The sequence below is a fragment of the Actinoallomurus liliacearum genome (assembly GCF_039542035.1).
Taxonomy (GTDB): domain Bacteria; phylum Actinomycetota; class Actinomycetes; order Streptosporangiales; family Streptosporangiaceae; genus Actinoallomurus; species Actinoallomurus liliacearum.
In genome coordinates this window covers 1-41553 of record NZ_BAABHJ010000037.1, presented here as the reverse complement: position 1 = coordinate 41553, position 41553 = coordinate 1, and the positions used below count along the sequence as shown (strand labels likewise).

The following is a 41553-nucleotide window of genomic DNA, read 5'->3' as shown; positions in this document are numbered from 1 at the left end:
GGAGTCGCTCGCCCCAAGCGAGGATCAACCAACACGGCCAAAACGACCAACGTTGGTTGACGCGGCACTAGATCCTTCCCGCGTGGGAGGTCAGGCGCCGTCGCCGGGCGTGTCGTACGGCGGACGGCAGCGGATCGCCCGCAGGTCGCCCCGGAGGGCGCAGTGCCCGGCGGCGTACGGGACGAGAAGCGTCTGGCCGGAGCGGACCGCGAGCCGGTCGCCGTGTTCGGGGTCCAGCTCGCCGGCCCCTTCCGTGATGACGACCACCGAGAAGGCCGGGTCGAGCACGCCGACCGGGTCCGGCCGGACGCGCTCGGCGGCGAAGAAGGGGTCGGCCGCCCCCGGGAAGAGCCGGTCGACCCCGGGCCGGATGCCGCGGCCGGCGCGGTCCGCGCCGCGCACCGCGTCGATCCGGCGGTCGTCCCACGCGGAACGGTCCACGCAGCCGAGCGCGGCGTCGTAGCCGAGCCCCAGGTGACCGGCCTCGGCGTCGACGTCGTAGCCCTCCCACTCCAGCAGCACCGAGAAGTCGGTCGGCTCCTGGACCTCCACCAGCAGGATGTCCGCGCCGATGGCGTGCGGAACGCCGGCCGGGCAGACGATCGCGTCGCCGGGACGGACGGGAATCCGGTTGGTGGCGGCCAGCATCTCCCCGGTCCGCTGCTCGGCCGCCCACCGGCGCAGTTCGCCGGCGGCGACGTCCCGCCGGAACCCCAGGTGCACGGCCGCCTCCGGAGCCGCGTCGACGATCACCCACGCCTCGGTCTTGCCGTACGGCGAGGCCAGGTGGGCGGTGGCGAACGCGCGGTCCGGGTGCACGTGGACCGGGAGGCGCTCCCCGGCGTCGAGGAGCTTGACCAGGATGGCCGGGTCGGCGCCGTGCCGGGCGAGGTGCGCGGGGCCGAGCCACGCCTCCGGGTCCTCGGCGACGGCGGTGGCCAGCGGTCGTCCGTCGGGCAGCGTCGTGAGCCCGGCGGGCGCCGCCCCGTGCCGCGCGGTGACCGAACCCACCCAGTCCTCGGGGAAGTACGGATCCGCGTCGGCGGGCGTCGGCGTGTCGCGGAACCGGCCGATACGCCCGGCGCCCCGGTAGAACGAACGCGGCATGTTCGGCGGGAGCACGACGGGTCGCACGGGTCTCTCCTACGGTCGGGCCGCGGCGTCCGGGGTCGGCCCGCGGCCGGTGAAAGCGCTCACTCGTCAGCCTGCCACGTGCGCGATCGGCGGCGCCCGGCGGCCCGGTCAGCGGCCGGCGCGGAAGTGGTCGACTCCGGTGACCGGGCCGATGGCGCGTTCCGGGATCGGGCAGGCCGAGCGTGCGGCGGCACGGGCGGGCGCCCTCATCGCGCGGTGACCTCGAACGAGCCGTGCAGGCCGCCGGTGGAGCTCGTTCCCGCGTACACGTCGATGGTGCCGGGCTCGACGACGAACCGGCCGCCGTTGTCGTAGTAGCCGACGTCGTTCCGGCGGAGGGTGAACGTCACGGTCCTGCTCTCGCCGGGCCGGAGCGTGACGCGCTCGAACCCGCGCAGCCGGCGGACGGGCTGTTCGACGCTCGCGACCGGGTCGTGGAGGTAGAGCTGCACGACCTCGTCACCGGTGCGGCCTCCGGTGTTCCGCACCCGGACCGAGGCGGTGACGGTGCCGTTCGGCGCCATCGTCGCCGAGCTCAGCCTGAGGCCGGAGAGCGCGAACGTCGTGTAGCTGAGGCCGTACCCGAACGGGTAAAGCGGGTCGCAGCTCGGCAGGTCGCGGTACCGCGAGCCGTACTTGGTGTTCGGGTCGCAGGGGCGGCCGGTCGGGTCGTGGTCGTAGTAGATCGGCACCTGCCCGATCACGCGGGGGAAGGTGACCGGCAGCTTGCCTCCGGGGTTCACCTTGCCGAACAGCACGTCGGCGACCGCGTTGCCGGCCTGGACGCCGGGGAACCACGCCTCCAGGATCGCCGGGGCGCTCGCGGCGACCTTCGACAGCGTCAGCGGCCGGCCGTTGAACAGGACGACGACGAACGGCTTGCCGGTCGCCTTGATCCGATCGATCAGCTCCTGCTGCCTGCCGGGCAGGTCGAGGTCGCTGCGGGATGCCGCCTCGCCGCTCTGCCCCCGTGTCTCGCCGAGGGCGAGTACGACCTGGTCGGCGGCCTCGGCCGCCGCGACCGCCTTCGGGAAGTCCGCGTCGGACCCGCACTCGTCGGCGGGCGTGACGTCCGGCGGATCCTTGTCGATCATCTGGCAGGCCTGGGTGAAGGTGGTCTTCGGGTGCTGCGCCTTGATGCCCTCGTAGACCGAGACGGCGTCCTGGTCGCGGCCCTGCCCCCACCATGGGCCGAGCATGTCGTGCCGGTCGTCGCCGAGCGGGCCGATCACGGCCGTCGACTTCGACGGGTCGAGCGGCAGTGTGCCGCCGTCGTTCTTCAGCAGCACCATCGACCGCCCGGCCGCCTGGCGCGCGGCGGCGACGGCGTCGGGCCGGAGCTGCGCCGCCTCGGCCTTGCCCGGGTCGACGTACGGGTGGTCGAACAGGCCCGCACGGAACTTCACGCGCAGGATCCGCCGTACGGCGTCGTCGACGCGGGCCGTCGAGATCCGGTGCTGGGCGAGCAGCTCCTTGCCGTAGTCGCGGATGTTGGTGCTGACCATCTCCGAGTCGGTGCCGGAGTTGAGCGCGAGGGCGGCGGCGCCGGGACCGTCGGCGGCGACGCCGTGGCCGCACGGTCCGCTGTCCGGCGTCTTGGGCGGGCAGGCGCGCATCTCCGCGACCGCGGTGTAGTCGCTCTCGATGAAGCCGTCGAAGCCCCACTCGCGTTTGAGGATGTCGGTCTCGGTGTGGCCGTCGCCGCAGCCCGGTGAGCCGTTGATGTCGTTGAACGAGCACATCACCGTGTCCGCGCCGGCGTCGATCGCCGCCTTGAACGGCGGCAGGTACATGTTGCGCAGCCGCTGCTCGGACAGGTCGGTCGTGTTGTAGTCACGGCCGCCCTCCGGCTGGCCGTACGCCGCGAAGTGCTTGGGACTCGTGACGACCTTGTCGGGGGCGCTGTAGTCGCCGCCCTGCGCGGCCTTGACGCGGGCCGCCGCGAACACCGAGCCGAGGTACGGGTCCTCCCCCGCGCCTTCGGCGATACGTCCCCAGCGCGGCTCGTGGGAGACGTCGACCATCGGGCCGTAGATCTGCTTGATCCCCACCGCGGCGGTCTCGCGCGCGGCGTACGTGTCGTCGGCGGTGACGACGCCCGGGTCGAAGCTGCTCGCCGCGCCGAGCGGGGCCGGGAAGATGGTGCGGTACCCGTGAATCGTGTCGTAGGCGAACAGGATCGGGATGTGCAGCCGCGACTGCTCGACGGCGACGTGCTGCAGGTGGTCGATCTTCTGCGGGTCGGTGAGGCTGAACACTCCGCCGACGCCCTTCTTGGCGTCCTCGTCGGTCACCTGGCCGTCGGAGAGCAGCTGGAGCTGCTGCAGCTTCTCGTCGAGCGTCATCCGCGCCAGCAGGGCGTTCACCCGGGCCTCGACGGTCGCGTTCGGGGCGGTGCGCGTCGGCCGCATCGCGGCCTCGTCGCTGGACTGCGGGGTGGCGGACACCGCGCCTCCGGCGAGCGGGGTCAGCATCGCCAGCGCCGCGATCAGCGCCGTCGTCCTTCGTCGCATTCGTATCTCCCGGCGATCGCCGGTATCAAATCCCCACGATATGCCGCAGTCAAGGATCGGTTAAGGACCGCCCGTAACAACGCCATGTCAAGGCGTGCTCGCGTGGCCACAGGTGGCCGCGCGAGCACCGCCTTCAGCGAACCGGAGCCCGGCCGCGCCAGGAATCCGGCACGTCCCGAGCCCGGCCACGGCAGGAGCCCGGCACCTCAGAAGCCCGGCACCTCAGAAGCCCGGCACGTCAGGAGCCGGCCGCGGCGGAGCCCGGCCGTGTCAGGTGCCGATGGCGCGGGCGACAAACTCGCGCTGGCGGGCCAATTCTCGCTCGGCGACCGTCAGCGGGAAGCCGACGAAACCGTGCGGCGCCTCCGCGACGACCTCGAGTTCCGTCTCGTTGCCGGCGGCCCGCCAGCGCGCCTCCATGAACAGAGTGTCGTCCAGCAGCGGATCCTGGGTTCCGACGACGAATCGGGCCGGCGGCAGCCCGGAAAGGCCGGCGTACAGCGGGGAGACGTCCGGGGAGCGGCGCTCTTCGAGACTCATCCCGGGCAGGAACTTGCCGGTGAACCACTGGAGGACGGGCGTCGACAGGGCCAGGTTCCGCTCGCCCCAACTGCGCTGGCTCGGCGTCATCGACAGGTCGTAGGCGCCGAAGGTCAGCTGGGCCGCGCGGAAGGCGCTCGCCGCGTCGCCCAGCCGCAGCAGCGTGACGGCGGCGAGATGCGCGCCGGCCGACTCGCCGCCGATGACCAGCCGCTCGGCGCCGAACTCCCGGCCGGCGGCGGCGATGAGCCAGCGCGCGGCGTCCTCGCAGTCGTCCGGGCCGCTCGGATAGGGGTGCTCGGGAGCGAGCCGGTAGTCGACGCTGACCACCGCGACGCCGGCCTCGGTGGCGAGCCGCCAGAGCGTGGGATCCTGGGAGTCGGCCGTGCCGAGGGTCCAGCCGCCGCCGTGGAAGTGCAGGTAGACGCCCCGCACCTCGGTAGGAGTGAACACCCGCACCGGGATCTCACCGGCGCGCCCGGGGATCGTGCGGGCGCTGCCCTCGGCGAGCCGCTCGGGCGCGGCGAACGGTCCTTCTCCGCGAGCGCGGGCCGCCCGGGTCGCCGGCGGATCGTCGACCTCGTGCAGTTGCGGACCGGCGGCGTACAAGGCGGCGAGCCTGTCGTTGAACGCGCGGGTCTCCGCCGCGACGTCCGTTCCTGTGGTGACCAGCATGCGGCCATCGTCCCGTAACGGACCGGCGGACGGACCTCCGGCCCGGTGCGATCACTCCGCCGCCCGGCGGATCCGCCGTCTGCCGTTTCTCCCCCCGGGCCGGCCGCCGGGCGTGACGGCCGGGCGGCCCAGGGCTCCTGTCGCGCGGCCCGCCGGAGGCCGGGTCACCCGGCCGCGGGCAGGTCCGCGCCGCCGTCGGCGAGCGAGGTGAGCACGGCGGCCGCCAGGGCGGAGCGCTCGATCATGCCGGGCACGGTGGCGTGCTCGTGCCGGGCGTGGGCGCCCCCGCCGACGGCGCCGAACCCGTCGAGCACCGGGACGCCGAGCGCGGCCGCGAAGTTGCCGTCGCTGGCACCGCCGACCGCGGTCTCCCGCAGGTCCAACCCGAGCGTCGCGGCCAGTGCCCGGGCCCGCTCGTACAGGCCGGCCACGGCGGGCGTCCGGGTCATGACCGGGCGGTTCCAGCCCCCGTCCAGCCGTACCGTCACCCGCGGGTCGGCCGGCCGCCACGCGGTCAGCGCCCGCTCGACCCGCGCGGCCTCGGCCTCGTCGGCGACGCGCACGTCGAGGTGGGCGCGGGCCGACCCCGCCGTCACGTTGGGGCGGGTACCGCCGGCGATCACGCCGACGTTCACGGTCGTGCCCGCCGCGACGTCCGTCAGCGCGGTCGCCGCGGTGACGAACTCCGCGAGCGCCGTCACCGCGCTGGCACCGGCCGTGGGATCCAGGCCCGCGTGCGCCTCGATCCCGGTCAGCGTCACGTCGAACAGGCCCACGCCCTTCCGCGCGGTCTTGACGGCGCCGTCGGCGCTCGCCTCGAACACGAGCACGGCGGCGGCGTCGCGGCAGCACTCCTCGATCACCGGGCGGGACGCCGGGCTGCCGATCTCCTCGTCGCCGTTCAGGACGAACCGCACGGGCGGGCAGGCCAGCCCGCCCGTGCGGATCGCGCGCAGCGCCCAGACCGCCTGGACGAGGCCGGCCTTCATGTCGAACACGCCCGGACCGCGGATCACCTCACCGTCCACGCCGAACGGCAGTTCGGCGAGAGTGCCGACCGGCCACACCGTGTCGTAGTGCGCGAGGATCAGCACCGTCCCCGCACCGGCCCCGGCGCCGGTTCCCGGGTAGTCCAGGACGACCGTGTCACCGTGGGGAGCACCGGGCTCGGTGCGCGCGGACGCCGGCGCGCCCAGGCGACGCTCGATCCAGGAGACCACCCAGTCCCGGCCGGCCGCGAGGGCGACGGGGTCGTCGCTGGGGGTCTCCAGCCGGACGTACTCCTCCAGGTCCCGGAGCATGTCGCCGACGCCGTCGCGGACCCACTCCACCAGCGCCGTCGAGGTCGTCGGAGCGCTCATCGGACCTCCCGCTCGGCGACGGCGTCGAGCAGTTCGACGCGCTTCTCGGACATGGTGGCGACGTCGGCCTCGACCTCGGCGAGCTGGCTGAGCAGGACCCGCAGGACGGGCACGTCGATCCGGTGCCGGTCGGCGGCGGCGAGCACGGGCGCGTACTGGGTCGGGATCTCGGTCGCGCGGCGACGCACCACGATGTCGCGCCAGATACCGCTCCTGGTCTTGGTCTGCGTGCGCAGCCACGCCACCAGGCGGTCGGTCGCGGCGGCGGCCTTCTCCGGGTCCGCGCCGTCGGTGTACGCCGAGGGCTCGAACGCGTCGAACGGCTCCAGGGTGATCCCCTCGGCGGCCGCGACGGCGAGGACCTCACGGGCCAGTTCGTGCGCGGCCGGCCGGTGCCGGTCCAGCAGGTCGCCCATCGTGTCGTCGGCCAGCGCGGTCGCGGTCAGCATGGCGCCGAAGCCCAGCTTGGCCCAGAGATACCCGGCGACGTTGCCGGTGACCGTGACCGGCCCCCACGCGCCCAGGTCGGCCGCCAGGTCGCGCACCCGCGCGGAGGGAGCGCCGTCCATCTCCCCGATCGCGATGGCGCCCGCGCCGCCGTCGTTGATCACGCCCGGGGCGACCACGTCGGCGAACAGGTCGACGAAGGCGCCGACCGTGCGTTCGGCGCCGACGTACTCCGCGATCAGCTCCTCGTTCAGGCCGTTCTGCAGGCTGGCGACGTAGCCGTCCGCGGCGAGCCTGCCGGCGAGCCACTCGGCGGCGGTCCGGGTGGCCTGGGCCTTGACCGCTAGCAGCACCCGGCCGAGCGGCGCGCTCACCTGCTCGAGGGTGTACGCCGCGGCGACCGGCTGCGGGGTCCGCACGCCGTCGCGTTCGAGGATGATCCCGTTTCGGGCGATCGCCGCCACGTGATCCGGGTCGGCGTCCACGACGGTCACCGGATGTCCCGCCCCGGCCAGGTGCCAGGCGAGGGTGCCGCCGATCGCGCCCGCGCCCACGACGGTGTACTCCCGAGAACTCACGCTTTCGCTCCTTCGTTGTCGTCGATTCCGGTCCCCGGCGCCTGGACGTCGGTGAGCCCGGGCCAGTGCGCGGGCAGCGTGGTCGTTCCCGCGGACGCGCCGCCGTCGACCCGCAGGATCGAGCCGGTGACCCATTCGGCGGCCGGCGAGACGAGCCAGCGGACCGCCGCGGCGATGTCGTCCGGCCGCCCGCGCCGACCGAGCGGGTTGACCGAGACGGCGGCGGCGTACTCCTCGGTCACCGGGTTGGCCGCGCTGTCGACTGTGACGAACCCTGGGCTGACCGCGTTCACCCTGATGCCGGCGCCGCCGAGCTCGACGGCCGCGGCCTTCGTCAGCATCTCCAGCGCCGCCTTCGACGTGCTGTAGTGGGCCGCGCCGGGCCGGGCGCGCAGGGCCGCCCCGGAGCTGATGTTGACGACGCTGCCGGGCCGGCCCGCCGCGACGGCCAGTTCGGCGTACGCGCGGGTGGCCAGCATGGGCGCCCGCACGTTCACCGCCTGGACGCGGTCCCACAGCTCCGCGTCCAGGTCGAGGAAGGGACGGGCCGGGTAGATGCCGGCGGCGTTGACGAGCGCGTCCAGGGGCCCGCCGGACTCCCATGCCCGCCGTACGACGTCCTCCGGCGCCTCCGGATCGGCCAGGTCCGCGACGATGGGCGTCGCGGCGAGGCCCGACAGGGACGCGCGGAGCGGAGCCTCCCGCAGGTCCACCCCGGTGACCGTCCAGCCGTCCGCCGCGAACGAGGCCGCGACGGCGGCGCCGATGCCACTCGCCGCGCCGGTTACGAGGACGTGCGGGCTCATTCGAGCTCCTTTCCCTTGGTCTCGGGCATCGTGGCGTAGACGACGACGCCGATGGCCGCCGCGATCGCGGTGTAGATCCAGACCCGGTCGCGGTGCCCGTGCGTGGCCAGCCACGTCGTGACGTAGGGCGCCGTGCCGCCGAAGAGGGCGACGGCCAGGGCGTAGGGCAGGCCGATCCCGGTGGTGCGCACCTCGGCCGGGAACTGCTCGGCCATGACGACCGCGCAGTTGGCCGAGTACCCGACCAGGAAGAACATCCCGGCCAGCTCGACGACCAGCAGCGACCAGAAGCCGCCCCCGACGAGCTGGAACGACGGCCACGACAGCAGCAGGAAGCCGGCGGCGAAGACGGTCATCGTCGGCTTGCGGCCGAACCGGTCCGACAGCATCCCGCCGAACGGCAGCATCACGAGGAAGACGATGATCGCCAGCGTGTTGGCCAGGAAGGCGCGACTGAGCGGCACGTCCTCGGCGGCGTGCGCGTAGCCGGGCATGTAGCTGACCCAGATGTAGTAGAGCAGCGTGCCCGCGATGGTGATGGCCACGACGCGCCACGCGGCTCGCGGATGCTTCTTCACCATGTCCCGGAGCGGCCTCGGCCGGGCGTCGCCTTCACGGCTCCGGGCGACCTCGACGAACGCGTCGGTCTCCTCGACGGCGGTCCGCAGCCACAGGCCGACGAGCCCGAGCAGCCCGCCGACGGCGAACGCGGCGCGCCAGCCCCACGTCGTCAACGCCCCGTCGCTCAGTGTGCTGGTGAGGAGGGTGCCGAGCAGGGAGGCGATCAGCGTGCCGGCGCCGACGGACACCTGCTGCCACGATCCGACGAATGCCCGCCGGCCCGGCGCCGCCGACTCGATGAGGAAGGCGGAGGAGGTGCCGAACTCGCCGCCGGCCGAGAAGCCCTGCACCAGGCGGGCGATGACGAGCACCGCCGGGGCGGCGATGCCGATGGCGCTGTACGGCGGGCAGACCGCGACCACGAGGGCCGCGACCGCCATCATCGAGATCGTCAGTGTCATACCCGCCTTGCGGCCCCGCCGGTCGGCGAAACCCCCAAGCACCGCCGCGCCGATCGGCCGCATCCCGAATCCGACGGCGAAGACCGCCAGGGTCGCCAGCAGGTCCGCCGTCTTGTCGCCCTTGGGGAAGAACTGCGTCGCGAAGATCGGCGCGAACGCCGAGTAGACCGCCCAGTCGACCCACTCGACGGTGTTGCCGACGGCCCCGGCGACGACCGCCCGGCGCTGCTTGGCGGTCATCCGCACCGTCCGCCCGCCCGCCGCGGCGGCGGTCGTCCCTTCGCGGGAATGCGTGAGACGGGCGCCCTCCTTCGTCGGAGGAGTGACCAGAGGCGCTGCGTTACCGATTCGCTCGCTTCGCTCGCTCATGCGCCCGGCTCCTGCCGCTCGGTGTCCGGCTGAGCCGTGAGTGCGGTGCGGACGTGTTCGACGATCTGGGCGTGGGTGGCGAACCAGACGTCGCCGAAGCCGCCGATGTAGGACAGCAGCTCGGTGAGCACCACCATCCGCGAGCGGTGCCCGATGATGTGCGGGTGCATCGTGAGCTGGAACAGGCCGCCCTCGACACGGGCGGCGTCGAACTCGTCGCACCACAGCCGCAGCACCTCGCGTGGCGGCGTGTACGGGCGCAGTGAGCCGTACCGCTCCATCATGAAGTACGGGGCGTCGTCGCGGATCCACTCGACCGGGAGCTCGACGATTCCGGTCGGCTCGCCGTCCGCGAGGAGCTCGTAGCACTCGTCGTCGGCCATCAGGGACGAGTCGTAGACGAGCCCGGTCTCACGGATGATCGCCAGGGTGCTGTCGGAGAAGTCCCACGAGGGGGTGCGCACCCCGACCGGGCGTACGCCGGTGACCTCCTCGAGGGTGTCCAGGGCGCGGACGGCGAGGGTGCGCTCGTCCTCCGGCGACAGCAGCATGTTCCGCTCATGGATCCAGCCGTGCGCGGCGATCTCATGGCCGGCCGCGACGTAGTCGCGGGCCTCCTCCGGATGCAGCAGCGCGGACACCGCCGGCATGAAGAAGGTGGCCGGCACCCCGTGCTTCTCGAGGGCGGCCAGGATCCGCGGCGCGGCGACCCGTGAGCCGTACTCGCCCTGGGAGAGCTTGCCGGGCCGGGTCTCTTTCTCCCGCAGGGGGATGGTCTCGTGGTCGGAGTCGAACGACAGCGCCACCGCGACCGTCGCCCCGCCGGGCCACGGCGGTGCGAGCCGGCGGCCGGCCCGCACCCGGTTCACATGGCCGCGCCAGGTCGCCTCATCCCACTGCCAGGGTTCGATCGTTGCGTTCAACGGCCACTCCTTTCTTTCCGGGGCTCGGCCGGCCGCTCGGGCGCGGTCGGCACCCAGGCGCGCTTCAGCGTTTCGAGCTGCAGGGTCGTGTCGGCGCGCCGCACACCCGGCAGGGCGCCGACGACGTCGGTCATGAAGCCGTAGAGGTCGGCGAAGTGCCGGAGGGACACCTGCCCGCAGAGGTTGAACCGGCCGGCGGTCGCCGACAGGTACTTGACGCCGGGCCGGGAGGCCAGCTCACGCCCGGCGGCCGCGAGGAAGGCCGGCTCGACGTCGAGCCAGAGCATGAACTCGACGGCGAAGCCGAGGAGCACCGGCTCGACCAACGTGCGGAATCGCAGGCAGCCGCGCTCGACCATCGAGTCGATGCGGCGCGCCACGGTCGACTCGCTGACGCCGACCCGGCCGGCCAGCTCCTTGACGGGCAGCCGGCCGTCCTCTCCGAGCTCGGCCGCGATGGCCAGCTCCAGATCGTCGAGCCGGTCCGGCGGCCGCTCCCACACCTGGTCCTCGAAGGGACGCACCGGCTCGGGGCGGAGCATCGCGGCGGCGTCCGGGTCGAGCAGGCCCGGATCCCAGTCGTGCGCGGCGGTGAACGTCCGCATCACGGTGAACGTCTCGCTCTCGGTGAGCTGATCCTGTGCCGGCATGTCCCGCGCCAGCAGCTGGGTCAGGTGACGGTGGGTCGGCACCACGAACTCGGCGACCGCGTCGGCGGCGCCGGTCACGACCGCCACGAAACGCGCCTCCGGCCGTGCCGCCAGGCAGGCGGCGACGCTCTCGGCGGTCCCCGGCCGGCACGACACCCGGGTCAGGACCGGAACCCCGAGCCCGCAGCGGAGCACGTCGACCACGCCGATGACGCGGGCCGCACCGCGCTCTCGCAGCGCGGCGAAGCGCCGCTGCGCCGTCGACTCGCTCACGCCGGCGGCGCGCGCCACGACGTGCCAGGGGGCGCGGCCGTCCAGTTGCAACGCCGCCATCAGGAGGCGGTCCACCTCGCCGAGCGGCTCTTCATCGACCATCGCCCCATCGTGGCCGACGGATTCCAGCAGCGCAAGCCCCAGCTTGGGGGAATCCAGCAATCATGCATGATCTCTGCGGTTTTCCATCACACCCCCTCGCGCGCGGCAGCACGCGGCTCCGCCTGCCGCAGGTTCGGCCGGTGGCGCCACGGTCACCGGCGCCGTCGCGTTCCCGGCCGGGCCGTTCTCGCCCTGCGCGGGGACACGCCGGGAGCATCCCCAAGCCCCGGCAAACGGGATCAATGGGGACACCCACGCACAAGGCATGGCGGCGGAGAGCGTCCGCACGAACGGCAAAGCATGCCGCAGGCCAGGTGACCGTTTTCGGATAGATGTCCGGCATGGAGCGCCTCGCTGGGTAGCCACTTCTTCAAGGCCGCTGAACGTCTTCCGTCCGGCGAGGAGGTCCTTCCATGAACCCTTTTCGACGCGTGCGCTGTTCGTCGGCGCGTTCGTGATCACACTGGGAGCCCCGGCGAGCGGCGCCTTCGCCGCCTCGGCCGTCTCCTCCGCACCGTCGGCCCGCGCGGCGGTCGACCCGCCGGCGCCGCAGACGCGGGCCGACCTCGCACAATCGATGCGCGGTGAGGCGTACGCCAACGCCTCCTACCGGTTGTACGCCGAACAGGCCCGGCGGGAGGGGCTGCCGTCCGTGGCGCGTCTCTTCGAGCACACCGCCGACATCGAACTGAACGAGCACTTCGCGTCGGGGGCCGCGCTGAGCGGCCAGGTGAAGGACGACGCGGCCAACCTGCGCGACGCGATCGCCGGCGAGCACTACGAGTCTCGTCAGATGTACCCCGGCTTCGCCCGGGAGGCCGAGAGCGCCGGCGACACCGCCGCGGCGGATCGCTTCACGGAGATCGCCGGCGACGAGGCGAAACACGCCCGCGCCTTCGGCACGGCCCTCGGTGTCGCCGAGAGCGGGCGCGGGAGCGTCCCCACGGCGCCGGAGGTCCACCCGGTGACGGTCACGGCCGGTGCGCCCAAGGTCCAGGCGCAGCGGACGAAGGAGAACCTCGACAGGGCGATCCACGGCGAGGCGCTGGCGTACGCCAAGTACCGCCTGTACGGGGAGCACGCCCAGGACCCGGCCGTGGGACGACTGTTCCGGGGCACCGGCGAGGTCGAGTTGCACGAGCACCTCCCCGAGTCCGCGAATCTGGCCGGGCTCGTCGGCACGACGCACGAGAACCTGACCAAGGCGATCACCGGTGAGCGCTACGAGTCCGAGACGATGTACCCGACCTTCGCCGAGCGCGCCAAGGCGGCGGGCGACGCCGAGGCGGCCCGGGCCTTCTCGCACAACGCCGACGACGAGGCCGGGCACGCCCGTTCCTTCGAGCAGGCCCGCGAGCGGCTGTCGGGTTCCTGACCCGTCCGGCCGACGGTTACCTCCGCGCGGTCACGGGGAGAATCCGATCGTGATCCGTACCTCGCCCGCGACGACCGCGCACGGGGTCGCCCATGGCTGAGCAGAGGGTGACCGAGCAGCTCGACGAGACCGAGTGCCTGCGGCTGATCTCAGCCGGCGGCGTCGGCCGGATCGCCTACAGCGGCAGGTACGGTCCCGCGGTGCTCCCGGTCAACTACACGCTCTTCGAGGGATCGATCGTCTTCCGCACGGCGCCGGGCAGTCCGATGGACGAGGACCTGCGAACGGGCATCTCCGACGCCGAGTACCAGGTGGCCTTCGAGATCGACGAGATCGACATGGCGGCCCGGGAGGGCTGGAGCGTCCTCATCCAGGGGTCCGCCCATCACGTGGACGACGAGGCGGAGCGCGCGTCGCTGAGCCGGGCGGGCGTCGAACCGTGGCCCGGTGGAGAGCGGGAGCTGTTCCTCCGCGTCGTCCCGAGCCGCATCACCGGCCGCCGCATCCGGCGCGCCGACCGGCCGGCGTCCGGATAGGCGACTGGTCCATCCCATCACCGGTGCGCCGTCGTGCGCCGACCACAGGTCCGCAGGAGGCCGGTCCGGCCGGAGCGTCCGGTCCGCTCAGCCGGTGGAGCCGTCCTGGTCGGGCCGGGGTCGCTCGCGGTGCCGCGCCATCTGCCGGGCGAGAGCGGCGATCCGCTCGGCGACCTCCGTGACGGCACGCCGCACCGGGGGGCTCAGGCCGGCGCCGAAGCCGAAGTCCACGCCCTCGATGCCGTAGACGCGCAGGCCATGGGGCATCCGGTCCAGGACCCGGCCCAGCTCGGCGGCCAGGCCGAGGCTCATGCCGTGGCAGCTCGTGTCGGCGTGCGACGCGGCGGGAAGATCGGTGGCCTCGTGGACGTGTCCCGGGCCGCAGCTGGGCGAGACCGCGTCGACCACCACGGCGAGGTCCTCGCCGGCCCACAGGTCCATGACGCAGGTGGGCTCACCGTCGCAGGTCACGAGCCGGACGTCCGGCGGGAATCGACCGCGCAGCTCATCGACCACCGCCAGGCCGGCTGCGTCGTCCCGCCGCAGTTCGCTGCCCACCCCGATGACGATCATGATCGGACGACCTTCAGGTCGAGGAAGTGCGCCGTGCAGGAGACGCACGGGTCGTAGCTGCGGATCGTCCGTTCGCACGCCGAGGTGAGCGCCTCGTCGTCGAAGTCCAGGCGATCCCGCACCAGACGGCGCAGGTCCTCCTCGATCGCGTGGACGATCTCGACGGCGCGTACGACGATGCTCTGGAACGGGTTCCTGCACTGCGGCCCGAGCCCGGCGTCGGCGGCGGCCTCGTGCGCCAGCGGCGAGAGGCGGTCGCGGTTCAGCGCGAACCGCGCCAGCGGCCCGGTGAGGTACCGGCCGCCGTGCACCAGCCGGAAGTGCCGGGCGGTGGAGTTCGGGACGTGGTGCTCTTCGATCTCGTCCTCGAAGTCCGCGACCTCGAACGCGGCGCCCGTGGTGGTCCGTGGCGTGCCACGCTCGAGCGGGTACTCCTCGCCGGTCAGGGCCAGGAGCTCGTGGTCGAACGTCAGGTCGGGGAAGTCGAAGCCGGCCACCCAGCGAGCCGTGGCCAGCGCGTCATCGAGGGCCCGGCCGAGCCGCGTCACGAGTCCGCGCAGCTCCCTCGGGCTCGGGACCTGGTGGAAGCCGCCGACCCGCACGTACATCGCGCCCTCGCCCTCCACCCGTGCGAGGGCGCCGATGTTCAGAATCCGCTCATGCCTGTGGGTCATCCGGCATCTCCGCAATTCGGCCGGGCCCGCTCCCGGCCGCCGCGCGGCTGACCGCGCCGAGCCGACGCACCTCCTCGGGCGCACGCCTCCTCTTCAGCCTCGCCACGTGGTCCTTCCTACGGGGAGGGCCCAAAGTCCCCTCTGGCCGGGGCTCTCGGTCCTGTCATCCATTCGACGGTACCGGCACCGCGGGAGTCTTCCTCGGCGGCGTCATCACCCAGTGGTTGAGCTGGCCCTGGGTGTTCATCGTCTACATTCCGATCGGCCTGATCAGCCTGGCCCTCGTCCCGGCGCTGCTGCCCAGGGTCCCCGGCCGCCGGGCCGGCGTCGACCTGCTCGGCGCCGCGGCCGTGACCGGCGGCCTGGCCCTGGCCGTCTATGCGATCGTGCTGGCGCCCGAGCACGGATGGACGGCGGCCGCCACGCTCGGGGAACTCAGCCGCCTCATCGCCCGGTTCGGCCCCAGACCGCTCATCGTCACGGGGCTGGTCGTCCTCGCCGCCGGCCTGGGAGTCCTGTCCACCGTCCACCCGCACGGCGGTTTCGTCACCGACGTGCTGCCCGGTTCGCTGATCTCCGCCGTCGGCATGGCGCTGGTGTTCATCCCGGCCACCATGGCGGCCATCGGCGGCGTGGCACCGGAGCAGGGCGGGCCGGCCTCCGGCATCGTCAACACCACCTACCAGATCGGCTCGGCCGTCGGCCTGGCCGTCATGACCGCCATCGCCACCTCCCACGGCGCGGGCGCCCTCGGCGACCCACAGGCCCTCACCCACGGCTTCCAGGCGGCCTTCATCGGCGCCGCCGGCGTCGCACTCGCCGGTGCGCTGCTCGGCCTGGCCACCCTCCGCGCGCCCAAGCCCGTGCCTGAGCCCGAACGCGAGGCCGTCGGCGCCTGACGGGTCTCCCGAGCCGCGACGGTCTCATCCGCCCGAGAACCCGAGCCCGGAGCGCGTCCCGCCCCATCGGGGATCGCCCGATGGGGCCGGAACCGCTGGGAAGGGGCCGTCAGGACAGGGCGAAGTCGTCCGCGTAGACGTTGCCCTGGGCGTACCAGCCGTGGACGTAGACCGTCACGTTCCCGGTCGAGCCGGTGGTGAACGGGACGGTCAGCTTGGTCCAGCCGCCGGACGTCGTCCACGTGCTCGCGGTGGCGCCGCCGGAGACCCCGACGTAGGCGTAGGAGCCCTGTACCCAGGCCGTCAGGGTGTAGGAGTGGTTCGGCTGGAGCGTCACCGCCTGCTCGCACTGCCCGGTCTGGTCGGAGGTGGGCGTCACCTGCAGGGCGTGCCCACCGGAGTGCGCCGGTGAGGCGACCACCGCGCCACCGGACCGGCAGCTCCACGGGGTGAGGGACCCGGTCTCGAAGCCGGGGTTGACCAGGCCGGTTCCGCCGCCCGACCCGTTGACGGTGAGCGTGAAGGAGGCGCTGTGGCTCGCCGACGCGGCGGTCCCGGCGACGGTGAGGGTGTAACTGCCGGCCGCGGCGGCCGAGGTGGTGCTGATGTTCAGGGTCGCGGACCCGCCGGCGGTCACCGAGGCCGGGCTGACGGACGCGGTCACCCCCGACGGCGCGCCGGTGACGCTCAGCGCGACGGTCTCGGCGGAGCCGGAGGTCACGGCCGTCTTCACCGTCGCCGACGTCGAAGCGCCCGGGTTGACGGCGGCCGACGCGGGCGACAGCGACAGGGAGAAGTCGTTGGCGGGCGTTCCCCCGCCTCCACCGCTGAACGGTTCGAACGCGTGGCTGAAGAACCAGGTGCTCTGGGAGACGCCGGAGCAGCTGTCCGACCCCTGCGTGCCCGGGCAGCCGCCGTTGTCGCGCTGGAGCGCCCAGAACGACAGCGTGTTGATGCCCGTGCTCTGCGCCCAGCTCTCCACCGTGGCGGCGTCGCCCGTGGTGAACGTCTCCGCGGGCCCGTAGTCGTCGATGCCGATCATCTCGGTGACACCGATCATGTTCCACAGCTCGGCCGAGCTCTTGCCCGAGTAGAGGCCGGCGAGCTGGCCGTGCAGGCCGGTGGCCGCGCTCTTGGTGTCGTTGGCCATCTCGTGGGTCGCGCCGTCGTAGTAGTCGAACGTCATGATGTTGACCACGTCGACGCGGGCGCCGTTGGAGACGGCGTTGCGGAGCACGGCCAGGCCGCTGTCGGCCAGGCCGCTCGTGGTGGTGGGCAGCGTGTAGGAGAACTGCACGGTGCGCCCGGTGCTCGCGGCCCAGTCCTCGACCTGCTTGATCGCCTTGTTCCGCCGGTCGATCCCGGCGCTGTTGGTCAGCGAGTTGTCCTCGATGTCCAGGTCGATGCGGGTGACGTTGTAGGTGGTGACCACCTTCTCGTACACCGCCGCGATCTGGTCGACGCTCGTGCAGCTGTCGGCGATCTCGGTGCCGGTGTCGTCGGCGGTGTAGCCGCCGAACGAGGGGATGACGTCGCCGCCGCCGGACTGGATCGAGGAGATCGAGGAGCCGAACGTCGACGCGGCGATCGGCATGCTCGTGTCGCCGTTCCAGTACGCCGTGCACGAGCCCTTGGTGGCGGCCTGGATGAATGCCATGGTCAGGTACTTGTTCCCCGACTGCTGGGCGAGGGTCGCGGGGTCGTCACCGGTCCAGGCCTCGAAGTAGGGCGCGAACACGTGGGCGGGGAGGGTGGCGGCGTGGGCCGGGGTCGGTCCGGCGGCGACGAGGCCGAACGCGGCGAGGATCATGGCGAGGGCGGTGAGGACCGCGCGCGGGGGCGTGCATGGTCGCATGAAGGCTCCAGATGGCGGGAGGAGCCGCCGCTCCGCCTCTGGGACGGGCGGAGCGGACGGACATGATGCGTCGGGTGACGGGGGTACGGCACGGATCCGCGTGCGCACCATGGTCTGACCGGCCCAGTTATCTGTCAATATTCTTAACAATTGGGTCATCGACCGTCTCTCCGTCACCGGGCACGCCGCGCCCGGCGCCCGCCGCCGACCGTACGGATCGCCGCAGTAACCGGCCTAGACCAGCAGCGACGCGCGTTTCCCGGAACCGGTTTTCGGACACATGATCGCTCCGCGGGTCCCCGGGCCTAATCGCGTGACGCGGCCGCTCAGTCGTCCCCGTGCCCGAAGGCCACGGCGGAGATCTGCAGGTAGATCCCCTCGGGCTCGGGGACGAACCTCACCTTGGACAGCGCCTGGTCCTGGCCGGCGGACTCCAGGACGACGGTGCCGTATCCCAGCATCCGGCCGAAGACCGACCGGTCGACCGTGAGGTCGGTGATCTTGGACAGCGGCATCATGTCGACCCTGCGGGTGACCAGCCCGTGCACGAGCATCACCCGGACACCGGTCACCGCGAAGAACTCGTCGGACCACTCGTACACCTTGAAGGCCAGCCGCCCGAGCAGCAGGAACCACACGGCCCAGATCACCGTGAGCACGGTGCTCTGCGCGACGAGGCCGCTCAGCACCCCGGCGAGAATCAGTCCGAGGACCGCCTCCGCGATGTGCCGGAGCAGCATGGCGGGGTGACGTCGGATGACGACCGCATCCTCCTCTTGGGGCAGCAGGTACCGCTGCAGATGGTGCGGGTCCACGTTGCGCACCATCAGGAAACTGGGGAGTCGCACGAGCGGGACTCTACTTGTCAGGGACCCGGGATGTCGCCCATGTCACACTCACACCACCGCGATCTTCGCGCCGCCGCAGGCGGCCCAGCGGTCGGCCGTCCAGCCGGCCGCCGCAGCGGCCGGCCGTCGGGCACGTGCCTTCAGTTGCCGAGGTTGATGGTGACCGTCCTGCCGGTGGCCGTCACCGTGTGGGTGCCGGCGTTGTAGCTCCCGCCGGTCCGTCCTGGTCCGGTGGCCCCGACGGCGGGAGCCATCAGCGCGCTGCGGCCACTCCCCCTCGACGCCGTACGTCTGGAACCCGACGGCCTCCTGGGACAGTGGCAGGAACGCAACGCCGCCGCCTCCCTCCCGCACTGCGTCGTCCGGCTGGAGGAGAGCGGCGCGCTGGAGAACGTCCGTCGCGCCGCCGGGCAGGGCGATCGCGGGTTCACCGGCATGTGGTTCGCCGATTCCGACGTCTACAAGACGCTCGAGGCCGCCGCGTGGCGGCTGAGCGATCCGGCGGCCGACGACCGCCTGCGGGACTTCGTCGCCGCCACCGCCGCGCTGCTGATCAAGGCCCAGCAGGACGACGGCTACCTCAACTCCTACTTCACCACCGTCAAGCCGGACCTGCGGTGGCAGGAGCTCGACTGGAGCCACGAGCTGTACTGCGCCGGCCATCTGATCCAGGCCGCGGTGGCGGCCGCGCGGGCGGGTGCCGCCCCGGAACTGATGACGGTCGCGCGGCGCCTCGCCGATCTGCTGGTGGAGCGGTTCGGGCCGGGCGGGACCGACGGGGTCTGCGGGCATCCGGAGATCGAGACCGCGCTGGTCGAGCTGTACCGGGAGACCGGCCACCGCCCCTACCTGGACCTGGCGCGCAGGTTCGTGGACCTTCGCGGACACGGCCTCCTGGGCGACGGCCGGTTCGGCCCGGCGTACTTCCAGGACCACCTCCCGGTCCGCGAGGCCGGCGAGGTCACCGGCCACGCCGTCCGGCAGCTGTACCTGCTCGCCGGAGTCGTCGACGTCGCGGTCGAGACGCACGACACGGCGCTGCTCGACGCCGCGCGGCGACTCTGGGACGACGCCTTCCACACGAAGACGCATCTCACCGGGGCGCACGGCTCCCGCCATCGGGACGAGGCCTTCGGCGACCCGTACGAGCTGCCGCCGGACCGCGCGTACGCCGAGACCTGCGCGGCGATCGCGAGCCTCCACTGGAACTGGCGCATGCTGCTGGCCACCGGTGGGCACCGGTACGCCGACGAGATGGAACGCGTGCTGTACAACGCGGTCGCGGGGGCCACCGCGGTGGACGGACGGCATTTCTTCTACTCCAACCCGCTGCAGGTGCGCACGGGACACGACGGGTCCGACGAGGACGCGCCCGGACAGCGGCTGCCGTGGTACTCCTGCGCCTGCTGCCCGCCCAACCTCGCCCGGCTCATGGCCTCACTCCACGGGTACGTGGCGACCACCGACGACAACGGCGTGCAGATCCACCTGTACGGCGCGGGAACGCTCCGCTCCACCGTGCGCGGAGCCGACGTCGAGGTGACGACGCGGACCGCGTACCCCTGGTCCGGCCGGATCGAGCTGGCCGTCACCGCGACCACGCCCGAGCCGTGGACGCTGAGCCTGCGGATCCCGAGCTGGTGCGACGGCTGCACCCTCCAGGTCGACGGTGACGTCGTCGCGGCGGACCCCACGGACGGCTACCTGCGCCTGACCCGGAGCTGGGGCACCCCGACCGCCGTCGTCCTGGACCTCCCCATGCCGGCGCGTCTGGTGGCCCCGCACCCGCGCGTCGACGCGACCCGGGGATGCGCCGCCCTGACGCGCGGGCCGCTGGTCTACTGCCTGGAGCAGACCGATCTCTCCGAGGACGTCCTTCTCGAGGACGTACGGCTCGACGCCTCCGCCCCGGTACACGTCGACGAGCACGCGGGCCTGCCGCACATCCCGGTGACGCTCACCGCCGGCGGAACCGTACGGCGACCGCCGACTCCCGGGCTGTACCCCGCGTACCCGACGACCGCCGACCGGGACGACGCGCCACCCCGGACGGCCCTGACGGCCGTGCCCTACTTCCTGTGGGGCAACCGGGACCCGGGCCCGATGCGCGTCTGGATCCCGGTCGACCACACCGGCTGAGCCCGTTCCGCCGCCGGACGAGCCGGATCACCGGGTCGGCACCCAGTTCCCGTGGAAGCCCGCCGGCACTCGCGTGGGGAGATGGACGGCGGCGACGGTCTCCAGGCTGCCCGCGTCGAGCAACATGAGGTCCGTACGGTCGGTGGCCGGGTCGTAGACGAAACCCATCAGCACGCCGTCGTCCTCGGCGGCGTCAGGGGAGTTCGGTTCGAAGACGAACTCCCCCGCCTCGCGACCCGCGCCGAAGGAACGCCGCGTGGTCGTACCGCGCACGAGGTCGTGCTTGAGGATCGTGTCGGACGCCGTGATGCCCCGGTCCAGCGCGAGCGCGTAGCCGTAGCGGTGCCGCCGGCCGACGAGCCGTTCGTCCACCCGGGGGAACTCCTGTGCCCGGTCGTCCACCTGTTCCTCCCGGACCTTGCCGGCGCCGAGGTCGACCGTCCAGCGGGCCAGGGTGGGCACGCCTTCGCTCGGTCCCTGCAGGTCCCGGTCGAAGACCTTCGTGTGGCGGACGACCTCGAGCACGATCGTGTCGCCGTCGTCGTAGGCGTTCAGCGGATGGAAGACATAGCACGGCTCCACCTCGAACCACCGGACGTCGGCGGCGCCCCCGGAACGCGGCATGACGCCGATCCGCGCCGGATATCTCGGGTTCCAGCGGTAGGGCATCCGGTCGCTCGAGCCGCCGCGCCGTCCCGCCGCCGCGATGATCGGGTCGGGGATTCGCACCCGCCCGACGAGCGCGGACATCACCAGCCGGGCGGGGGCGCGCAGGAACCGCGGTACCCCGACCTCCACGGCCTGCCGCGCGTCGAAGGTCACGGGCAGGTCGTAGAACACGACGTGGGACTCGGTGAGCGAGAAGTCGTGCATCATCGGGCTGCCGGTGACGCGGACGTCCACGGTACGGCGCGCGTGCCCGGCAGCGTCGATCACCGAGTACCGCACCTCGTTGCCGCGGCCGAAGAAGTACGAGACCGCGTGCAGTTCCCCGGTCTCGGGGTCGCGCTTCGGGTGAGCGGTGTAGCCGCCGGGCATGGTGCCGTCGAAGTCGCAGCCGCCGACGGTGTCGAGTTCGTCGGTGAGCTCCTGGATGGCAAGCCCCGCCTCGACCAGCGCGAGCGTACGGCCGGCGTGACCGATCACGTTCGTGTTGGCTCCCATCCCGTGCAGCGGGGCGCTGCTCGGGCGCGCGGAGAACGCCTCGCCGAGCGCGGCGGCGACCCGGGGCGTACGGACCCAGCGGTTGCGGTACCACTCGGCCCGTCCGTCGCGGATCCGGACGCCGTGCACCATCCCGTCGCCGGTGAACCAGTTGTAGGTGTCGGGGTCCACCTCGCCGGCGGGGTTCGGCCCGTTACGGAGGTACCTGCCGTCGAGATGGCCGGGGATCGTCCCGGTGACGGGCAGGTCGGTGACCGTGAGCTCTTGCCTGATCGGCGCGAAACCGCCCTGGAGGAAGGGGTTGTTCATGATCCGTGTCTCTCCTTGCCGCCGGCACATAACAACGTTATTTCCGGCATAACATTGTTATGAAAGGATGGCAAGAGTGAGTCCACGAGAATCCACCGCCAAGGCGCATCCGCGCAGCCGCCTGCTGGAGGCGGCGATCCGGATCCTCGCCGCCGACGGCCCCGAAGCCCTGCAGGCGCGCCGCCTGGCCACCGAGGTCGGCATGTCGACGATGGCGGTCTACACGCACTTCGGCGGAATGGGCGGGCTGATCACGGAGATCGTGCGGGAGGGCTTCATCCGGTTGGGCCGGCGCATGGAGGAGATCCCGCCCGGCGACGATCCGGTCGTCGATCTGCTCGCGCTGGGCCTGGCGTACCGCGACCACGCGCTGGACAACCCCCAGCTCTACCGGCTGATGTTCGGGGTGGTCTCACCGGGCGGCCGCCAGGGCGGCAAGGACCTGACCGTGGCCGGTGTCGGCAACGACCTTCCCGAGGGGCAGGCCGCGTTCGCCCGGCTGGTCACCGCCGTGACACGCGTCATGGAGGCGACCGACACTCGTGAGGAGGAGCCGCACTCGGCGGCGGCCCAGTTCTGGAGCGCGATCCACGGCTACGTGCTGCTGGAGATCGCCGGCTTCTTCGACGGCGACGGCGATCCCGTCGAGCGGTACCTGGTGCCTCTCGGGACGAAGCTGGTCGTCGGGATCGGCGCGACCCCCGAGCACACGGCCCGCTGCGTCCGCCAGATCGCCGCCGCCCGGCCCCGGGCGGAATCGATCACCGAGGCCTGAGATCGAGGTCCGCCCTGCTGCCGGCGGGGCCGTACTCATCACTCGGTGAAGCCGCGTCCTCGACGCCGGTCTGTGCGCATCTGTCCTCTTCGGCGGCGCAGTTACCGAGCATTGCGCACGCCGTTCAGCATCTGGCCAGGAGGTCCGCGATGGCCGCCGTGACCGGGCCGCAGCCGTCGTCCGGCGAGACCGCTTCCAGCCATGCCCACTGACCGTTGGGATTGAGATCCAGGAAGACCCACTCGCCCGCTTCGGTCAGGGCGAAGTCCGCCGAGCAGAACGACAGACCGTAGGACGCCGTCGTCCTCAGCAGGCCGCTCCGGACGGACGAGGGCACCTCGATCGGCCGGTAGTCCAACCGGCCGTAGTCGCTGCGCCAGTCCGCCCTCGCTGCCTCCGACCGGGCGATGATCTCCGTGCCGAACACCTGGTGCCCGACGACCGTGATCCGCGCCTCGGACCTCTTCACCACCGGCTCCTGGAACAGGTGAGCGGCCCCGGAGACCGAGTCGTCGATGTCCTCGGCGGAGACGACCGTGGCGTACACCGTCTGCGGGCCGTCGGCCGACCCCTGGTAGGTGTGCGCCGCCATGGTCTTGTAGACGGCGGAGCCGCCGATCGAGCGGACGAACCGCCGTCCCTCTTCGGGATCGTTGGTTATCAGGGTCCTGGGCACCGCCAGACCCGCACGGTGGGCCGTGCGGAGCTGGGACGGCTTCCATTCCGCGGCTCGGATGGCCGCGGGGTGGTTGAGCCAGCGACAGTCGAGGGCCTCGATGACACCGACGAATCCATGCCGCGTCTCGATCGCCGCGAACTCCTCGGCGTACTCCGCCGCGCCCCCGCCCGGCACGGCCCCGCCCCGCGCGGCTCCGCTGGGCGGGGCCGCCGGCCGGACTCGTGACGGCTTCCGGTAGTAGGCGGCGGTCACCTCGTCGATGCGGAGGGAGAGCCCGTCGGCGACGAGCTCTCCGCACCACCTCTCCTCATGGAGCCGAGCGCTCATCACCGCCCGCGCGGGGAAGTCGCCGTAGTCGACGCGCGCCGTGGCGATGCCACGAGCCCGGAGCCGGTCGATGACCCGGTCGGCGGTCAGGTCGCAGCGCTCGGTGATGACGAGAACCAACGGCCGCATGACGCCTCCTTGGTCGGTCACGGAGTACCGGTCTGTGGCACCGTGTCCGGCTAGTCGTGGTCCGTGTCGGAGTCCGACATGGTCCCGTGGGTGTGGGTGCTCGTGGCCATGTGGACGTCGCGGTGTGCGGGGACGCGCCCCTGCTCGGTGCCGATCCAGTTGATCTGGGTCAGCGGGTCGTACTCCGGCGCCGCGCCGGTGAGGTCGATCACGGCCGCGTCGTCGTAGGCGCGCAGGAAGCGCATTCCGAACGGTCGCGCCGCCAGGGTTCCAGCCGTCTTGCCGTCCATGGGTCGTCCCTTCTCCGAGGTCCCCGGACCGACCGCCACCGGTTCCCGGACGCCGTTGCGGCGTTTCCCGGAATCGGTGGACTCACCGGGGTGTGACCCGATTCTGCGGAGTGCGGACGTCGGGGACGAAGGTGTCTGGCACTATCCGTACAGGGCCGTACAGCCCCGTCCCTTCAGGAGGAGGCTCCTGCGGCCGCGTTCGGAGACTCTGAGGGGCGGTTCCGGGGTGGGGGTATCGGGAGAACACGCTGATCCGGGCGCGATCACCGCGCGTGAGGATTTCGCCCGGGAGCTGACGCGGTTGCGGGAGTCGGCCGGGCTCACGGTACGTCAGGTGGCACAGCGGATCGGCGAACAGCGCGCGCACAGCACGATCGGCGACTGGTTCGCCGGCCGGGGGCTGCCCTCCATCTCGTCGCGGGAGCTGTTGATCAAGGTCCTGGGCACCTGCGGGGTGGACGACGCGGTTCAGGTCGAGGCGTGGCTGGAGGCGTGGGTCAGGGTCCGGCGGGAGCCCGGGAGACGGCCGGGCGGACCCGAGCCGTACCGGGGGCTGAAGGGCTTCACGGCCGAGGACGCCGCATGGTTCTTCGGCCGCGACGCCGCCCTCGCCCGGCTGCTCGAATTCGTGGGCGGGGAGGACGGCGACGGCGTCCGGGTCGTGGTCGGGCCGTCCGGGGCGGGAAAGTCGTCCCTGCTGCACGCCGGCTTGGTCGCGGCGGTGCACGGCGGCGCGCTGTCCGGGTCCGCGGAGTGGCCCGTGGTACTGCTGACTCCGGGTTCCGCGCCGGTCGCCGCACTGGCCGCGGCGGACCGGCCGGGCACCCGGCGCCTGATCGTGGTCGACCAGTTCGAGGAGCTGTTCACCGCCGGGTCCGACGAGGAGGAGCAGGAGCGGTTCATCTCCGCGCTGGACGCTGCCGCCCGCGAGCGGCCCGGCGCCGTCGTCGTGGTCGGGCTGCGGGCCGACTTCTACGGGCACGCGCTGCGCCGGCCGCTGCTGGAGGCCGCGGTACGAGGCGGGCAGTTCACCGTGGGCCCGATGCGCGAGGCCGAACTGCGGGAGGTGATCACCGCGCCGGCCCGGCAGGCGCGCCTGGACATCGAGGACGGCCTGGTCGAGCTTCTGCTGCGGGAGGTCACCCCACGCCGACGTGCCGACTCGGCCGCGAACGAGGCCGGGGCCCTTCCCCTGCTCTCGCACGCCCTCTACAGCACGTGGGACCACAGCCGGAACCGGCGACTGACGATCGCCGACTACCGGGCGGTCGGCGGCATCGACGGCGCGGTCGCGGCCACCGCCGAGGCCGTCTACGGATCGCTGACCGCCGCAGAGCGGGAGACGGCCCGGCGGTTGTTCCTCAGCCTGGTGCACGTCGCCGAGGACACCGCCGACACCCGCCGTCGCCTGACCATGACCGAGGTCCGCGCCAACGCGTGCCCACCCCTGGCCGGTCTCGGTCCGGGCGGTCCTCCCCCGGAGGGTCACGCGCCCGAGGACCCCTCTCCCGCCGACCCGGCGTCCGCCGTCGACGAGGTCCTGGCGCGGTTCGTCCAGCAGCGCCTGATCACCGCGGACACGGACACCGTGTCGATCGCTCACGACGCCGTGTTATCGGCGTGGCCGCGGCTGCACGACTGGCTGAACGCCGATCGGGCGGGGCTGCTGGTCGGGCGGCGCCTCGCCGAAGCGGCCTCCGCGTGGCGCCGCGAGGGCGACGACCCGGCCGCGCTGTACTCGGGCACCCGGCTGGCGGTCGCCCGCGAGTGGGTGGCCGGAGCCGGGCCGCGCGCCGTTCTCACCCCGCTCGTCCGGGAGTTCCTCGAAGCCTCGGCGACCCGCGAGTACCGCGAACGGTTCGCCGCCCGGCGCCGGAGCAGACGGCTGCGGCTGTTCGCCGCCGCGCTGGCGGCCCTGCTGGTGCTGGCGAGCGCGGCGCTCGGGGTGGCCGTGCACAACGGACAGGTCATCCGCGACGAACGCAACTCCGCTCTGTCGGGCAAGGTGGCGAACGAGGCGACCGCCCTCGGCGCGGCGAACCCCGCGCTCGCCGCGCAACTCGCGCTGGCCGCCTACCGCCTCGCCCCCACGCCGGAGGCACGCGGCAGCCTGCTCAGCACCACCGCCTCGCCGTACGCCACGCGCCTGACCGCCCACACCGCGGCCGTCTACGCCGCGGTCTTCAGCCCCGACGGCCGCACGCTGGCCACAGCCGGGCTGGACCACACCGCGCGACTGTGGGACGTCGCCGACCCTCACCGCCCCACCGTGTCGGCCGTCCTGACCGGGCACACCGACGGCGTGACGTCGGTGGCGTTCAGCCCGGACGGCCGCCTGCTCGTCACCGGCGGAGGGGACCATACCGCCAGGCTGTGGGACGTCGCCGACCCCCACCGCCCCGCCGCGCTGGCCGTCCTGACCGGGCACACCGACGGCATCCGGTCGGTGGCGTTCAGCCCGGACGGGCGGACCGTCGCGACCGCCTCCTACGACCGCACCGCACGGCTGTGGGACGTGACCGACCCGCACCATCCGGTCGCCGCGGCGACCCTCACGGGCCATCGGCAGGGGCTGGCGGCGGTGGCGTTCGGGCCGGACGGGCGGACGCTCGCCACCACGGCGTACGAGAACACCGTACGGCTGTGGGACGTGTCCCATCCGTACCATCCCGCCGCCCTCGCCCAGCTGAACGGGCACACCGACCGCGTCCTGTCGGCCGCGTTCAGCCCCGACGGCCATACGCTCGCCACCGGGAGCTTCGACAGCACGATCCGGCTCTGGAACGTCACCGATCCTCGGCATGTCCGCACCATCGTCGTCCTCGCAGGCCACGGCAACGGCGTCGTCGCGCTGGCGTTCTCCCCGGACGGCCGGGAACTCGCCAGCGGCAGCTATGACCGGACCATCCGCCTGTGGAACGTGGCCGACCCGGCCGACGGGGACAACCCCGCGGTGCTCCGCGGCCACGCCGCGACCGTCTACGCCGTGGCGTTCAGCCCCGACGGCGCTTATCTGGCGAGCGGCGGCGGCGATGAGACGTCCCGGGTCTGGGACCTGCGTTCGCCGATCCTGGCCGACCACCCCGGCGCGGTGGACACCCTGGCCTTCAGCCCGGACGGCCGCACGCTCGCCACCGGTAGCTACCGGGCCGCCGAACTGGACGACGTCACCACCCCGGACCGGCCCGTGTCCCTCGCCGTGCTGGACGGCCACACCGACGGCGTTCTCGTCACGGCGTTCACCCCAGACCGGCGAACGCTCGTCACCTCCGGCCTCGATGGCGCCCTGCGGCTCTGGAACCTGACCGCCCCCGGCGGTCCCGCCCTGCTCGCCACCCGGGACGTGGGAGCCGGTAACATCCTCGCCGGCGCCATCAGTCCGGACGGCCGCACCCTCGCCCTGGTCGGGGAGAGCACCGACGCGCGGCTGTGGGACCTCTCCGCCCCAGGCCGTCCGGCCGCGCTGGCCACCCTCACCGGGCACGGGGACAGCGTCACCACCGTCGCCTTCAGCCTCGACGGACACACCCTCGCCACCGGCAGCAGCGACCGCACCGCGCGGCTCTGGGACGTGACCGACCGGCTCCATCCGATCGCGCGCGCCGTGATCACCGGGCACACCGCCGGAGTGAACGCCGTCGCCTTCGGCCCGGACGGCCATACGCTCGCCACCGGCGGCAGCGACGGCACCGCGCGACTGTGGAACGTCACCGACACCCGACACCCGACCCCGCTCGCCACGATCACCGGCCACGCGGACAGCATCACGACCGTCGCCTTCAGCCCCGACGGACACACCCTCGCCACCGGCAGCAATGACCGCACCGCCCGACTGTGGAACGTCACCGACACCCGACACCCGACCCCGCTCGCCACGATCACCGGCCACGCAGACGGCATCACCACCGTCGCCTTCAGCCCCGACGGACACACCCTCGCCACCGGCAGCAGCGACGGCACCGCACGACTGTGGAACCTGGACGCCGGGGACGTCGCCCGCCGGGTCTGCGCCCGTTCCTTCCCGGCCGTCACCCCGGAGGAGTGGGCGCAGCACTTCCCCGGCATCGCCTACACGCCCCCCTGCCACTGACCGCCGGCCTCTCGGCTACTCCCAGAGCCGGGCGGTCGGCACGGCGTCGGGCTCGGTGCGCAACGCCTTGCCCACCGCCCGGACGACCACGGGGGCCGGGTCGGCCAGCATCGGGGCGATCCGCGCGAGAGACACCCCCAGGCGGCGGACGGCACGGACCGCCTCCGCCCGCACCCGAGGACTCGGGTGCTCCAGGAACGGCAGCAGCAGATCGATGTCCTGCCGGGTACCGCATTCACCGAGCCCGGCGACCAGCGTCCGAATCCGGCCCGCCGCCGGATCCGTGGCCAGGGCCTCGCGGTAGAGCACGGCGGGGTCACGCCCCTCACGGCGGACGGCCCACTGCGCGGTGGCGCGCATCATCGTCGGCCGGTCCGCCAGATACGCGGCACCGGTCTCGGGACGGCCGAGTCGCACCAGGGCCGTGAGCGCCTCGATCCGGACGTTCGCGCCGCCCTCCCCGAGCAACCGCTCCAGCACGTCGGGACGCTCGTCTCGTACGGCTTCGGCCACGACCCGCTCCGCGCACAGGGCGCGGCAGACCACGTCCCGCTCCCCCAGCGCGGCGCGCATGACCTCCTCGGATCGGGCCCGGCCCGACTCCAGCCACAGCCGGTACGCCCAGCGCCGCAGCCCGCGGTCGCGGTGGGCCCGAGCCGACGCCAGCGCGTCCTCCGGAGCCGACCGCAGGGCCTCCGCCAAGGCATCCAGAGCATGGGGACCTCGCGCCCACGATCCCATCGCGACCGCGACACTCGCGGCCGCCGGAAGGGCGGCGGTGTCCGCGGTCCGCAACGCCGCCTCCAGGGACCGGCGCGCCCGCTCGCGGACCTGCGGCACCCAGTCGGCGGTGCGCAGCACGAGGATGGGAAGCGGCAGCCTGCTCCACGCCGCGCTCGCGACCGCGGCCTCCCTCCGGTGCCCGTCTCCGGAGCAGGCCATGACGAGCGACGGCAGGCGCGCGTCCCTCGGCAGCGAGGCCGCCGCCGTACCGGCGCCGTACCTCACCCCGGCCGTACGGAACGCCCGGTCGAGCCCGATCCAGGTCGTCGCGCTCGCGACCGACAGCATCGCCGTGACCTCATCCGCGGGTTCGCGACCGGCGGCGGCGTCGGCGACGCGAGCCGCCAGCGGCCCGTAACCGGGGACGTGGTACTCGCGGACGACCTGGATGGGACCGGCCAGGTGGGCGTTGAACTCCTCGAGTTCCTCCGCCGGCACCCACAGCTCCAGGATGGTCCGGCCGCCGGCCTGCCGGACGGGGTAGCGACGTGCGAAGCCGGCGTCGACCTCGAAGCGCGTCACGAACCCGGCACCCGACGCCGGGACGTTCCAGTCCCGGGCGATCTTGACCGCGTACGCCTCGTTCAGCACCGGATAGAAGATCGGCTGGTCGGGCAGCCGAGGCGGCCATGCCCGCCACCCGGACGCGCGCAGCAACGCCAGCTCGGCAGGCCCGACCGGCCGCCACAACGTCAACGTCGCACGCCGCCCCGTCATCGCTCACCGCTCCTCTGTTCCCGAGGCCCCAGTGTCGCGACGCCCCGGAGCATTCCGCCACCGAATACCGTGGCGGCGCGGCGGTCAAGCCGAGGCGGCGTCCTGGGTCGCCCCCAGGGCGGCGGACGGGCGGGTCTCCTGGGCGCGTACGGTCGCGCGGTTCAGCGCCCACATCGCGGCGAAGCCGATCACGAGTGCGGCCAGCACGCCGAGGTTGGCGAAGGCCCAGGAGCCGGACCTGCCGCCGAGGCCGAGCGGCTCGAGCAGGTACCCCTGCCATTTGAGCCAGCTCGCGGCCGTGTTGGTCACCAGACCCCAGCCGATGGCGGTGGCGGCGAGCAGAATCACCGGGGGCAGCGGCGGAACGTCGCCGTACCGGCCCGCCGGCCGGTAGAGGTCGGTCTCGTCGTAGTCCCGGCGGCGGCGCGCGATGTCGGCCAGCATGATCCCGCACCAGGCGGCGACGGGGACGCCGAGGGTCGTGAGGAAACCGGTGAACTGGCCGAGGAAGTCGCCGGAGACGAAGACGACGTAGACGGTCCCCAGCATCATGAGCACGCCGTCGACCAGGGCGGCGGCGTACCGCGGCACCCGCAGGCCGGCCGCCAGCAGGGCCAGCCCGGAGGAGTAGATGTCGAGTACGGCGCCGCCGACGAGGCCGAGCACCGCCACCGCGGCGAACGGGATGAGGAACCAGGTGGGCAGGATCGTCGTGAGCGCGCCGATCGGGTCGGCGGCGATCGCCTTGCCGAGGTCGGCCGACGATCCGGCGAGGAGCAGGCCGAAGACGAGCAGCACGGCCGGCGCCAGGGACGCCCCGAAGGTCGTCCAGCCGACGACGCCGCGGCCGGAGGTGCTCCTGGGCAGGTAGCGGGAGTAGTCGGCGGCGGCGTTCACCCAGCCGAGGCCGAAACCGGTCATCATGAAGACCAGGGCGCCGATGACCTCCTGGGTGGAGCCGGCGTGGATGGCGCTGACGGTGTGCCACTCGATCCGGTGCGCGACCAGGAGGATGTAGACGACCGTCAGCGCGCCGGTGAGGACGGTGATGACCGCCTGCATGCGCATGATCAGGTCGAAGCCGATGACGCCGCCACCGACGATCAGCACCGCGACGACGATGAGCGCGACGACCTTGGTGGCGGTACCGCCGCCCCAGCCGAGACGGCCGAAGACGGTCGCGGTCGCCATCGTCGCCAGGGCGGTCAGGACCGTCTCCCAGCCCACGGTGAGCAGCCAGGAGATGGCCGACGGCAGCCGGTTGCCCCGGACGCCGAACGCCGCCCGGCTCAGCACCATCGTCGGCACCGACCCGCGCTTGCCGGCGACCGCGATGAGACCGCACAGGAGGAACGAGAAGACGATGCCGACCAGCCCGGCCAGCAGGGCCTGCCAGAACGAGATGCCGAAGCCGAGCGCGAACGACCCGTAGCTCAGCCCGAGGATCGACACGTTCGCGCCGAACCAGGGGAAGAACAGTTGCCGGGGCCGTCCCTTGCGGTCGGCGTCTCCGATCACGTCGATGCCGTGCGTCTCGATCCGGAGTGGCCGCCCGCTCTCGCCGTCCGCCGAGGCGCCGCCCTGGACACCGCTCATTGGTACCTGCCTGTCCCGACCCGTCTCTGCTGTCCAGCGCACCGTAGAGGCCGCCCGTTATAGCGGTCAATGACCGGTTCAAAATGCCTCGCCGTGCGGGGCCGGACGACGATTGCGCGTTCCGGCACCGTGTGATCCTTTGCGAGGATGGGCGATTTCCTCGTTGTGGGCGCCGGCGTGGCCGGTGCCGCCGCAGGTTACTTCCTGTCCGCGTTCGGCGACGTGACCCTCCTGGAGATGGAGTCCGCTCCGGGGTACCACTCGACCGGGCGGTCCGCCGCGTTGTTCTCCGAGTACTACGGCAACCCCACCGTGCGCGCGCTCACCGCGGCGAGCCGCGCGTTCCTCACGGCACCGCCGCCGGGCTTCGCCGACGGACCGCTGCTCTCTCCGCGCGGCGTGCTGACGCTGTGCCCGGCGGGCGCGGAGGACGACTTCGCCGCGATGCTCGCCGACGGGCTGTCCGCTCCCGTCCCGGTCCGGGAGATCGACGTCGCCGAGGTCACGGAGTACTGCCCGATCGTCCGGACCGGGCGGTACATCCGCGCGATGGTCAAGCCGGGCGCGATGGACATCGACGTCGACCTGCTCCACCAGGGGTTCCTGCGCGGCGTCCGGGCGCGCGGCGGCACGGTGGTCACGGGCGCGCGGGTACGGGAGCTGTCGCGTGACGGTGGGCGCTGGCGGGCGGCGACTGACGCGGGCGTGTTCACCGCGCCCGTCGTGGTCGACGCGGCCGGGGCGTGGGCGGACGAGGTCGCCGCGCTCGCCGGCGTCCGCCCGCTGGGCCTCACGCCGCTGCGCCGTACGGCGTTCCTGGCGGACCCGCCCGACGGGACCGACGCCGCCCGGTGGCCGATGGTGACCGACGTGGCCGACACCTTCTACCTCAAGCCGGAGTCGGGACGGCTGCTCGTCTCCCCGTCCGACGCGACGCCCGTGCCGCCGTGCGACGCGCGCCCGGACGACCTCGACGTCGCGCGCGCGGTCGAACGGGTCCAGGAGGCCACGACGTTGCGGATCCGTAGCGTCCGGCACGCGTGGGCCGGGCTGCGGACCGCGGCTCTGGACGACACCCCGGTGATCGGTGAGGCGCCGGACGTGCCGGGCTTCGTCTGGCTCGCCGGCCTCAGCGGGTACGGCGTGCAGACATCGGCCGCCGTCGGCCGGATCGCCGCGGCCGCCGCGACCCGTACGCCGCCCGCCGACGCCGGCGTCGATCCGGCGGCGCTGTCGCCCGCCCGGTTCCAGGAGGCCCGCCCGGTCCGGTGACCGCCGGCAACGGCAGGTCGCGATGGCGAGTCATATTACAGAGTCAGAAACATCATCCGACAACCCTGCTTCAGCGAGAAAAGGCACCGGTAAATGCGTGAGGCTCTACCCGGAATACGTCGGAGATGATCGGAATACCGATCATCGATCGCCATTTTGCAAGATCATCTGACCGAAACAGATTCGCGCAGAGATCCCACCGGACCGAAATCAGGAGCGGCCAGGTCGAGGTCATCGCAGGCCGTCGATAATGTACGTTCCGCCCCCGGTCGACCGGCGTTCGGATAGGGGTCCCGTCGCGGCCGGCGCGCCCGCGGCTCGCGCCGCGGGCGCTCGGGATCGCCGCATATGACGGCGGCCCCCACTCTGGCGGAGCTCGGCGAATCCGATGGCCACAGGGGCACGTCGACGCCGGTCCGCGCTCAGTCAACTCGGCCGGTCGATGACGATTCCGCGTGGGGCCCCACCGGCCAGGAGCCTCTCGGGCGACTCCGTACGGCGACGAAACGGCCACCATCCGTTCCGGGCGCGAGGTCCGATGAGGTACCCGGAAGAGGGCCTTGCGAAATCCGCGGCGAGCGGCTTAATTTACCGCCAGCTTCGCAGCCATATCTCCGGCGGGTCCCAGAAAGGGCCCGCCCACCTTTTGTGACCCCCGGATGGGGAGGTGTGGATGCCCGGACAGTCGGCCGACGACGTATGCGGTGATTGGAAGTCACCGATAAGTTCCACAGACCAGCGTGATCCGTCCAAGCGGCGCTTCACCGGACGAGCGGTCGACCACGGCGGGTTCCGTCCGGTCTCCGCACTGATCGAGGAGCGGGCCGACCGGCATCCCGAACGCCCGGCCGTCTCATGCGGCGGGCGCACGCTCACCTACCGGCGGCTGGACGAGCTGGTGGGCGGCCTCGCCGCCACGCTGGCCGAGCGCGGGGTGCGCAGGGGCGACGTGGTGCCCGTCCTGCTCGTCAACAGCCTCGAGCTGCCGATCACGTACCTGGCGCTGATGAGGCTCGGCGCGGCGTTCGTGCCGCTGGACCCGGCGTGGCCGCGGGAGCGGATCCGCAGCACGTTCGGCGTACTGCCCAGAACCCCCGTGCCGTGCGCCGCCGCGGAGTCGATCCCGGAGGAGCACCGCGGCCGCGCGGTCGTGGTCGACGTCGACCTGATCACGCCGGCGGAGCACCGCGCCACCGCGGCGCCGGAGCCTGACGACCTGGTCTACGGCTTCTTCACCTCGGGCACGACGGGCACGCCCAAGTGCGCGATGAACCGGCACGCCGGGCTCACCAACCGGCTCCGCGCCATGGCGCGCTACTTCGGCGTGACCGACGCGGACGTGGTGCTGCAGAACAGCAAGCACACCTTCGACTCCTCGCTCTGGCAGCTGTTCCTGCCGCTGATCACGGGCGGGCACGCCGTGCTGCAGGTCCAGGGCGAGTTCCTGGACCTGCGGCGGACGATCGACACGATCGCGGAGTACGGCGTGACCGCCACGGACTTCGTGTCGAGCATCTTCAACGCGCTGGCGGCCGAGGTGGACCGCGACGAGCGGTCGCTGCGCAGGCTCTCGTCGCTGCGATGGCTGATCGTGGGCAGCGAGCCGCTCAACCCCGACGCCGTCCACCGGATGATGGCCCAGTTGCCGGGTCTCACGGTGACCAACGGCTACGGGCCGACCGAGGCGAGCATCGGGATGGTCTTCCACACCGTCTCCCCCGCGGACGGCGACGCCGTGCCGCTGGGCCGCCCGATCGACAACTGCTACGCCGTGGTGGTGGACGACGGCCTCCGCCCCGTGCCGCCCGGCACCGTCGGCGAGATCGTCATCGGCGGCGCCTGCCTGGGCGCCGGCTACCTGGGCGCGCCGGCGGCCACCGCGCAGGCGTTCGTCCGCAATCCCTTCCCCGAGATCCCCGGCGACCGGCTCTACCGCACCGGCGACCTCGGCCACCTCGACGACCAGGGCCTGCTCTACTTCTCCGGGCGCAAGGACTTCCAGGTCAAGATCGGCGGGGTCCGGATCGAGCTCGGCGAGATCGCGGTCGCGGCGGAGAAGTGCCCCGGGGTGCGGCAGGCGGAGGTCCTCGTCGCCGAGCAGGCGGGCACGAGGTCGCTGGCCCTGTTCGCGTCCGGGACGGACCTGACGGTGGACGCGCTCCGGGACGGGCTGCGCCGCACGCTGCCCCGGATCAGCGTGCCCCGGTACTACTTCCTGCTGCCGGACATCCCGCTGAACGACAACGGCAAGGCCGACCGGGGACGGCTCCAGGCCATCCTCGACGCCCGGCTCGCGGAGGACGCCGCGCGGCTGGCCGAGAGCCCGCCCGCGGCGACGCCGGCCGACCAGGTGCTGCGGGCGCTCCGCTCGGTGCTCGGCCGGCCGGACCTGGCCGCCGACGCGCACTTCATGGAGGCGGGCGGGGACTCGCTCCAGGCGCTGTCGCTCGTCCGCATGCTCACCGCCGAGTGCGGGGTCGAGGTGGAGGTCCAGGACCTGTACGAACGGCCGACCGCCGACGGGCTGACCGGGCTGATCGAGGCCCGGCGGCGTGGCGGAGCGGTGATCGAGGCGGAGTCGGTGCTCATGGTCCGCGACGCGGCCGTGCCCGACGGCGAGCCGATCCGGGCCGCCGACCCCGCCGGGAGGCTGCGGACCGTGCTGGTGACCGGGGCGACCGGGTTCGTCGGCAGCCGCCTCGTGCACGAGCTGCTGGCCCGTACCGACCTGCGGGTGCGCTGTCTCACCCGCGCCGGCGGCGACTTCGGCGCCACGGCACGGGTGGTCGGCGCGCTCGCCGAACGCGGCCTGTGGGAGTCGCGGTTCGCCGACCGGATCGAGGGCTACGCCGGCGACCTGTCCCGGCCCGGCCTGGGCCTGGACCCCGGCACCTGGGAGCACCTCGCCCGCACCTGCGACCTGGTGCTGCACAACGGCGCGATGGTGAACTTCCTGTTCGACTACCGCGCGCACCGCCACGCGAACGTGCGCGGCACCGTCGAGCTGCTGCGGCTGGCGATGGCGCACCGGCCGGTTCCACTGCACCACGTCTCGACGCTGGCGACGCTGCAGAGCGAGGCGCTCGGCCACGAGGAGCCGCTTTCCGAGGGGTTCGAACCGTCCCGCGCGAGAATGCCCGACGGCGGGTACGCCCGCTCGAAGCTGGTCGCCGAACGGCACCTGGCCGCCGCGCGGGCGCGGGGCGCGCTGGTGACCGTGCTACGGCTCGGCGAGGTGATGCCGAGCGAGGACAACGCGTACCCGAACACCTCGGCGCTCACCCACCTGCTGCTCGCGGCGTTCCCGCGCCTCGGCGTGCGGCCCGACGCCGCGATCCTGTCGGACTACACACCCGTCGACTACGTGGCCGCCCGGGTGGTGGCCGCGGTCTGCGACCGCGACGCCTGGGGCCGTACGTTCAACGTCTTCCATCCGGAGAGCGTCGACTTCGGCGCGGTGATGGCGCCGCTGCCCGCGATCCCCTGCGGCGACTTCCTCGCCCGGGTGCGGGAGGCCGCCCTCGCCACCGGGGACCGGGAGCTGACCGCTCTCGCGTCGCTCCTGCCCGGCCGGCCCGACGCGGACGAGCGAACGCTGAAGGAGGCGTTCGCGGCCATGCTCACCGACAACCCACGGCTGTTCCGCAAGGACGAGTGCCGCCTGCTCGAGGAGCGCGGGGAGCTCACCGACGGGCGGCTCGACGGCGCGATCGCCGCGTACCGGGACCGCCTCGTCCGGGGCGAGACGCCGGAGCCCCACGACGCGCTGGGGCCGCGACGCCAGGTTTCCACCAGCTGACGACGAGACGGGAAGGGCGAGCGATGCGCTATCGCACGATGGGAAGACTCGGCTGGGAGGTCAGCGAGGTCGGCTACGGGATGTGGGGCATCGGCGGCGGCCCCGGCAACTTCACCGGCTGGGACTACGACCTCGCGCCGCGCTGCCTCGACGAGGCGGTCGAGCTGGGCTGCACGTTCTTCGACACCGCCTGGGTGTACGGGCGCGGCATCAGCGAGCAGATGCTGGGCGCGCTGCTGAAACGCCATCCCGACCGGCGGCTGTACGTCGCGACGAAGATCCCGCCGAAGAACCGCGAGTGGCCGCCCGGTCCCGAGGACACCCTCGACGACGCCTACCCGGCCGACCACATGCGGGAGTACACCTACCGCAGCCTGGAGAACCTCGGGACCTCCCGCGTCGACCTGCTGCAGTTCCACACGTGGGAGGACCGCTGGGCCGGCGACGAGCGCTGGCAGGAGGTCGTCGCCGACCTCAAGCGGGAGGGCGTCGTCGACGCGGTCGGCATCAGCGTCAACCGGTGGGAGCCGGCGAACTGCCTCGCCGCGCTCGACACCGGCCTCATCGACGTGATCCAGGTGATCTACAACATCTTCGACCAGGCGCCCGAGGACGAGCTGTTCGAGCGCGCGCGGCGGGAGGGCATCGGGATCATCGCGCGGGTGCCGTTCGACGAGGGAACGCTCACCGGCACGCTGACCGCCGACAGCACGTTCCCGGAGGAGGACTGGCGCGCCACCTACTTCTGCGACGAGAACCTCAAGCCGAGCGTCGAACGCGCCGAGCGCCTGAAGGAGGTCCTGCCGGAGGGCATGTCGCTGCCGGAGATGGCGCTGCGGTTCATCCTGCACCACCCGGCGGTGAGCACGGTGATCCCCGGCATGCGCAGGCCCGCCCACGTCCGCGCCAACCTCGCGGTGGGCGACGGCCGGCCGCTCGACGACGCGCTGCTGCGGGAGCTGCGCGAACACCGCTGGGACCGCGTCCCGACGTGGTGGTCGATGTGAGCGCCGGAGTGATCATGATGTGGGCGCATTCGCGCTCGGCCTCGACCGCGTTCCTGCGCATGATGATCGAGCGGGGCGACGTCGCCGTCCTGCACGAGCCCTTCCTCACGCTGACCGAGGAGGGCGAGGTCGCCGTGCCCGCCGCGGACGGCGGCCGGACGACCGCGCGGTCGGAGGAGGAGCTCCTCGCCCGGCTCGCGGAGCTCGGCCGGACGCGCCCGGTGTTCGTCAAGGAGGTCGTCGACTACGACTACGCGTTCGTGCGCGAGCGGTCCGGTGAGCTCGCCGGGCTGACGCACACCTTCATCGTCCGTGACCCGAAACAGACGATCAGCTCGCACTACGCGGTGAAGCCCGCGGTGACCTGCGCGGAGATCGGCTACGAGCGCCTGTACGAGCTCTTCGAGACCGTCCGGTCCGCCACCGGCCGCGTGCCGCTCGTCATCCGCGCGGAGCGCCTCCTAGGCGACCCGGAGGCGGTGGTCAGGAGCTTCTGCGCGTACACCGGGCTGCCGTTCCTCCCCGGGGCGCTCGCCTGGAAGGCCGGCGAGCGGCCCGAGTGGCGGCGGACCCGTGAGTGGCACGTCGACGCGAGCCACAGCACCGGCTTCACGAGCCGCAGGAACACCTATCCCGTCACGGTCGACAACGACACCACCCTGAAGTCCTTCTACGACCACCACCTGCCGTTCTACGAGCAACTCGTCCAGCACGCGTTCTGAGCAGGAGCAGGCATGGCAACAGAGACAGTGCCGGCGGACACCACCACCGGTCTGCTGCGGCAGTCCCCCGGACGGTTGTTCGCGCGGGCCTTCGCGGCCGACCCCGAACGTGCCGAGGTGAGGTTCGACTACACCATCACCGAGGCGCACGAGCCCACGAAGGACCGGCCACGGCTGACCGTACGGAACCTGCTGAAGGTGCGCCCGGTCGACGAGGACGTCGCGCGGTTCTGGACCGAGACGCGGCCGGCCGCCGAGGACGCCAGGGCGGTACTGGACGCCGACACCCGCCGCGAGGCCGCGTTCCGGTTCGGCATGGCCGAGGCGGGCGTCCACCCGATCCAGGCGTGGGTGCAGATCCCCGACGGGCTCGCCGACGACCCGGACGCGCTCGCGGAGTTCATCGACTACCGGCTGCTCGTCCGCCTGGCGACCGCGGAGAACCAGGCCCTGACGAACGGGCCGTACGGCCTGCTCAACCATCCGGACATCGCCCGGATCGCCTACCGCGACTACGTCACCGGGATCCTGACGGCCTGCGACGAGATCGAGCAGACGGGCGCCACCCCACACGCGATGATCGTCAACCCGAACGACTTCTACCACCACCTCCTCGGCCGGAACGGGCTGCTGGCGGAGCTGGCCACGAGCAACGGCATGAAGATCAGCCGGAACCGCTGGGTGGCCCCGGGCACGGCCCTGGTCGGCGACATCTCGGTGGCGGCCCGGCTCCTGGACGCGCGCCGCTCCGTGATCCGCGTCGCGGAGCCTCCGCCAGGGACCTTCGCGCGGCCGGGCGTCGCCGTCTGCGCCGAGGTCTACGAAGGGCTCGCCGTGCTCCTCCCCGCGCTCTTCTACATCGTCGCTCCGGCGGACGCCGCATGAGGAATCTGGCGTTCTACCGCCCGTACGCCGCGATGTTCGGCGGGATCTTCTTCTGCCTCCTCGGCGTCGGCGCGTCGCTCGGCACCCTGCCCTTCTACGTGCTGGACGAACTGCACGGCAACAAGGTCGAGGTGGGCGTCGTGACCGCCACGATCGCCGTCGCCGCGGTCGTCACGCGCCCGATCGCCGGGCGGATCGGCGACCGCCACGGCTACAAGCTCGTCATGCTGGCCGGCGCGGCGATCTGCGTCCTGGCCGGCGCGGGCTACTACGCCGCCCGCGACGTCCCGGTCCTGGTCGCCGTGCGGATCCTGCACGGCATCGGGGAGGGCAGCGTCTACACGTCGGGCGCGGCCTGGCTGGTGCGGCTGTGCCCGACCGAGCGGCGGGGCCGCGTCGTCGGGCTGTACGGGATCTCCATGTGGCTGGGGATCACCCTCGGCGCGCTGCTCGGCACGGTGGCGATGCGGGAGAGCGGCTTCTCCGCCGTCTGGGGCCTGTGCGTCGTGGTCGGCGCGCTCGGCCTCCTCGTCGTGTCGCTCCGGGAACGCCCGGAGCAGCCCGAGGCCGCGACGACGGCCCGCGCCGCCATCCTGCCGGTCAGCACGGTGCTGCCCGGCGTCGCGCTGTCGCTCGCCGCCCTCGGGTACGCGGCACTGTCGTCGTTCGTGGCGCTGCACATGGCGGCGCGCGGCGTCTCCGACGGGATCGCCGGGTTGAACGCCTACGGCGTCACGTACGTGGGCGTCCGCTTGGTCATCGGCAACCTGCCGGACCGGATCGGCGCGCGGCAGGTGGCGTTCTGGTCGGCGATCGTCGAGGCCGTCGGGCTGCTGGTCGTCGCCGTCGCCTCGAACCTGGTCACCGTCATCATCGGGGGCCTGGTGATGGGCGCGGGCCTGTCCCTGCTGTTCCCGGCGCTCGCCCTGCTCGTCATCAACCGTACGGAGCCGGCGCAGCAGGGCGCGGCGCTGGGCGGATTCACCTCGTTCTGGGACATCGGGCTGGCGGTGGGCGGCCCGTTCGCGGGTCTCATCGCCAACGCGTCCGGCTATCCGGCCGTGTACTGGGTCATGATGGTCTGCGCGGTCGTGTCGGCGCTGCTGTCCTGGACGACGAACCCGCAACGGAGGCCGGTGATGCAGGAGCCGTGACCCCGCCGCTCCTCGAGCGGTTCGCACGGTCGGACCCGGTTCGCGTGATTGACGCGGGTTCGCGCGGAATCCGCGAACTACCTGTGCGTTCTCTTGGGGTTCCCCGTCGTGTCACAGGGCATTGCGTCGTTGACCCCCTCGCATGTCCCGAAACGCCACGGAACTCGAGGAGGGCACCGATGACAGAGACGGCTCAGCGGGCGCGGCAACAGGAGCACCGCGAGGAGCAGCGGGAACGGCCGCAGCAGCGCGGCAGGCGGGAAGAACCGTCGGACGGCAGCGTCGGCGTCGTGCTGGCGGGGGCCGGTGCGCGCGGCGCGTACGAGGCCGGGGTGATGTCGGTCCTGCTGCCGGAGCTCGACAACCGGGGCTACCGGCCGTCCGTCTTCGTGGGCACCAGCGCCGGTGCGATCAACGCCGCGCTCTTCGCCTCCCTCGCGCATCTGGACGCCGCCGAAGCCGCCGAACGAGCGCTGTCGATGTGGCGATCGGTGCGCCGCGGCATGGTCTTCAGGCCGATCCTGCCGACGCTGCCGTTCGCGGCGATGCGCTACCTGCTCAGGCTGGGCAACCTCCCGATCCCGATGACCGGCGGACTGCTCGACACCCGGCCGCTGGGAACCGCCCTGGCCCGCATGCTGAACTGGCGGGACCTGCACAAGAACCTGCGCACCGGAGCCGTGAAGGCGGTTGCCGTCACGGCCACGGCGAGTCACACGGGGCGCACGCAGATCTTCATCGAGAGCCCGAACGTCCGCACCCCGGAGAACGACCTGATCCGCGCGGTCGACTACCTCGATGCCCACCTGATGCCCGACCACATCATGGCCTCGGCCGCCATCCCGGTGCTGTTCCCGCCGGTGCGCATCAAGACCGAGGAGACCGACGGCTGGTACATCGACGGCGGAGTCCGGCTGAACGCGCCGATCGAGCCGGCGATCGACCTCGGCGTCGAACGGGTCGTCGTGATCGCCACCGACCCCGGTAAGCGCCTGGACAAGCCGATCGGCGACCACGCCGGGATGCCGCCGACCGTTCAGGACACCTTCGCCCAACTCCTCAACGGCGCGCTGGTGGACTACATGCTGGAGGACCTGAACACCCTGCGAGACATCAACCAACTGGTACGGGCGGGCGCCACGAACGTCATGAGCCGGGCCACCGGCCGTAAGTACCGCGTCATCGACTGCCTCTTCGCCGGACCGGCTCCGGGCGACGTGGACGAGCTGGGACAGCTCGCCAACACGGTCCTGTCGACGGCCATGGCCGGGGTGCGCGGACTCCAGCACCCCGAGCTGCGCCTGCTCAGCGCGCTCATCGGGCCGACGACGAGCCGCGGTGAGCTGATGAGCTACCTGCTGTTCGAGCCGGAGTTCATCGACCAGGCGATCGAGCTGGGCCGACGGGACGCCCTGCGCATCCTCGAGCCGCTCAAGGAGAAGGACGGGGACATCTGGGCCCTCTGCGACTAGGCGGCACACTCTCCGGAGGCAGCCCATCGTGCCTAGGGTCTGTCCGGTGGATCACGTGGTGATCCACAACAGTGCGGAGACCAGGGTGATC

At 72.6% G+C, this 41553-nt stretch carries 31 protein-coding genes and 1 pseudogene; 13 read left to right on the top strand and 19 right to left on the bottom strand.

Translation table 11 applies throughout. The annotated features are described in order from the left end of the window. Positions 1-90: 90 nt before the first annotated feature. From ABD978_RS36920 to ABD978_RS36880, 9 genes are all read right to left on the bottom strand, one after another. Positions 91-1134 carry a class I mannose-6-phosphate isomerase gene (locus ABD978_RS36920; protein WP_345365054.1) on the bottom strand — a complete coding sequence of 348 codons (1044 nt, stop codon included), beginning with the start codon at positions 1132-1134 and terminating at the stop codon, positions 91-93. Positions 1135-1340: 206 nt separating this feature from the next. Then, entirely contained in the window at positions 1341-3647 is a 2307-nt protein-coding gene (gene bglX, locus ABD978_RS36915; protein ID WP_345365053.1) for a beta-glucosidase BglX, read from the bottom strand. A 270-nt stretch (positions 3648-3917) separates the two neighbouring features. Beyond that, positions 3918-4862, bottom strand: coding sequence for an alpha/beta hydrolase (locus tag ABD978_RS36910; RefSeq protein WP_345365051.1), 945 nt, complete (start codon positions 4860-4862; stop codon positions 3918-3920). A 164-nt stretch (positions 4863-5026) separates the two neighbouring features. Next, a complete protein-coding gene (locus tag ABD978_RS36905) occupies positions 5027-6223 on the bottom strand; it encodes a M20 family metallopeptidase (RefSeq protein WP_345365049.1) in 1197 nt (398 codons plus the stop codon). Further along, positions 6220-7248, bottom strand: a complete 1029-nt coding sequence (locus ABD978_RS36900; RefSeq protein ID WP_345365047.1) for a ketopantoate reductase family protein — start codon at positions 7246-7248, stop codon at positions 6220-6222. Before ABD978_RS36900 ends, ABD978_RS36905 begins: the two co-directional genes overlap by 4 nt. Beyond that, on the bottom strand, positions 7245-8054 hold the full coding sequence (locus ABD978_RS36895; protein WP_345365045.1) for an SDR family NAD(P)-dependent oxidoreductase: 810 nt from the start codon (positions 8052-8054) through the stop codon (positions 7245-7247). The genes ABD978_RS36900 and ABD978_RS36895 overlap by 4 nt, the downstream gene beginning before the upstream one ends. Beyond that, positions 8051-9445, bottom strand: coding sequence for an MFS transporter (locus ABD978_RS36890; protein ID WP_345365043.1), 1395 nt, complete (start codon positions 9443-9445; stop codon positions 8051-8053). The genes ABD978_RS36895 and ABD978_RS36890 overlap by 4 nt, the downstream gene beginning before the upstream one ends. Continuing rightward, on the bottom strand, positions 9442-10368 hold the full coding sequence (locus ABD978_RS36885; protein ID WP_345365041.1) for a polysaccharide deacetylase family protein: 927 nt from the start codon (positions 10366-10368) through the stop codon (positions 9442-9444). The genes ABD978_RS36890 and ABD978_RS36885 overlap by 4 nt, the downstream gene beginning before the upstream one ends. Further along, positions 10365-11393 carry an Lrp/AsnC family transcriptional regulator gene (locus tag ABD978_RS36880; protein ID WP_345365039.1) on the bottom strand — a complete coding sequence of 343 codons (1029 nt, stop codon included), beginning with the start codon at positions 11391-11393 and terminating at the stop codon, positions 10365-10367. Before ABD978_RS36880 ends, ABD978_RS36885 begins: the two co-directional genes overlap by 4 nt. A 454-nt stretch (positions 11394-11847) precedes the next feature. Between ABD978_RS36880 and ABD978_RS36875 the strand changes: the two genes are divergently transcribed. Further along, the gene (locus ABD978_RS36875; protein ID WP_345365037.1) at positions 11848-12768 is read left to right on the top strand and encodes a ferritin family protein; all 921 of its coding nucleotides are present in this window, start codon (positions 11848-11850) and stop codon (positions 12766-12768) included. Positions 12769-12860: 92 nt separating this feature from the next. Further along, positions 12861-13304 (top strand): pyridoxamine 5'-phosphate oxidase family protein, encoded by a 444-nt coding sequence (locus ABD978_RS36870; RefSeq protein WP_345365035.1) that lies wholly within the window; start codon positions 12861-12863, stop codon positions 13302-13304. 87 nt (positions 13305-13391) lie between these two features. On the opposite strand, the gene ABD978_RS36865 is transcribed toward ABD978_RS36870, so the two are convergent. Then, positions 13392-13877: a hydrogenase maturation protease gene (locus ABD978_RS36865; protein ID WP_345365033.1), complete on the bottom strand. Its 486-nt coding sequence runs from the start codon at positions 13875-13877 to the stop codon at positions 13392-13394. After that, entirely contained in the window at positions 13874-14551 is a 678-nt protein-coding gene (locus tag ABD978_RS36860; protein ID WP_345365031.1) for a hypothetical protein, read from the bottom strand. Before ABD978_RS36860 ends, ABD978_RS36865 begins: the two co-directional genes overlap by 4 nt. 224 nt (positions 14552-14775) lie before the next feature. On the opposite strand from ABD978_RS36860, the gene ABD978_RS36855 reads away from it, so the two are divergent. After that, a complete protein-coding gene (locus ABD978_RS36855) occupies positions 14776-15450 on the top strand; it encodes an MFS transporter (protein WP_345365029.1) in 675 nt (224 codons plus the stop codon). Between the two features lie 109 nt (positions 15451-15559). On the opposite strand, the gene ABD978_RS36850 is transcribed toward ABD978_RS36855, so the two are convergent. Continuing rightward, positions 15560-17305, bottom strand: a complete 1746-nt coding sequence (locus ABD978_RS36850) for a carbohydrate binding domain-containing protein (protein ID WP_345365027.1) — start codon at positions 17303-17305, stop codon at positions 15560-15562. A gap of 326 nt (positions 17306-17631) precedes the next feature. After that, positions 17632-18153: a PH domain-containing protein gene (locus ABD978_RS36845; RefSeq protein WP_345365025.1), complete on the bottom strand. Its 522-nt coding sequence runs from the start codon at positions 18151-18153 to the stop codon at positions 17632-17634. Between the two features lie 231 nt (positions 18154-18384). Between ABD978_RS36845 and ABD978_RS36840 the strand changes: the two genes are divergently transcribed. Further along, a complete protein-coding gene (locus ABD978_RS36840) occupies positions 18385-20292 on the top strand; it encodes a glycoside hydrolase family 127 protein (RefSeq protein WP_345365023.1) in 1908 nt (635 codons plus the stop codon). A gap of 27 nt (positions 20293-20319) precedes the next feature. Here the strand turns inward: ABD978_RS36840 and ABD978_RS36835 are convergent, their stop codons facing one another. Further along, positions 20320-21765, bottom strand: a complete 1446-nt coding sequence (locus ABD978_RS36835; protein ID WP_345365021.1) for a carotenoid oxygenase family protein — start codon at positions 21763-21765, stop codon at positions 20320-20322. A 76-nt stretch (positions 21766-21841) separates the two neighbouring features. Between ABD978_RS36835 and ABD978_RS36830 the strand changes: the two genes are divergently transcribed. Beyond that, positions 21842-22540, top strand: a complete 699-nt coding sequence (locus ABD978_RS36830; RefSeq protein ID WP_345365019.1) for a TetR/AcrR family transcriptional regulator — start codon at positions 21842-21844, stop codon at positions 22538-22540. A gap of 124 nt (positions 22541-22664) precedes the next feature. Here the strand turns inward: ABD978_RS36830 and ABD978_RS36825 are convergent, their stop codons facing one another. Further along, positions 22665-23675, bottom strand: coding sequence for an MvdC/MvdD family ATP grasp protein (locus ABD978_RS36825; protein ID WP_345365017.1), 1011 nt, complete (start codon positions 23673-23675; stop codon positions 22665-22667). Positions 23676-23725: 50 nt separating this feature from the next. Then, a complete protein-coding gene (gene tgmA, locus ABD978_RS36820) occupies positions 23726-23965 on the bottom strand; it encodes a putative ATP-grasp-modified RiPP (protein ID WP_345365015.1) in 240 nt (79 codons plus the stop codon). On the opposite strand from tgmA, the gene ABD978_RS36815 reads away from it, so the two are divergent. Further along, on the top strand, positions 23964-28055 hold the full coding sequence (locus ABD978_RS36815; RefSeq protein WP_345365013.1) for an nSTAND1 domain-containing NTPase: 4092 nt from the start codon (positions 23964-23966) through the stop codon (positions 28053-28055). The genes tgmA and ABD978_RS36815 overlap by 2 nt on opposite strands. 15 nt (positions 28056-28070) lie before the next feature. Here the strand turns inward: ABD978_RS36815 and ABD978_RS36810 are convergent, their stop codons facing one another. The 3 genes and pseudogenes from ABD978_RS36810 to ABD978_RS36800 all read right to left on the bottom strand — a co-directional run bounded on the left by ABD978_RS36810 (position 28071) and on the right by ABD978_RS36800 (position 31151). Next, on the bottom strand, positions 28071-28415 hold the full coding sequence (locus ABD978_RS36810) for a HEAT repeat domain-containing protein (RefSeq protein WP_345365055.1): 345 nt from the start codon (positions 28413-28415) through the stop codon (positions 28071-28073). 792 nt (positions 28416-29207) lie between these two features. Further along, positions 29208-29555 (bottom strand): annotated as a pseudogene (locus ABD978_RS36805) (ADP-ribosylation/crystallin J1); the annotation flags it as partial. Positions 29556-29639: 84 nt separating this feature from the next. Beyond that, complete coding sequence (locus ABD978_RS36800; protein WP_345365011.1) at positions 29640-31151, bottom strand: purine-cytosine permease family protein; 1512 nt, start codon at positions 31149-31151, stop codon at positions 29640-29642. Positions 31152-31298: 147 nt separating this feature from the next. Here ABD978_RS36800 and ABD978_RS36795 point away from each other — a divergent pair, with 147 nt between their 5' ends. The 7 genes from ABD978_RS36795 (at position 31299) to ABD978_RS36765 (ending at position 41462) form a co-directional block, all read left to right on the top strand. Further along, entirely contained in the window at positions 31299-32423 is a 1125-nt protein-coding gene (locus ABD978_RS36795; protein ID WP_345365009.1) for an NAD(P)/FAD-dependent oxidoreductase, read from the top strand. Positions 32424-33096: 673 nt separating this feature from the next. Further along, positions 33097-36222, top strand: a complete 3126-nt coding sequence (locus ABD978_RS36790; protein ID WP_345365007.1) for a non-ribosomal peptide synthetase — start codon at positions 33097-33099, stop codon at positions 36220-36222. A 23-nt stretch (positions 36223-36245) separates the two neighbouring features. Continuing rightward, positions 36246-37229: an aldo/keto reductase gene (locus ABD978_RS36785; protein ID WP_345365005.1), complete on the top strand. Its 984-nt coding sequence runs from the start codon at positions 36246-36248 to the stop codon at positions 37227-37229. After that, on the top strand, positions 37226-37951 hold the full coding sequence (locus tag ABD978_RS36780; RefSeq protein WP_345365003.1) for a sulfotransferase-like domain-containing protein: 726 nt from the start codon (positions 37226-37228) through the stop codon (positions 37949-37951). The genes ABD978_RS36785 and ABD978_RS36780 overlap by 4 nt, the downstream gene beginning before the upstream one ends. 12 nt (positions 37952-37963) lie before the next feature. Next, positions 37964-38836 carry a family 3 encapsulin nanocompartment shell protein gene (locus tag ABD978_RS36775; protein WP_345365001.1) on the top strand — a complete coding sequence of 291 codons (873 nt, stop codon included), beginning with the start codon at positions 37964-37966 and terminating at the stop codon, positions 38834-38836. Then, on the top strand, positions 38833-39990 hold the full coding sequence (locus ABD978_RS36770) for an MFS transporter (RefSeq protein ID WP_345364999.1): 1158 nt from the start codon (positions 38833-38835) through the stop codon (positions 39988-39990). The genes ABD978_RS36775 and ABD978_RS36770 overlap by 4 nt, the downstream gene beginning before the upstream one ends. 179 nt (positions 39991-40169) lie before the next feature. Then, positions 40170-41462, top strand: a complete 1293-nt coding sequence (locus ABD978_RS36765) for a patatin-like phospholipase family protein (protein ID WP_345364997.1) — start codon at positions 40170-40172, stop codon at positions 41460-41462. Positions 41463-41553 lie beyond the last annotated feature (91 nt).

What these genes read in the sequence shown, in the direction of transcription:
- bglX (WP_345365053.1), bottom strand. Translation starts at nt 3,647, where the DNA reads ATGCGACGAAGGACGACGGCGCTGATCGCGGCGCTGGCGATGCTGACC.
- ABD978_RS36910 (WP_345365051.1), bottom strand. Translation starts at nt 4,862, where the DNA reads ATGCTGGTCACCACAGGAACGGACGTCGCGGCGGAGACCCGCGCGTTC.
- ABD978_RS36905 (WP_345365049.1), bottom strand. Translation starts at nt 6,223, where the DNA reads ATGAGCGCTCCGACGACCTCGACGGCGCTGGTGGAGTGGGTCCGCGAC.
- ABD978_RS36895 (WP_345365045.1), bottom strand. Translation starts at nt 8,054, where the DNA reads ATGAGCCCGCACGTCCTCGTAACCGGCGCGGCGAGTGGCATCGGCGCC.
- ABD978_RS36890 (WP_345365043.1), bottom strand. Translation starts at nt 9,445, where the DNA reads ATGAGCGAGCGAAGCGAGCGAATCGGTAACGCAGCGCCTCTGGTCACT.
- ABD978_RS36880 (WP_345365039.1), bottom strand. Translation starts at nt 11,393, where the DNA reads ATGGTCGATGAAGAGCCGCTCGGCGAGGTGGACCGCCTCCTGATGGCG.
- ABD978_RS36870 (WP_345365035.1), top strand. Translation starts at nt 12,861, where the DNA reads ATGGCTGAGCAGAGGGTGACCGAGCAGCTCGACGAGACCGAGTGCCTG.
- ABD978_RS36865 (WP_345365033.1), bottom strand. Translation starts at nt 13,877, where the DNA reads ATGATCGTCATCGGGGTGGGCAGCGAACTGCGGCGGGACGACGCAGCC.
- ABD978_RS36860 (WP_345365031.1), bottom strand. Translation starts at nt 14,551, where the DNA reads ATGACCCACAGGCATGAGCGGATTCTGAACATCGGCGCCCTCGCACGG.
- ABD978_RS36850 (WP_345365027.1), bottom strand. Translation starts at nt 17,305, where the DNA reads ATGCGACCATGCACGCCCCCGCGCGCGGTCCTCACCGCCCTCGCCATG.
- ABD978_RS36835 (WP_345365021.1), bottom strand. Translation starts at nt 21,765, where the DNA reads ATGAACAACCCCTTCCTCCAGGGCGGTTTCGCGCCGATCAGGCAAGAG.
- ABD978_RS36825 (WP_345365017.1), bottom strand. Translation starts at nt 23,675, where the DNA reads ATGCGGCCGTTGGTTCTCGTCATCACCGAGCGCTGCGACCTGACCGCC.
- ABD978_RS36815 (WP_345365013.1), top strand. Translation starts at nt 23,964, where the DNA reads ATGGGTCGTCCCTTCTCCGAGGTCCCCGGACCGACCGCCACCGGTTCC.
- tgmA (WP_345365015.1), bottom strand. Translation starts at nt 23,965, where the DNA reads ATGGACGGCAAGACGGCTGGAACCCTGGCGGCGCGACCGTTCGGAATG.
- ABD978_RS36810 (WP_345365055.1), bottom strand. Translation starts at nt 28,415, where the DNA reads ATGCGCGCCACCGCGCAGTGGGCCGTCCGCCGTGAGGGGCGTGACCCC.
- ABD978_RS36800 (WP_345365011.1), bottom strand. Translation starts at nt 31,151, where the DNA reads ATGAGCGGTGTCCAGGGCGGCGCCTCGGCGGACGGCGAGAGCGGGCGG.
- ABD978_RS36795 (WP_345365009.1), top strand. Translation starts at nt 31,299, where the DNA reads ATGGGCGATTTCCTCGTTGTGGGCGCCGGCGTGGCCGGTGCCGCCGCA.
- ABD978_RS36790 (WP_345365007.1), top strand. Translation starts at nt 33,097, where the DNA reads ATGCCCGGACAGTCGGCCGACGACGTATGCGGTGATTGGAAGTCACCG.
- ABD978_RS36785 (WP_345365005.1), top strand. Translation starts at nt 36,246, where the DNA reads ATGCGCTATCGCACGATGGGAAGACTCGGCTGGGAGGTCAGCGAGGTC.
- ABD978_RS36775 (WP_345365001.1), top strand. Translation starts at nt 37,964, where the DNA reads ATGGCAACAGAGACAGTGCCGGCGGACACCACCACCGGTCTGCTGCGG.
- ABD978_RS36770 (WP_345364999.1), top strand. Translation starts at nt 38,833, where the DNA reads ATGAGGAATCTGGCGTTCTACCGCCCGTACGCCGCGATGTTCGGCGGG.
- ABD978_RS36765 (WP_345364997.1), top strand. Translation starts at nt 40,170, where the DNA reads ATGACAGAGACGGCTCAGCGGGCGCGGCAACAGGAGCACCGCGAGGAG.